The organism is Scytonema sp. UIC 10036 (assembly GCF_009725235.1).
The window spans coordinates 1-57,671 of the sequence record NZ_WJFC01000031.1 but is presented as its reverse complement, the minus strand read 5'-3'; the positions used below and the strand labels follow the sequence as shown (position 1 = coordinate 57,671).

The 57,671-nt window shown below is 43.5% G+C and carries 49 protein-coding genes and 1 pseudogene (1 of these 50 running past the window's edge); 29 read left to right on the top strand and 21 right to left on the bottom strand.

Translation table 11 applies throughout. The annotated features are described in order from the left end of the window. The 12 genes from F7734_RS63535 to F7734_RS16830 form a co-directional block, all read left to right on the top strand. A protein-coding gene (locus tag F7734_RS63535) for a putative Ig domain-containing protein (protein WP_243146923.1) crosses the window boundary here: on the top strand, positions 1-2,299 show its final stretch. The gene continues 2,609 nt to the left of window position 1, outside the view; 2,299 of the gene's 4,908 nt are visible here — the last part of the coding sequence; the start codon falls outside the window, past its left edge; its stop codon occupies positions 2,297-2,299. Between the two features lie 34 nt (positions 2,300-2,333). Continuing rightward, positions 2,334-7,541, top strand: a complete 5,208-nt coding sequence (locus F7734_RS63530; protein WP_243146922.1) for an RHS repeat-associated core domain-containing protein — start codon at positions 2,334-2,336, stop codon at positions 7,539-7,541. Positions 7,542-7,554: 13 nt separating this feature from the next. Further along, positions 7,555-7,809: an acyl carrier protein gene (locus tag F7734_RS16875; protein ID WP_155745775.1), complete on the top strand. Its 255-nt coding sequence runs from the start codon at positions 7,555-7,557 to the stop codon at positions 7,807-7,809. A 582-nt stretch (positions 7,810-8,391) separates the two neighbouring features. Then, complete coding sequence (locus F7734_RS16870; RefSeq protein WP_155745774.1) at positions 8,392-9,150, top strand: peptidylprolyl isomerase; 759 nt, start codon at positions 8,392-8,394, stop codon at positions 9,148-9,150. Then, positions 9,147-9,554, top strand: a complete 408-nt coding sequence (locus tag F7734_RS16865) for a cyclic nucleotide-binding domain-containing protein (protein ID WP_207714120.1) — start codon at positions 9,147-9,149, stop codon at positions 9,552-9,554. The genes F7734_RS16870 and F7734_RS16865 overlap by 4 nt, the downstream gene beginning before the upstream one ends. A gap of 91 nt (positions 9,555-9,645) precedes the next feature. Then, positions 9,646-9,966 carry a hypothetical protein gene (locus F7734_RS16860; protein ID WP_155745773.1) on the top strand — a complete coding sequence of 107 codons (321 nt, stop codon included), beginning with the start codon at positions 9,646-9,648 and terminating at the stop codon, positions 9,964-9,966. A gap of 273 nt (positions 9,967-10,239) precedes the next feature. Further along, a complete protein-coding gene (locus F7734_RS16855) occupies positions 10,240-10,923 on the top strand; it encodes a hypothetical protein (protein WP_155745772.1) in 684 nt (227 codons plus the stop codon). A 20-nt stretch (positions 10,924-10,943) separates the two neighbouring features. After that, positions 10,944-13,493: an RHS repeat-associated core domain-containing protein gene (locus F7734_RS16850; RefSeq protein ID WP_243146921.1), complete on the top strand. Its 2,550-nt coding sequence runs from the start codon at positions 10,944-10,946 to the stop codon at positions 13,491-13,493. A 22-nt stretch (positions 13,494-13,515) separates the two neighbouring features. After that, on the top strand, positions 13,516-13,911 hold the full coding sequence (locus tag F7734_RS16845) for a hypothetical protein (protein ID WP_017748973.1): 396 nt from the start codon (positions 13,516-13,518) through the stop codon (positions 13,909-13,911). A gap of 470 nt (positions 13,912-14,381) precedes the next feature. Beyond that, positions 14,382-14,576, top strand: a complete 195-nt coding sequence (locus tag F7734_RS62035) for a hypothetical protein (RefSeq protein ID WP_207714122.1) — start codon at positions 14,382-14,384, stop codon at positions 14,574-14,576. 29 nt (positions 14,577-14,605) lie between these two features. Further along, the gene (locus F7734_RS16835) at positions 14,606-15,265 is read left to right on the top strand and encodes a peptidylprolyl isomerase (RefSeq protein WP_347566219.1); all 660 of its coding nucleotides are present in this window, start codon (positions 14,606-14,608) and stop codon (positions 15,263-15,265) included. After that, positions 15,262-16,755, top strand: coding sequence for a cysteine peptidase family C39 domain-containing protein (locus F7734_RS16830; RefSeq protein ID WP_347566218.1), 1,494 nt, complete (start codon positions 15,262-15,264; stop codon positions 16,753-16,755). Before F7734_RS16835 ends, F7734_RS16830 begins: the two co-directional genes overlap by 4 nt. 570 nt (positions 16,756-17,325) lie before the next feature. Here F7734_RS16830 and F7734_RS16825 read toward each other — a convergent pair. Next, positions 17,326-18,069 (bottom strand): superoxide dismutase, encoded by a 744-nt coding sequence (locus F7734_RS16825; RefSeq protein ID WP_155745771.1) that lies wholly within the window; start codon positions 18,067-18,069, stop codon positions 17,326-17,328. A gap of 161 nt (positions 18,070-18,230) precedes the next feature. Then, positions 18,231-19,412: an aldo/keto reductase gene (locus F7734_RS16820; protein ID WP_155745770.1), complete on the bottom strand. Its 1,182-nt coding sequence runs from the start codon at positions 19,410-19,412 to the stop codon at positions 18,231-18,233. Positions 19,413-19,736: 324 nt separating this feature from the next. Here F7734_RS16820 and F7734_RS16815 point away from each other — a divergent pair, with 324 nt between their 5' ends. Further along, complete coding sequence (locus tag F7734_RS16815; protein WP_243146920.1) at positions 19,737-19,937, top strand: hypothetical protein; 201 nt, start codon at positions 19,737-19,739, stop codon at positions 19,935-19,937. 275 nt (positions 19,938-20,212) lie between these two features. Here F7734_RS16815 and rpiA read toward each other — a convergent pair whose 3' ends face one another. After that, complete coding sequence (gene rpiA, locus F7734_RS16810) at positions 20,213-20,923, bottom strand: ribose-5-phosphate isomerase RpiA (protein WP_155745769.1); 711 nt, start codon at positions 20,921-20,923, stop codon at positions 20,213-20,215. Between the two features lie 269 nt (positions 20,924-21,192). On the opposite strand from rpiA, the gene F7734_RS16805 reads away from it, so the two are divergent. The 6 genes from F7734_RS16805 to F7734_RS16780 all read left to right on the top strand — a co-directional run bounded on the left by F7734_RS16805 (position 21,193) and on the right by F7734_RS16780 (position 27,654). After that, the gene (locus F7734_RS16805; RefSeq protein WP_155745768.1) at positions 21,193-21,591 is read left to right on the top strand and encodes a HAMP domain-containing histidine kinase; all 399 of its coding nucleotides are present in this window, start codon (positions 21,193-21,195) and stop codon (positions 21,589-21,591) included. A 111-nt stretch (positions 21,592-21,702) separates the two neighbouring features. Next, a complete protein-coding gene (locus F7734_RS16800) occupies positions 21,703-21,993 on the top strand; it encodes an ATP-binding protein (RefSeq protein ID WP_347566217.1) in 291 nt (96 codons plus the stop codon). A 219-nt stretch (positions 21,994-22,212) separates the two neighbouring features. After that, on the top strand, positions 22,213-22,914 hold the full coding sequence (locus F7734_RS16795) for an S-layer homology domain-containing protein (RefSeq protein ID WP_155745766.1): 702 nt from the start codon (positions 22,213-22,215) through the stop codon (positions 22,912-22,914). 271 nt (positions 22,915-23,185) lie between these two features. Further along, positions 23,186-25,093 carry a 1-deoxy-D-xylulose-5-phosphate synthase gene (gene dxs / locus F7734_RS16790; protein WP_155745765.1) on the top strand — a complete coding sequence of 636 codons (1,908 nt, stop codon included), beginning with the start codon at positions 23,186-23,188 and terminating at the stop codon, positions 25,091-25,093. A gap of 406 nt (positions 25,094-25,499) precedes the next feature. Continuing rightward, positions 25,500-26,654, top strand: coding sequence for a KamA family radical SAM protein (locus tag F7734_RS16785; RefSeq protein ID WP_155745764.1), 1,155 nt, complete (start codon positions 25,500-25,502; stop codon positions 26,652-26,654). A gap of 10 nt (positions 26,655-26,664) precedes the next feature. Continuing rightward, on the top strand, positions 26,665-27,654 hold the full coding sequence (locus F7734_RS16780) for a D-alanine--D-alanine ligase (RefSeq protein WP_155745763.1): 990 nt from the start codon (positions 26,665-26,667) through the stop codon (positions 27,652-27,654). On the opposite strand, the gene F7734_RS16775 is transcribed toward F7734_RS16780, so the two are convergent. Both F7734_RS16775 and F7734_RS16770 read right to left on the bottom strand, forming a co-directional pair. Continuing rightward, on the bottom strand, positions 27,649-28,983 hold the full coding sequence (locus F7734_RS16775) for an MATE family efflux transporter (protein ID WP_243146919.1): 1,335 nt from the start codon (positions 28,981-28,983) through the stop codon (positions 27,649-27,651). The genes F7734_RS16780 and F7734_RS16775 overlap by 6 nt on opposite strands. Before the next feature lie 172 nt (positions 28,984-29,155). After that, the gene (locus F7734_RS16770; RefSeq protein ID WP_347566221.1) at positions 29,156-29,503 is read right to left on the bottom strand and encodes a metalloregulator ArsR/SmtB family transcription factor; all 348 of its coding nucleotides are present in this window, start codon (positions 29,501-29,503) and stop codon (positions 29,156-29,158) included. 509 nt (positions 29,504-30,012) lie between these two features. On the opposite strand from F7734_RS16770, the gene F7734_RS16765 reads away from it, so the two are divergent. From F7734_RS16765 to F7734_RS16755, 3 genes are all read left to right on the top strand, one after another. Then, positions 30,013-30,129, top strand: coding sequence for a photosystem II reaction center protein I (locus F7734_RS16765; RefSeq protein WP_155745761.1), 117 nt, complete (start codon positions 30,013-30,015; stop codon positions 30,127-30,129). A gap of 212 nt (positions 30,130-30,341) precedes the next feature. Further along, entirely contained in the window at positions 30,342-32,852 is a 2,511-nt protein-coding gene (locus F7734_RS16760) for a DUF3769 domain-containing protein (protein ID WP_155745760.1), read from the top strand. 214 nt (positions 32,853-33,066) lie between these two features. Further along, positions 33,067-33,282 carry a DUF924 family protein gene (locus F7734_RS16755; protein ID WP_155745795.1) on the top strand — a complete coding sequence of 72 codons (216 nt, stop codon included), beginning with the start codon at positions 33,067-33,069 and terminating at the stop codon, positions 33,280-33,282. Positions 33,283-33,618: 336 nt separating this feature from the next. Here F7734_RS16755 and F7734_RS16750 read toward each other — a convergent pair whose 3' ends face one another. Then, positions 33,619-34,032, bottom strand: a complete 414-nt coding sequence (locus F7734_RS16750; protein ID WP_155745759.1) for a type II toxin-antitoxin system VapC family toxin — start codon at positions 34,030-34,032, stop codon at positions 33,619-33,621. Continuing rightward, on the bottom strand, positions 34,032-34,337 hold the full coding sequence (locus tag F7734_RS16745; protein ID WP_155745758.1) for a type II toxin-antitoxin system HicB family antitoxin: 306 nt from the start codon (positions 34,335-34,337) through the stop codon (positions 34,032-34,034). The genes F7734_RS16750 and F7734_RS16745 overlap by 1 nt, the downstream gene beginning before the upstream one ends. Before the next feature lie 374 nt (positions 34,338-34,711). Here F7734_RS16745 and F7734_RS63525 point away from each other — a divergent pair, with 374 nt between their 5' ends. Then, positions 34,712-35,197, top strand: coding sequence for a hypothetical protein (locus F7734_RS63525; RefSeq protein ID WP_243146918.1), 486 nt, complete (start codon positions 34,712-34,714; stop codon positions 35,195-35,197). Positions 35,198-35,233: 36 nt separating this feature from the next. Here the strand turns inward: F7734_RS63525 and F7734_RS16735 are convergent, their stop codons facing one another. From F7734_RS16735 to F7734_RS16710, 6 genes are all read right to left on the bottom strand, one after another. Continuing rightward, entirely contained in the window at positions 35,234-35,386 is a 153-nt protein-coding gene (locus F7734_RS16735; RefSeq protein ID WP_155745757.1) for a hypothetical protein, read from the bottom strand. 173 nt (positions 35,387-35,559) lie between these two features. Beyond that, on the bottom strand, positions 35,560-38,037 hold the full coding sequence (locus F7734_RS16730; protein WP_155745756.1) for a response regulator: 2,478 nt from the start codon (positions 38,035-38,037) through the stop codon (positions 35,560-35,562). 122 nt (positions 38,038-38,159) lie between these two features. Continuing rightward, positions 38,160-40,169 carry an ATP-binding protein gene (locus F7734_RS16725; protein WP_155745755.1) on the bottom strand — a complete coding sequence of 670 codons (2,010 nt, stop codon included), beginning with the start codon at positions 40,167-40,169 and terminating at the stop codon, positions 38,160-38,162. 61 nt (positions 40,170-40,230) lie between these two features. Next, positions 40,231-40,680, bottom strand: coding sequence for a response regulator (locus F7734_RS16720; RefSeq protein WP_155745754.1), 450 nt, complete (start codon positions 40,678-40,680; stop codon positions 40,231-40,233). 450 nt (positions 40,681-41,130) lie between these two features. Continuing rightward, on the bottom strand, positions 41,131-41,349 hold the full coding sequence (locus tag F7734_RS16715) for a type II toxin-antitoxin system HicA family toxin (RefSeq protein ID WP_155745753.1): 219 nt from the start codon (positions 41,347-41,349) through the stop codon (positions 41,131-41,133). Continuing rightward, positions 41,349-41,597: a type II toxin-antitoxin system HicB family antitoxin gene (locus tag F7734_RS16710; RefSeq protein ID WP_155745752.1), complete on the bottom strand. Its 249-nt coding sequence runs from the start codon at positions 41,595-41,597 to the stop codon at positions 41,349-41,351. Before F7734_RS16710 ends, F7734_RS16715 begins: the two co-directional genes overlap by 1 nt. 472 nt (positions 41,598-42,069) lie before the next feature. On the opposite strand from F7734_RS16710, the gene F7734_RS16705 reads away from it, so the two are divergent. Both F7734_RS16705 and F7734_RS16700 read left to right on the top strand, forming a co-directional pair. Further along, positions 42,070-42,315, top strand: coding sequence for a hypothetical protein (locus F7734_RS16705; protein WP_207714119.1), 246 nt, complete (start codon positions 42,070-42,072; stop codon positions 42,313-42,315). After that, positions 42,308-42,496, top strand: coding sequence for a plasmid stabilization system protein (locus tag F7734_RS16700; RefSeq protein WP_207714118.1), 189 nt, complete (start codon positions 42,308-42,310; stop codon positions 42,494-42,496). The genes F7734_RS16705 and F7734_RS16700 overlap by 8 nt, the downstream gene beginning before the upstream one ends. Before the next feature lie 38 nt (positions 42,497-42,534). Here F7734_RS16700 and F7734_RS16695 read toward each other — a convergent pair whose 3' ends face one another. The 3 genes and pseudogenes from F7734_RS16695 to F7734_RS63520 form a co-directional block, all read right to left on the bottom strand. Further along, entirely contained in the window at positions 42,535-42,726 is a 192-nt protein-coding gene (locus tag F7734_RS16695) for a hypothetical protein (RefSeq protein WP_155745751.1), read from the bottom strand. A 321-nt stretch (positions 42,727-43,047) separates the two neighbouring features. After that, a complete protein-coding gene (locus tag F7734_RS16690; protein WP_347566220.1) occupies positions 43,048-43,461 on the bottom strand; it encodes a GUN4 domain-containing protein in 414 nt (137 codons plus the stop codon). A gap of 458 nt (positions 43,462-43,919) precedes the next feature. Next, positions 43,920-44,054, bottom strand: a pseudogene (locus tag F7734_RS63520) (cell division protein FtsZ); the annotation flags it as partial. A gap of 1,061 nt (positions 44,055-45,115) precedes the next feature. Here F7734_RS63520 and F7734_RS16680 point away from each other — a divergent pair. Next, a complete protein-coding gene (locus F7734_RS16680; protein ID WP_155745749.1) occupies positions 45,116-45,403 on the top strand; it encodes a DUF4351 domain-containing protein in 288 nt (95 codons plus the stop codon). A gap of 400 nt (positions 45,404-45,803) precedes the next feature. Here the strand turns inward: F7734_RS16680 and F7734_RS16675 are convergent, their stop codons facing one another. The 5 genes from F7734_RS16675 to F7734_RS16655 form a co-directional block, all read right to left on the bottom strand. Beyond that, positions 45,804-47,981 (bottom strand): hypothetical protein, encoded by a 2,178-nt coding sequence (locus F7734_RS16675; RefSeq protein ID WP_155745748.1) that lies wholly within the window; start codon positions 47,979-47,981, stop codon positions 45,804-45,806. Between the two features lie 573 nt (positions 47,982-48,554). Then, complete coding sequence (locus F7734_RS16670) at positions 48,555-50,711, bottom strand: tyrosine-protein kinase domain-containing protein (RefSeq protein WP_155745747.1); 2,157 nt, start codon at positions 50,709-50,711, stop codon at positions 48,555-48,557. 107 nt (positions 50,712-50,818) lie between these two features. Continuing rightward, on the bottom strand, positions 50,819-52,195 hold the full coding sequence (locus F7734_RS16665; RefSeq protein ID WP_155745746.1) for a polysaccharide biosynthesis/export family protein: 1,377 nt from the start codon (positions 52,193-52,195) through the stop codon (positions 50,819-50,821). A gap of 106 nt (positions 52,196-52,301) precedes the next feature. Next, entirely contained in the window at positions 52,302-53,045 is a 744-nt protein-coding gene (locus F7734_RS16660) for a cyanoexosortase B system-associated protein (protein ID WP_155745745.1), read from the bottom strand. A 29-nt stretch (positions 53,046-53,074) separates the two neighbouring features. Next, entirely contained in the window at positions 53,075-54,754 is a 1,680-nt protein-coding gene (locus F7734_RS16655; RefSeq protein WP_243146925.1) for a DEAD/DEAH box helicase, read from the bottom strand. A 292-nt stretch (positions 54,755-55,046) separates the two neighbouring features. Here F7734_RS16655 and F7734_RS16650 point away from each other — a divergent pair, with 292 nt between their 5' ends. The 3 genes from F7734_RS16650 (at position 55,047) to F7734_RS16640 (ending at position 57,550) form a co-directional block, all read left to right on the top strand. Then, positions 55,047-55,244: a hypothetical protein gene (locus F7734_RS16650; protein ID WP_155745744.1), complete on the top strand. Its 198-nt coding sequence runs from the start codon at positions 55,047-55,049 to the stop codon at positions 55,242-55,244. A gap of 513 nt (positions 55,245-55,757) precedes the next feature. Beyond that, a complete protein-coding gene (locus tag F7734_RS16645; protein WP_155745743.1) occupies positions 55,758-56,942 on the top strand; it encodes an RpoD/SigA family RNA polymerase sigma factor in 1,185 nt (394 codons plus the stop codon). Positions 56,943-57,073: 131 nt separating this feature from the next. Then, complete coding sequence (locus F7734_RS16640; RefSeq protein WP_155745792.1) at positions 57,074-57,550, top strand: GNAT family N-acetyltransferase; 477 nt, start codon at positions 57,074-57,076, stop codon at positions 57,548-57,550. Positions 57,551-57,671: the final 121 nt, after the last annotated feature.

Here is a 57,671-nt window from a genome sequence, read left to right as displayed (position 1 = left end):
CGACGTTTTGACTTACAAACTGCTGTCATCTCCTGTTGGCACCACAATTGACTCAAAAACCGGGCTGATTACCTGGAACACCCTCACTACCAACAAAGGCAACCACACGATACTGGTAGAAGCCAACGACAATCGTGGTGGAGTGACAACGCAACAGTTCGCGCTCTCGGTCATCGATGTACCACCCAACCGACCCCCTGTTTTTACGAGCGTTCCAATAGTTGATGCAGCAATTAATACAAACTACACTTATCAGGCGATCGCCAAAGACGCCGATCGCGACACATTGACCTTTTCACTGGTCAACAAGCCAGAGGGGATGACAGTCAACCCCAGTACGGGCGTGGTGAGTTGGACTCCCAATGGCAATCAATTGAACACTTATGACGTGACCTTAGCTGTAACGGATGGCAAGGGAGGAACGGCACAGCAAGTCTTTAAAGTCAAGACTCAGATGGAGCCGGGTAATAGTGCTCCAGAGATCGTTAGCGAACCCATAACCCGCTTTGGTTTAAAAGATAAACAGTATAAATATCAAGTCAAAGCCGTTGATTTTAACAATGACTCTCTTACCTATAGTCTGATAAATCCGCTTCCTGGAGCAACTATTGATGCAAAGACCGGCGAAATCCAGTGGTCTCCCCAAGTAATTGGCTCTTATAACTTTCAAGTTCAGGTGACAGATGGGCGCGGTGGATTTGACACGCAAAGCTTTGCAGTATTGGTATCCAACGCTTTGGGTAAAATTGAGGGTCTGGTATGGCACGACCTCAACCGCAATCGCATACCTGATATTAGCTTGATTCAAGGAGATACACCAGACATTCTGTTGGTTGTTGATAACTCCGGAAGTACTGGGGGGCGCTACATCGATTGGACGACTGCTAACTTAAACGAATTTGCTAATAGCACTTCTTTAAGCATTTTGGATACAGAATTAGCTGGTGTGGTCGCTTTTAACCAGCAATTAATTGACAAAGGTCGTGGCAAAACAGCTCGTGTTGGGGTGATTGTATTTAATAGCGACGCTATAGCTCTTGACATGGACCCAGTGACGAATGGAGTCCAGTTCACTACTACCCCAACCGCCGACAAAAATAACAACGGAATTTTAGACATCAGAGAAGCGCTCACCTTCTCAGCCGATGGAGGCACAAATTTCACCCCACCCTTAAATTTAGCTCAGTCCATCTTTACTGCTTTGGGCACAACTTCGGGTAAGGGCAATATCATATTCCTCTCAGATGGAGAGGGCTCATTAGATCCCACAATTGTCAGTAGTCTGAAAACCAAGGGAGTTAATCTCAAAGCCTTTGGTATAGGGAATGGATCTGATATCAATCAACTTCGCAACATTGACCCAGAAGCCCAACGATTGACCTCAGCGCAAGAAATTATCAACATTTTCAACGGAGAAGACGAAAGGTATCAATCAGAACCTGGTATAGCAGGCGTGACCGTGTACTTGGATTTAAACAACAATGGCATTCTTGACACGGCAGAGCCTAACACGGTTTCCATGTCTGACAATCCACAAACTGTCTCTGTGGAAACAGGTCAATATAGTTTCACTAATTTGCTGCCTGGTACTTACACGGTGCGGCAAGTCATGCCGAATGGTTATACGCGAACCGCTCCCACTGCTGGATATTACATTCCTACTATCACTACTAGTGGTGAATCTCACTATAGCAATTTTGGACTTGCCGAACCTACAACCACAATTCCAAATAGCAAGCCGACTTTTAAAACAAATGCACCTGTCTCTGCTAAGGTAGGCGAACTGCTCAAGTACAAAGCAAAAGCAACTGACCCTGACCCCGATTTTCTCACCTACGATCTGCCATTGAAACCAGAAGGCATGACGGTTGATGCTTCAACTGGCGTTGTCGTCTGGACACCGACTCCCGATCAAGTTGGTAAATTTGATGTCATTCTTCGGGTTGCTGACGGTAGGGGTGAGATTGACTTGCAATACTTCCAAATTCAAGTCACTTCAGCCAACACTGCCCCTGTCTTTACATTGACACCCACTCAAGAACTGACAGCAACCGTTAACACCACTTTCCAATATCAGTTCGCCGCTATCGATGCTCAAGGAGACCCAATTACTTACAGCTTGGAAAACCCTAACGACGCTACTATCGATGCAAAAACGGGAGTTTTCACCTGGAAACCATCTGCTACCGGTCCAAAGTCGTTTACTGTTGTTGCTAGCGATGGCAAAGGACGACTGCAACGCCAAATACTTTGTATGCCTACGATATCAAAGCCACGGATGCAGAGGGAGATAGCTTAAGTTATTCCCTTGACACTGCATCCCTTGACAGGGCATGAAGATTGATGCATTCGGTCGATTGCGCTGGACTCCCACACTAGGTCAAATCACCACCACCACTCCCCATAAGGTGACGGTTACCGTCAGTGACGATAATGGTGGTAGCAAACTGCACGAGTTTAACATAACTGTTGCTGCCGATACTATCAAACCTCAAGCCACTTTGATTGCCAATACAGACTCTGCTAAAGTCGGGTCAGAAGTCACATTCCTTGCTAAGGCAACAGATAATATCAAAGTTGCTTCCTTGCAACTGTTGGTGAACGGCACAGTTGTCCAACTCGATCCCAACGGCATGGCAAAGGTAAAAATGACCCAAACCGGAAATATTTCTGCCATAGCCAAAGCAACTGACACGGCATTGAATGAGGGACAATCGGCTACATGGAACGTTTTGGTTACCAATCCCAACCCCAACAATCCCCCACCCAACATTAGCCTCAACTTAAGTAACATTCCCAACGGCATCGTGACCGCACCGACTAACATCATCGGTACTGTCAGCGATGATAACCTCATCAATTACATTCTTGAGGTAGCACCACTTGCGGGGGGCGAATTTAAGACAATTGGAAGCGGCACCACGACAGTTAGCAACAACGTTTTGGGTAAATTTGACCCCTCACTGCTGCAAAACGACACTTACCGACTGCGCCTGAGTGCTTATGATGCGAATGGCAATGGCAGAGTTGTCGAAGAAACAATTGATGTTGCAGGCGAATTGAAACTCGGTAACTTCCGCTTGTCCTTCACTGACCTCACAGTTCCTGTGACTGGCATCCCTATTACCCTAACCCGTACTTACGATACCCTGACCGCCAACACCACTGACGACTTTGGCTATGGTTGGAGGATGGAGTTTAGGGATACCGACCTCCGTACCAGTGTTGCACCTCCAGATGAACTGCAAAAAGAACTGGGTGTATGGAATCCCTTCAAGGAGAATACAAGGGTATACATTACTTTGCCAGGAGGTAAGCGAGAAGGATTTACCTTTAAGCCCAAGCAAGTCCAGCAGCTCGACGATACACCATTACTCAACTTCGCCAAATATATATACACGCCGGAGTTTGTTGCCGATGCGGGTGTCACAAATAAGTTGAGTGTTGAATTTGGTGGATTCATGACTCCAGGAAAAGATACTCCAGGATACTACGGTTTTGCTGGCAATGCCTTTAACCCTGCCGACCCATACTTTGGTGGCAAGTATAAATTGACAACCAAAGAAGGAAGGGTTTATGAAATTGATGCCAACACGGGGGATTTACTGAAAGTTACGGATACAAATGGGAATACCTTGACATATACGGATGATGCGGTTACGATCTCCGACGGTCAGAAAATCACTTTTGAGCGCGATGCACAAGGTCGCATTGCCTCAGTCAAAGACCCAATGAGCTATCTCATCAAATATGACTATGATGCGAAGGGCGATTTGATTGCGGTTACGGATCGCGAGAACAATACGACAAAGATGGAGTATGGCAGTAAAAAGCTGCACTACCTCGATAAAATCATTGACCCATTGGGCAGAACTGGAGTTAAGACTGAGTACTGGGATGATGGTCGGATCAAACAAATTATCGGTGCTGATGGTAAACCCGTACAGATGGCTTACGACCCAGCCAACTCTGTGCAAACAGTTCAAGACCAACTCGGTAACCTGACAATCTACGAATACGACACTCGCGGTAACATTGTTACCGAAATCGATGCTGAAGGTAAGATCGCCAAACGCAAGTATAAGGACGACAACAATCTCTTTGAAGAAACTGTCATCTCAGACCGCTCTGACCCCAATCCAAATGATAATATCCAAATTGGCTTTACTACCCAATACAAGTACGATGCACTTGGTAACAGGCTTTCAGAAGAAGTAGGTATTGTCACTCGTTATATCACTGATGCCACAGGTAAAAAGATCGTTGAGCAGCAACCTTCAGGTTACAAAACTACCTACACCTACGGCAAGAACAGTCGTTTGCTAACTGAGACTGACCCGTTGGGGCGCACGACAATTAATACTTACGATGATAAGGGGAATTTACTCAACACGACTGATGCATCTGGAAAGACTACAAATTACGGCTATAACCTCAGAGGTCAACTCCTCAAGGTCACAGATGCACTTCAACAAACCACTCGGTTCACTTACGACAAAAGTGGAAATGTTGCTACTGTAACTGATGCACTCGATAAAGTAACTGCTTACACCTACAACAACAACGGAGACAAACTTACCGAAACCAGGACAAGGACAACACCGACTGGCGTGCAAACACTGCTAACTCAGTGGACGTATGATAAAGAGGGACACCTCAGAACAATGACCGATGCCGAAAACCGGACTACGACCTACGAGTACGACAAGCTTGGTCGGCAAACGGCAGTTATTGATGCACTCGCTCGAAGGACAGAGTATGTCTATAACGAGAAAGGTGAGCTTGTTGAGACAATTTATCCTGACAACACGAGCACTACAAAGGATGACAATCCACGCATAAAAACCAAGTACGACGCTGCGGGTCGCCAAATCGAGACCATCGACCAACTGGGGCGGGTGACGAGGTATATTTATGACAAAGTCGGCGAACTGCGTTTTACGGTTTATCCCGATAAGACACCAGATGACCAAAATCTCTCACCTCAACTGTGGGACAATCCTAAAACTGAAACCATCTACTACACTGATGGGTTGGTGAAAGCTCAAATTGATGAGCTTGGTAATCGTACTGAGTTTCGCTACGATGCAGCAGGGAGGCAAACTGAAATTATCTACGCGGATGACACCCCTGCAAACCAACTTGACAATCCCAAAACAACTTATAAGTACGACAAAGTAGGACAACGCATTTCTGAAACTGATGCTCTTAACCATACCACCACCTTTGTCTACGACGATCTCGGACGGCTCAAAGAAACTCGTTTCCACGGGCATCGTTACATAACTCAGGAATATGATGCATTAGGTCGGCGTATTGCGGCTATTGACCAAAACAGGAAGCCCACAGAGTATCGCTACGATGCGCTGGGTCAATTGACAGGTGTGAAAAATGCTTTTGGAGATTGGACTGAGTATGGTTACAACGAGGTCGGTAACTTAATCTGGATGGAGGATGCTCTCGATCGCCGCACCAACTATGAATACGATAAGCTTGGTCGGCGCACGGCAGTCATTCAGCCCATGGGTCAACGCTCTGACACGACCTACGATGCGGTAGGCAATCTCAAGACTTATACTGACTTCAATCGCCGTACCATTACCTACGATTACGACCCCCAAAATCGCATGACCTCAAAGCTGTTTGGAGATGGCTCAAAGGTCACTTACACCTACACAAACACCGGATTACAAGACGTTGTTAAGTTCATAAATGCGAGTAGCGTGACAACGGCGACCTATGACAGTGATTACGATGAGCGCGATCGCCTCATTCAGCGCACCGATAATATTGGTGGAGTAAACCGCAGTATTAGCTACACCTACGATGCTGCAAGCAATCGCACATCAGTTACTACACCGAGTGGTACGGTGAACTACACCTTTGATCGGCGCAATCGCCTTGACAAAGTGATTGAGAACAACATCGTCACAGCAGACTACGACTACGATGGAGTGAGCAATCTAGTTCTGACAAAATTTGCCAACGGGACACAGGAAATTCGCCACTACGACGATCTCAATCGCCTACAGTCTCTGGAAAACAAAAAAGCTAGTGGTGAGATAATTTCCAGCTACACCTATACCTTAGATGCGGTTGGCAATCGTACTAAAGTTGTGGAACACAATGGGCGTAGCGTTGATTATACTTATGACGACCTATATCGGTTGACCCAAGAAAAAATTACCGATACGGTCAACGGGAATCGCATCTATGACTACACCTACGATAAAGTTGGCAACCGCAAGACTAAGAAGGAAGCCGTGAATGGTGTGACAACTCTTACAGAGTATGCCTACGATAACAATGATCGCTTACAGAACGAGAAGGTTAACCAGGTAGCTATCGCCACTTATACATATGACAACAATGGCAATACCTTAACAAAGACCGAAAACGGCATGACAACTACATATACCTGGGATTACGAGAACCGTCTGGGTGCCGCAACGCTTAAGAATTCATCAGGTGTTGTGCTTCAATCAATGCAGTATCGATACAACGATAATGGTATTCGGGTTGCATCGGTGGTGAACAATCAAGAAACGCGCTATCTGATTGATACTGTTCAGCCCTACGGTCAAGTGTTAGAAGAGTATTCTCCCAATGGCGCAGTACAAGTGTCCTATACTTACGGCAATGACTTGATTTCCCAGAAACAGGGCACTAAGAGCACCTACTACCATGTTGATGGATTGGGCAGCACGCGAGCGCTAACTGATGCAAGTGGCAATGTGGTCAACACCTACAACTATGAGGCATACGGGGAACTGCTGAACTCTACTAGCAGTGTGAGTAATAAGTATATGTTTGCTGGCGAGCAGTATGACTCAGCACTAGGAGATTACTATCTCAGGCAACGCTATTACGACACTGAAACTGGGCGGTTTACTAGGAGAGATACCTATGAGGGTAAGTTACTCGAACCAATAACCCTGCATAAGTACATTTATACTAATGACAATCCGGTTAATTTTACCGATCCGACGGGATTGTTCAGTCTCACTGAAATCTCTAGCATTCAAAAAATTCAAAGTATTTTGGATGCAATAGATACTATCAGCTTTGTTACTGATTTCCTAAATGCAGGTGAAGAAATACTCAAGGATTACGTAGTATTAAATTTACCAACCGGAATAGATATTACTCAAGGTGTTCTTGACTTTTTCTCTAATTTTGGACCTCAAGATTACATACTTCGAGCTTTGGTTTATGGAGGAGGAATACCTGTTCCTAAAGCACTAGTAAGAGAAGTTCTTCAAAGGATGCCCTCTTGGTATCGAGGACCACGAAGGATTCCTATCCTTGGCGGCGGAAGCCCGTTTACAAGCCCATACAGTATCTTGTCACTCTTCTTTGAACAATCACGGTGGAATAGACTCCCACTCCCCCCTACAGTTTTAGGAATTCCCACTCGTAGAATCTTAGGAAGTGACAGATTACTTAGAATAGTAGGTAGAGTCCACCAGTTGGCTGCAATAGGACTTCTAGCTTACGATGTATATTCAATCGTTAACTACTTGAATAATTCGGAAAAATAAAAAGAGGAGATTTATGCAAGGAGACCAAACTTCAGATATCGAAGCAGCTGTTTTTAGCCTTCTTAGAGAAATTTTGGGTGATCCAGAAAGAGAGTTAAAGCTATCAGATCGTTTAATTAAGGATTTAAAAATTAATTCAGACGTGCTTACTTTTGAGTTTGCTATACCCTTAATGCAGCAACTAAGTATTGATATTCCAGATCCAGCATGGCTGAACGTTTATACTGTTGGAGATACTATCAATCTATTGAAGAAGTATCGAAAATAACCAAATCTTAGTAGTTCAGCCCTATGCCAAGTGCTGGAAAAGTATTCCCTCAATGGCGCGGGAGTAGACACAAGCGAGCGCTTGCTAATAACTTGCTACAGATATAAATTATTTTTACTTATTCTTTCTGTTGCCAGTTTTCAAGTGGGTGGAGTGGCAACACTCTCCTCGACTCTACCTTTCGGCGTCTACCCATATACTAAGAGCATTGAATGAAACTCCAAAACTGGTTACAAGAATTTTTTAGCTTAGAAAAAAGCTGATTGTTACAGTACCCTCCACATGAGTACTGTAAAGCCATTCACAAAATTATAGCAGTATTTTCACGCATTCAACTACCAACCTCACAACCAAATTAAGTAGACTCATCGTTGTGATATAAATAACCAACAAGTCATTATGCAATAGGGAGTTTGTACCAAGAACAACACTCTCTCTTGCTATTTGGTGAAAGGTGTAGGAGATGAGGAGGTAAGGAGATGGGGAGAATTCTACCACCCCACCCCCTCACGCCCTCACCACCTCATCACCTCATCACCTCATCACCTCATCCTTCCACTCTGTCATCTACCCAAACTCTCTATGGCTCAAATTCTCCAATTTGGGAATCGCACAATCACAGAAGCAGAAGTTTTTCGCCTGCTAGCTGAGTACCAAATGCTACCCCAGTTATGTCGCTCCATGATTATTGACTCTGCTATTGCTTCTGTCACACTGACTGTGGAAGAGAGAAAGAGCGCCCAAGAGCAGTTCTACCAGAAGAATCAAATTACCACACCTGACCTACTTCAAACGTGGTTGCTAACTTATGGGATGACAATTGAGCAACTCGAAGCACTAGCAACAAAAGAACTCAGGATTGAGAAATTCAAAATTGCCACTTGGGGAGCGAAGATTGAATCCATATTTCTCAATCACAAATCCCAATTAGACAAAGTTGTTTATTCCCTCATCCGCACTTCTTCCATGGAAGTTGCTCAAGAACTGTTCTTTCGCATACTAGCAGGAGAACAGACCTTGGCTGAATGTGCTAAAGAATACTCCCAAGGTGCAGAAGCACAAACAGGGGGATTGCTTGGTCCGGTTCCCCTGTCACAACCCCATCCTACCATCGCTAAAATGCTTTCCACTTCCCAAGCGGGAGAACTGCTACCACCAACCAAGTTAGGAGAATGGGTAGTCATCCTGCGATTGGAGAAATTTATCAGCGCCCAGTTAGATGATGCCATGCGTGCGTTTCTGCTCAATCAGATGTTTGAGACAATGCTTGCAGAAGCCATTCGCAATGCCCAACCAACCATTCTTAACGATACACCTACCCCAGTTCTCCTAACAAGATGACATCCAGCACGACTACCATTATTGATTTTCTCGCTCAACACCACCCCTTCAACCAGCTGGATGTCAGGAGTGTTGAACGCATCGCCTCAAAACTCCAACCACTGCGCTATCGCATGGGACAAGCCATCTTTGTGCGAGAGATGATGCCCGATAAAATTGTCATTATCTACTCAGGTGGAGCGCGTCTTATCGGTTACGCACCCGGAGCCAAAGTTCCAGAAACACTGCAATCGTTGAAAGAAGGAGCACTCTTGGGTGCTACAAGCTTGGTGAGGGGTGTTGCAAGTGAAACCGCGATCTCCTCTGGTGAAATCCTCTGTCTTACCCTAAGTGTTGCAACCTGCAATTATAAATGCCAAAACCTGCACTTCCCGACTTTTTCCAACCAGGATTATGGCTTCTAAGGGATTTAAACCGCCTTTCATCAGTGATGAATACCTGGAAGGGTTAAAGTCATTCCTTCCATCCAGAACTTTTGGTAAGGTAACTGATTTCGTGTCTGAAGGGAAAAATGGACTTATTTTTGTTGAAGCTAAAGCACAGTTAACTCCTGTACAATTAGCTAATTCAATTAATCCAGGAGGGAAAATGGTTGGTACTAGGAGCGCGCTTGAAACTGTCTACAAGCGTGGGGATCAAGTCTTTCCTGAAGTTGAAAGGCAAATAATTACAGCAACCGATTTATCCAAAATTACTACTGGCACCACTGGAAAACTTTCTAAAGTACCAACTGGGATACCTGGAGAATTTCAGGTATATCAAAATGGTGTTCCTGCAATGCCTAATGGAATTCCTGTATTTCTACAACAGCTTTGAAATACTTGTTATCTACGGCTATGTTGACTTCAGTAAATTAATACGTGTAGCAATCCTAATTGAAACGTGAGAAAATACGGAGAGCAAAAGTAGGTATTTACAAGCATTTCAGCAATTTTCTCTCTCCTGAATGATTTAGGATTGCTATATAGGTTACAATCCTGGAAGTGATATGCGTTGCAGAAACTTATTCAATTGAAAAACTTGATTAGTCATTGAAAATTTACATAGTGTTACGAAATCATAGATCTGGTTAACGAAAGTAAGGTAGAGATGAAAGAAATCTTGAAAAATTTGGAAGAATTTGGTTTTTATTCTTACGAAGATCCAACTTTAGTTCCCATAATTCAGGCGTTACAGTTGAATAATAATTCCGTTTGGTTAAGGGACGGAAGATATGCAAGCTTGAATACATTGGATATAACATCATCTTCAGAAGCAGAGGAACTGATGCATAATGCGACAGACGAGAGCGATAACTTCTTGTATTTATACAGACCTTTACCACCACATCGTTGCTTTCCTTTCGATAAAGAGGATTTGTATGAATATCCACCGATGATATTTGAAGATGATTACTTATGCAATAGTTTAAGCAGATGTGGCGTTATCATCAAGGATGTAAATGAATATGAGGATTCTGAGGGAGATTCTCATCTAATTACCAATGTAGGTGATTTCTTAATTTGTCCTTACGAATTTAAATCGGGATTCACTCAAAATTGTTTGAAATGGCGGGTTGTTACTGCAAGAATTCTGTTGATGCTTAATATTATTCTATCTCAAGCAGATAGTAATGAAAGCTTTTACGTACTGAGAGAAGAAGGTAAAGAGGGAGATACTACTGTAGTTCTGCTAAATCCATCGATGTTTAAGTTTTTTCAAGATACTAGCAAATTAGAGGAGCGCGACTTACCCAAGCCTATCGAGAAATATTTTGAGAGCATCTTGTCCTAACTCGAATTTATCCATTTTCTTTGGTAAAAGCGCAAATTGATGAGCTTGGCAATCGTACTGAGTTTCGTGACGACGCAGCTGGTCGCCAGACTGAAATCCTGAACGCTGATGAACAAGCTGCAAACCCACTTGATAATCCCAAAACAACTTATAAGTACGATTTGGCAGGACAGCTTGTTTCTCAAACTTCGGCGCTCAACTACACTACTACTTATAAATATGATGACTTGGGACGGCTCAAAGAAACCCACTTCCACGATAAGAGTTACACCACTCAGGAGTATGATGCATTAGGTCGGCTCCTCGCGGCTATTGACCAAAACAGGAAGCCCACAGAGTATCGCTACGATGCGCTGGGTCGTCTAACTGGGGTGAAAAATGCTTTTGGAGATTGGACTGAGTATGGTTACAACGAGGTCGGTAACTTAATCTGGATGGAGGATGCCAAGGATCGCCGCACCAATTACGAATACGATAAGCTTGGTCGGCGCACGGCAGTCATTCTGCCGATGGGTCAACGCTCTGACACGACCTATGATGCGGTAGGCAATCTCAGGACTTATACTGACTTCAATCGCCGTACCATTACCTACGATTACGACCCCCAAAATCGCATGACCTCAAAGCTGTTTGGAGATGGCTCAAAGGTCACATACACCTACACAAACACCGGATTACAGGACGTTGTTAAGTTCATAAATGCAAGTAACGTGACAACGGCGACCTATGACAGTGATTACGATGAGCGCGATCGCCTCATTCAGCGCACTGATACCATTAGTGGAGCCAGCCGAAGTATCAGCTACACCTACGATGCTGCAAGCAATCGCACATCAGTTACCACACCGAGTGGTACGGTGAACTACACCTTTGATAAGCGCAACCGCCTTGACAAAGTGATTGAGAACAACATTGTCACGGCAGACTACGACTACGATGGGGTGAACAATCTACTTCTGACAAAATTTGCCAACGGTACACAAGAAGTTCGCCGCTATGACGAGCTCAATCGCCTGCGGGTCTTGGAAAACAAAAAAGCAACTGGTGAAATTATCTCCAGCTACACCTACACACTCGATCTTGTGGGCAATCGACGGAAGGTGGAAGAAAATAGCGGACGTATTGTTGAGTACACTTATAACGACTTGTATCAGTTAACTCAAGAAAAAATCACCGATGCTGTCAATGGTAACCGCGTCTACGACTACACCTATGATAAAGTAGGTAACCGCAAGACCAAAAGTGAAACCGTGAATGCTGTCACAACAGATACGGTGTACACTTACGATGCCAACGATCGGCTAGAGAACGAAAAGGTCAATCAGAAAGTTATTGCTAGTTATGCCTATGACAACAATGGAAATACCTTAACAAAGACCGAAAACGGCATTACAACCACCTATACCTGGGATTACGAGAACCGTTTGAGTACCGCAACGCTTAAGAATTCGTCAGGTGTCGTGCTTCAATCAATGCAGTATCGATACAACGATGAGGGTATTCGGGTTGCATCGATAGTGAACAATCAAGAAACTCGTTATCTGATTGATACTGTTCAACCCTATGGTCAAGTGTTGGAAGAGTATTCCCCCTATGGCGCGGTGCAAGCGTCCTATACTTACGGCTCGGACTTGATTTCCCAGAAACAGGGCATCAAGAGCACCTTCTACCATGTTGATGGATTGGGCAGCACGCGAGCGCTCACTGATGCAAGTGGTAGTGTTGTAAACACCTACAACTATGAGGCATACGGGGAACTGCTGAATTCTACTGGCAGTGTAAGTAACAAGTATCTGTTTGCTGGCGAGCAGTATGACTCCAATTTAGGTGATTACTATCTACGGGCTAGGTACTACGACACTGAAACTGGGCGGTTTACTAGACGGGATACCTATGAAGGTAGGCTGGGTGAACCTTTGACGCTACATAAGTACATCTATACTCATGCTAACCCCGTTAACGGGACTGATCCAAGTGGAAAATTCACATTAACAGAGGTGTTGACTGGTAGTGCAATTATTGGTGCATTCGCTGGTGCAGCAGGAGGTGGATACTACGGCTATAGTAAATCAGGTGAAGTCTTCAGCAAAGAAACTTTGAAGTTTGCATTAGTAGGAGCAGTTGGTGGAGCTGCTGCTGGAGCTATGCTTGGTGGGGCTATCTATCTGACTCCAGCTGGGTTAGGACCAATTATTCAAACTGGCGCACGGCAATTGTTCAGGAAAGCAATAGCTACACATTCAAGAAGTCAAGCCGCATTGCTAGCAGGTTTTGGACTTGGTTTCACAGGCGGTATATTAGAACCAGATTACGAAGTTGCACTTGGCACAGCTTTTACTACAGCTTTGACAATTGGAGATGATGTGCTTGTACGTGGAGCGATATGGAGAAGAAATGCTATGACCCAAGCCTTTGGAGAACTCTACACTGCAAATAGAGCTATCTTGTTTCGATCTGTACAATCAACCACGTTTATGACACTACATTTTCTTTTCGGCTTCACTGTCGGCTACGCTTCTGGATCTTTTATCCGAAAGTCGTATGACCAATATTTCTCTACAGGTAACTAGAGAGAACTCAAGGGAGGAGTTTATGCACTTTTGGTTTAATCAATCTAAAAAGCTAGATGAGATTTTGCAGCGTTCTGGTATGAGCGATGAGGAATTTCTCCACAGGCTGCAATTGTCAGGTGAGGTGGCGAGAAAAACAGTGAAGTGTTGCCGAACAGAATTAGGCAAAGCTTATCGACTATCTCCTGAGAAGTTGTATCCAGATGATAGCTTTAGACACTTAATAAACTTGCCAACTCCTGGGTGGGATATGCTAGAGCTTGTATTATCTCTTGAAGAAACTTTAGGTGCTGGAATTGATGAAGAGCAAGTTCCTAACTGGACATCTAAAGACATGACTCTGGGGAAATGGATCGTAGATTTCCTATCCAGATATTTTGAAAAAAATCAGAACCGTAACAATATAGAGGAAAAGTAGCGAATGTAACCAGACAAGTTATCTTCCGGGTGATATTTTTTGGTACTTGTAGGTAATTGGATCCATTGGATGTAACCTTTCACACTCCCCCCTACCTCTCAACGATAAATCAGGGGTTTCGAGGATTTTGCAGGGGGGGGAGTGAATAATTACATTGGATCACCGTGCCCTGCGTGGGATTTTTGTACGCGCTTGCTCAAAACTCTCTGTGTATTTACATTTTGGGATAGACAAACCCGAAAGTTCACTCCAGATTAGTACAGTAGCCTTTCCACATCCCCATTGTCAACTCATAGAGCAGCCACTTAGTATTTTCACGCATTCAATTGCCAACTTTACAACCAAATTCCGTGTACTTATCATTGTGATATAGATAACCAACAAGCCATCATGCAATTGGGAGTTTGTACCAAAAACAACACTCCCTCTTGCTATTTGGTGAAAGGTTTAGGAGATGAGGAGATGGGGAGATGAGGAGATGGGGAGATGGGGAGATGGGGAGAATTTTACCACCCCATCACCTCACCACCTCACCACCTCACTACCTCACCCCCTCACCACCTCATCCTCCCACTCTGTCATCTACCCAAACTCTCTATGGCTCAAATTCTCCAATTTGGGAATCGCACAATTACAGAAGCAGAGGTTTTTCGCCTGCTAGCTGAGTACCAAATGCTACCCCAGTTATGGCTCCATGATAATCGACTCTGCTATTGCTCCTGTTACACTGACTGTGGAAGAGAAAAAGAGCGCCCAAGAGCAGTTCTACCAGAAGAACCAAATTACCACACCTGACCTACTTCAAACGTGGTTGCTAGCTTATGGGATGACAACCGAGCAACTAGAAGCACTAGCAACAAAAGAACTCAGGATTGAGAAATTCAAAATTGCCACATGGGGAGCGAAGATTGAATCTATATTTCTCAATAATAAATCCCAATTAGACAAAGTTGTCTATTCCCTCATCCGCACTCCTTCCATGGAAGTTGCTCAAGAACTGTTCTTTCGCATACTAGCAGGAGAACAGACCTTCGCTGAATGTGCTCTTGAATACTCGCAAGGTGCAGAAGCACAAACAGGAGGATTGCTAGGTCCGGTTCCCCTGTCACAACCCCATCCTACCATCGCCAAATTGCTTTCCACCTCCCAACCGGGAGAACTGCTACCACCAACCAAGTTAGGAGAATGGGTAGTTATCCTACGATTGGAGAAATTTATCAGCGCCCAGTTAGATGATGCCATGCGTGCGTTTCTGCTCAATCAGATGTTTGAGACAATGCTTGCAGAAGCCATTCGCAATGCCCAACCAACTATTCTTAACGATACACCTACCCCAGTTCTCCTCACAAGATGACATCCAGCACTACCACTATTATTGATTTTCTCGCTCAATACCACCCCTTCAACCAGCTGGATGTCAGGAGTGTTGAACGCATTGCCTCTAAACTCCAACCACTACGCTATCGCATGGGGCAAGCCATCTTTGTACGAGAAACCATGCCCGATAAAATTGTCATTATCTACTCAGGTGGAGCGCGTCTTATCGGTTACGCACCCGGAGCCAAAGTTCCAGAAACACTGCAATCGTTGAAATCAGGAGCACTCTTAGGCGCTGCAAGCTTAGTGAGGGGTGTTGCAAGTGAAACTGCGATCGCATCAAGTGAAACCCTCTGTCTTACCCTAAGTGCAACCGATTTTCGAGAACTTTTAGAACTCGAACCAGCGATAAGAGACGCATATAGCAATCACTGTTCCCTAATTGAAGTGTATGACCTCTTGGGTGCAGAACTAGAAAGAAGGGCTAAGGGGAATGCCAATCTTAAAGAACTGGCAATTCAGCATCACGCATCAGCTACTGTCCTCAACTTGCCCTCAGGCACAACGCCACTTCAACAACTAGACCCCAATTTCCTGTGGCTAGTGAGTGGCGGTAGTTCCAATTATGCTGTAGGCTGTAGCCTAAACTCCCATGACCCACAAGCATACATTAAAGTAGAAGCTGACAAACCAGTTCGTCTCATTGGTTTGCGGGAACTAACAATATCAGGGGACACTGTTTCCTCCTCCCTCCACTCTCCCGCCCTCTCCCCCTCTTCCTTGTGGCAAGATGCACCCTACGCTTCAGAACGTCCGGAGGAACCAGAAGAACCAAGCCCCCAATCGGTCAAATACCCTCACGTTCGTGGCAGAGGTCCGGTGGATGCGTCCGTCGCCTGCTTCCAAATGCTAGCTCAGTACTGGGGAATGCCGTTCAAGCGAGATGTCATCAAACGCGCCTTGGTTAACAACTTTCAGCGCACGGGTGGCATTTCCATTCAACTGTGCGGTGCGCTCTCCGAACTGATGGGGCTCACCTCCCAACTGGTACAAGTTCCAGCACTCAGTGTCCCTCGCCTACCAGTACCAGCACTCCTCCCCTGGCAGGACAGTTTCGCCATTCTCTACAAAGCTACTTCCAAAGAATTGGTTTTGGCAATACCAGAACAGGGCATCAGACGTTTAAACCCCACAGCATTTGCCGATATTTGGGGGGAAGAAGGTCAAGTACTACTGCTGCAACCTACAAAAGAAACGCCCAAAAGTCGCTTTGGTTTGAGTTGGTTTCTTCCTGCTATCAAAAAGCATCGTACAGTACTTATCGAAGTTTTTATTGCTTCCTTGTTTGTACAACTCTTGGGATTGGCTAACCCCCTCATTACCCAAGTCATTATTGATAAAGTTATTATCCAAAACGGTGTTAATACCCTCCATGTGTTGGGATTTCTATTGATAGCAATGGCTGTGGTGGAAGGCGTTATCACTTGGCTAAGAACCAACCGGGATGTCGGTGAGTACCAATATTAAGATTAGGGAGCGCACCGTCATGAGCATTTTTACTGATATGTTTAGCTCCAGTGTGGAGAGCCTCAAGACTGTGCGGTAGCAGTGATTGTCAACAATTGCCAATCGCCAAACGATAGAACAGTGTAGATATAGTCTAATAAAGCACAGTTGCTTACTGAGAAATAACAGTTATTTGTTAGAGATAGTGCATATTATGGAGTGGAGGAGATAGATCCTACCTTCCGTACCGCAGCTAGCCCTAAAGTGTCACACTACGAATTTGAACGTTTGAGGATTTGGGGTTAGCGTTAGCACCGCTTACCGTCTTATTGCTAATAATTGAGAATGACTTGGATGTCTCATATCCCAGTTTTCACGCTTTCTCGCCTGTTTCTATCAGAAAAATCGTATAGTTTTACTCTTCTTTTGGAGATTTCACTCAGTAATTACCGTTTGCGAGCGTTGGGGTGCGGAAGGCAGGATAGAAGGTATTCCAGAAAAAATGACTCCTAAACTACTAGGAAAAAAGTTGAAAAAGTAAGTGGGGAACTTGAGTTCCCCTTTCAGGATGAAATGAGGATCGTGAGTCCCCTACTGCCTTTTACTGGATGCAGCAAAACGCTTGTTAATCTCATCCCAGTTCAAGACGTTCCACCATGCATTTAAATAATCAGCACGACGATTTTGATACTTGAGGTAATATGCATGTTCCCATATGTCATTACCCATAATTGGGTAGTTTCCTTCAACTATGGGACTATCTTGATTGGGTGTGGTCATCACAGCAAGGTTACCATTTTTAGTACGAACTAGCCAAACCCAACCACTGCCAAAACGAGCGCCGCCAGCTTCATTAAACTGCTTTTTAAAACTTGCGAAACTGCCAAAATTTTCTGTGATAGCGGATGCGATCGCACCTGTAGGTTCTCCACCACCTTTTGGCTTCATAATTCTCCAAAACATCGCATGATTCACGTGACCGCCACCATTATTACGTACCGTTGTGCGAATATCTTCTGGTACATTGTTTAAGTTGCTCAGAAGGGCTGCAACACTTTTCCCCTTAAGTTCTGGATGTTTGCTAAATGCCGCATTCAAGTTTTTTACATAAGTCGCATGGTGTTTATCGTGATGAAACTGCATTGTTTTTGCATCGATATGAGGCTCCAACGCATTGTACGCGTAAGGTAGTGGTGGTAGTTGAATAGCACCTGGTACATTAGAACTAGGCTGGTTTCCTCTGGGAGTGTTTTGTGCAAAAGTACCAGCATCTAACGCCAAAACCCCAGCACCAGACCCTAGTAAAAACAAGAAATGACGACGATTAACACTCATAAAACTTTACTGCGACGAATGTTTTCATTGAGCAGTCCTTATTTTCCCACTGACCAGTGACCAATGACCACCTGACCACCTGACCAGTAACCAGTGACCACCTGAACACTAACAACTAACAACTAACAACTAACAACTAACAACTAACAACTAACCACTATCTAACTTTGTGACAATCGCTGTCTTGCTTCACCTGCTAACATCTGATGTGCTTCTACTAAAAAGCGAGGAATTTTCTCTGCATGAGGACTGCGACTGAGACATTCCTGCAAGTCTAATTGACGTATTTTGTCTGCTTGAGTACCAGGAAACCAATGGTCCCCATTGCCAAGCAGGTTGTAACGCATTTTGGCATAGTCCAGCATATCGTATGCCAAAGCTAAATTTCTCAACCACAAAATCACTGGAATGTTCACATAACCAGGGGTTTTCTCATAGGTTGGTAAATTAATATGCCAGGTTTTGACCCAATCTTCTCCCAAAACCGCTATTGCTTGTTCTTCCAACCTAGCCAAAATAGGTGGCAAAATTTCTGATGCGTTGTCTAGTAAATCTAATGTTTTCAAGTGTTCGTCAAAATCTTGTGGTTTAGCTGCACCCAGGCTTAATGTATGAACTTGAGAATCGCTTAAACAAAATAAATCGTTAAAAACCATTGGGCTTAAAGGCTTACAAAGTTCTACAAGTTTTTGTGGCGGTTCATATAACATCCCTCCTTTATTCGATGGGCTAATAATAAATACGCCCAGATCGAGGCGGGTTGCAGCTTCAATAGCAGCCCAGTTGGTTTGATTAATATAATACCAATGTAAGTTGACATAATCAAACTGGTTTGTATTTATTGTTTGAATAATAATGTCTGTGGCACCATGTGTAGAAAAACCAATAAATTTCACTTTTCCTTGTGCTTGAAGTTTACGCACGAACTCCAAGCAACCACCAGGACGAATGCTATCATTCAATAATTCCGCATTATTGATACCGTGTATTGCTAGTAAATCAACATAATCCAAGCGAAGATTTTTTAGCGATTTTTCAAAATCTCGTTGAAATTCTTTAACATTAGCTTTCGGGCTGACTTTGGTTTGAACAATCAACTGTTCGCGCTCAAAAGTTGGCAAGATTTTTCCCAACTGCATTTCAGAACTACCATAACCACGGGCGGTTTCAATATGATTAATTCCTAATTCTACTGCCCGTCGAATCGTCGCTTCTAGATTTTCCTGGTTATCGCGAGGGATTTGCCACTGTGGTACATCCTGCCATTTATACTGATATCTCATGCCACCGCAGGAAAAAACTGGCATTTTTAATTCTGTGCGCCCAAATCGTCTGTAAAGCATGATTAGACGTTAAATTTTAGATTTTGGATTTTGGATTTTTGGTTGTATGTTAAAACGTTAGTCCATCTCAAATATTCTGTCCGTGTAAAGAATGGATTTCATTTTTTACATACCATACTGCGACAAAAAATACAAGACTTAGCTCCATTTTAAGTATTTGTACTATCTTGACTTATCTGTATAAAAGCAGTAAGACCATGACAGCACAAAGGGAAAGAGCTTGAATTTGGCAATGTACCCGGAAATTTATCGGAGTATTGCGTAAAATGAAACGTTCTCTGTGAAGTCTCGGTTAGTCCCACTAAAAAATCTCCGGAGGTATCAATGCCACATCACATCAGCACTCAGCCAACCACAAATGTGAATACTTATTCTAAGGGTGCTGCTGATGCCTATACTCTCAATCTTATAGGCTTTTTTATTATTTCTTTACCTATAGTTCTACTATTGGGAATGACAACTTATAAAAGATATCGTACTGTTGTTCTTCGTCGGCGAAGAGTCTTCTCGAAAAAATGTGGTTAATGGATGCTAAATATAATACCTATAGACAAGATTAAATTTAACTAGGGGATAGGGGTAGGGGATAGGGGGTAGGGAAAAGCGATTTTCGTGCTTCCCTCGTTCCCATGCTCTGCATGGGAATGCATTCATTGGAGGCTCCGCCTCCTGTACTTAGCTGGAAGTGCGAGGCGGAGCCTCGTGGACGGCATTCCCAGGCGGAGCCTCGTGGACGGCATTCCCAGGCAGAGCCTGGGAACGAGATACACCCCTACTCCCTACCCCCTACCCCCTACCTATTACAATTGCCGAACTATTGGTTGACCGTCTTTTACTTCACCAATCAACACTAAATCGGCGCAATTAACAAAAATTCCATTTTCTAAGACTCCGGGAATGTTGTTAAGTGTTTTTTCCAGGTTAACGGGGTCGTCGATCGCGTCAAACTTGACATCTATCACCATATTCCCTTGGTCGGTAATGACTGGACCTGCTTTTTTTACACCCATGCGGAGTTCGGGTTTGCCGCCCAATTTCTCAATTGCACGTGTCACAGGTGCGATCGCCATTGGGATGACTTCTACTGGTACGGGAAAAACCGAACCCAATCGATCTACCAATTTACCAGCGTCCACTACGACAATGAATCGGTTTGCCAGGTAATCAACGACTTTTTCGCGAGTGTGGGCGGCACCACCACCTTTGATTAAATTCTTTTGGGGATCGACTTCATCTGCTCCATCAATGGCAATGTCGATGCGATCGATAGCGTCTAGAGTGGTTAGCGGAATACCAAACTGTTTGGATAGCACCTCTGCTTGAAATGAGGTGGGGACGCCAATTATATCTGTGATTTCTCCAGATTTCAGGCGATCGCCTAAAAACTGAATTGCGTATGCTGTTGTTGACCCTGTACCCAACCCAACAATAGAACCTGATTCTACCAAAGCGGCTGCTGCTTTGCCGACTTCTTGCTTCATCAACTTGGTGGGGTCTGTTGCTGCGGTCATTCCCAAAGCTCCTCAAATCATAAACTATTGTTTAGGGTAAGGGAAAAAGGTAAAGGTAAGCAAAACGGTTTTAAGAGAAAGGATTAGAGCTACATGGTTTTGTTATCTATTTTCCGTCTTATGTGATATAATACCCCCAACTTTTGGGAATACTATGATGTAAAGCTTATTTCCTTTTCACCGACAAATACATCCGAGAAATAGAATTTAAACTGGAAGAAATTGATTTAGATTATATCCGAACGGATTTACCTAAACTTTTAGATTCGATGCAAGTGGGTGTAGAACGTAGTAAAAATATATCAAATAGTTTGCGAACTTTTTCCCGTGCAGATACAGAAAATCAAGTTAGCTTCAACATTCATGATGGTATTGATAGCGCTCTCTTAATCCTCAAACATCGCCTGAAAGCTAACGAAACCCGCTCAGTAATTCAGGTGATAACTAATTACGGTCAATTACCAAAAGTGAAATTTTTTCCAGGACAATTAAATCAAGTTTTTATGAATATTTTGGCAAATGCAATTGATGCTCTGGATGATTCAAATATTGGTTTGAGTTATGAAAAAATTAAAGAAACTTCTAATTGTATTACTGTTAAAACTTTTATTCAGGAGGTTGAAGAAGGCAGCCTTGCTGATGGCAGATGGCAGCTATGTTCCGTTTAGAAGGGGATTCAGACCCCTCCTAAACGGTAGCCACGCTCACAGGAGTTCAATGGGGGTCTTAAACCCTTGTTCCCTTCACACGCGGGCAGCCTTGCAGGAGCCAGAATTCCCGTGACTCATAGCTGCCTCCTGCCCTCTGCCTTTCCCGATAAAAATCAAGTTTTTATTAATATTAAAAATAATGGAAGAGGGATATCAGAAGATGTGAAGCCACGGATTTTTGACTACTTATTTACGACTAAAGCTGTTGGTAAGGGAACGGGTTTGGGGCTAGCCATTGCACGGCAAATTGTTTTAGAAAAACATAGAGGAAGTCTTGAAGTTAATTCAAGATTGGAAGAAGGAGCAGAATTTGTAATCCTACTTCCAATTATGGGAGTTGAAAATAGTCATAATGGATAAGTAGGTAGGCTCCTCACTCTCGTTACCAGGCTCTGCCTGGTAACGAGAGTGAGGCTCCGCCTCGCTTTGTAGAGACACAGGAGGCGGAGCCTCCCGTAAGTCATTCCCAGCCTGAGGCTGGGAACGAGGTGACAAACTACTAGGTTGCAACATCTCATCCTGTATATTCGTCTTTAAAGAGGTTTTGAAGAGCAGTAGTTGCTTAAAGTGTATACAATTATGCGTCAGCTTCTAAGTACTCTCTCATTAGTCGCACTACTACAATCTTTTCCCGATGTGGCGATAAGCCGGGGGAGGCTTGCGCTAAGAGCGATCGCACTTGAGCAAGCCAACACCGAACAACCATCCGATCCCATAACACAAGTTGTTGCTGCCAAATTCATGTCTAACGCTCCAGATGGAAATTTTTACCCACAACGGTTTGTCAGCCGAGCAGAATTAGCTTCGATTATGGTAAAAGCATTTCGACTGGATAAACGACAGGCGGCTACCAAAGAAAATTTCAAAGTTGCTGACGTATCCCCTTCCAATCCCGCGTTTAATGATGTTCAAATAGTTTTAAAAACTGATATTATGAAGGGTTATCGGGGAAATTTATTCTTCCCGAATCAAAGAGTTACAAAAGCGGAGGCTTTAGCAATTTTTGCACAAGCTTACGGCGTTTTTCAATTCCCTGATGAAACGGTCAATGAGATTCTTGCCTCATATCCCGATGCTGCGTCTATACCAGCTTGGGCGAGGAAAGCACTCGCTACAGCAGCTAGCGAGGGATTTGTCAATACCGATAGACAAGGAAATCTCTCCCCATTGCAGCCCATGACTCGTGGGGACATGGCTTTTGTCTTAAGTCAGTATTTACAAAGACAGCAGCCGCAACCGCAAACGCCAGAGGTTCCGGATGCGAGCGAGGGAGAATCTTAGACACAGTCAAGACAAGGGAGACAAAGGGGAAATAAATATTTTCCTGTTGTTTTTTGCTGCTAGTACAGCTGGCGCGTAGATAAATAGACCATTAGTAACAGATAAAAAGCTTACAATCAAAGCTTTTGCGCCTTCTGCCCTCAAACAAGCGTACTTCTGCCTTCATGTACTAGGTTCTTTTTTGTAACTGTTTGACAATGGCTTCATAAGCTGACAACCCCACCGTGGGAAAATCAGAAATGCAAAAAGTAGAGAGGAAAACCCTATAGTTATGCACTTGAGTGAAATTACTCATCCCAACCAACTGCATGGTTTGTCGATTCGCCAGTTACAACAAATTGCCCGTCAGATTCGAGATAAACATCTTCAAACTGTAGCAGCAACTGGAGGACACCTCGGACCTGGTTTGGGAGTTGTAGAATTGACCCTAGGGCTTTACCAAACGCTGGATTTAGACCGCGATAAGGTTATCTGGGATGTAGGACACCAAGCTTATCCTCACAAACTCATTACAGGGCGCTACCCTAACTTCCACACTTTGCGGCAAAAAGACGGAATTGCCGGTTATCTCAAGCGATGTGAAAGTAAATTTGACCATTTCGGTGCGGGACACGCTTCCACCAGTATCTCTGCTGGATTGGGCATGGCTTTAGCAAGGGATCTCAAAGGAGAAAAGTTTAAAGTTGCCGCTATCATTGGTGATGGTGCGCTGACTGGTGGTATGGCATTAGAAGCTATCAACCACGCCGGACATTTGCCCAAGACTAACCTGCTGGTTGTCCTTAACGACAATGAAATGTCCATCTCTCCCAACGTTGGTGCGATTCCCCGCTACTTAAACAAAATGCGCCTGAGTCCGCCAGTACAGTTCCTTAAAGATAATTTTGAAGAACAAGTCAAGCATATTCCCTTTGTTGGAGAATCCCTTTCACCCGAACTAGAACGCATCAAAGAAGGGATGAAGCGCTTGGCTGTTCCCAAGGTTGGCGCTGTGTTTGAAGAACTGGGTTTTACTTACATCGGTCCCGTAGATGGACACAATTTAGAGGAATTAATTGCCACTTTCCAACAGGCGCATCAAATTCCAGGACCTGTTTTGGTACACGTCGCAACTGTCAAGGGTAAAGGATATGAAATTGCCGAACAAGATAAAGTTGGCTATCATGCCCAAGTTCCCTTTAACTTAACGACAGGGAAAGCAGTTCCCTCCAATAAGCCCAAGCCACCCGGTTATAATAAAGTTTTTGCCCACACTTTGGTTCAACTTGCCGAACAAAACCCCAAAATTATTGGTATTACCGCCGCAATGGCAACAGGAACGGGGTTAGATAAATTGCAAGCAAAGCTACCCAATCAATATATAGATGTAGGCATTGCCGAACAGCACGCTGTTACCTTAGCAGCCGGACTAGCATCTGAAGGTATGCGTCCGGTTGTTGCTATTTACTCTACCTTCCTACAACGTGCCTACGACCAAATTATTCACGACGTTTGCATTCAAAACCTGCCAGTATTCTTCTGTATGGATAGAGCAGGAATTGTTGGTGCTGACGGTCCTACACACCAGGGAATGTATGATATTGCCTATCTACGTTGCGTTCCCAACATGGTACTCATGGCACCTAAAGACGAGGCAGAATTGCAACGGATGGTAGTCACTGGTATCAATCACACATCCGGACCGATCGCCATGCGTTTCCCTCGTGGTAGCGGTTACGGTGTTCCTTTGATGGAGGAAGGCTGGGAGGCTTTAGAAATCGGTAAAGGGGAAATTCTCCGTACTGGCGATGATGTGTTGCTTCTTGGCTACGGCACAATGGTACAACCCGCACTGCAAACTGCCGAAATCCTTAGCGAACACGGTATTGAAGCAACTGTGGTTAATGCGCGTTTTGCCAAGCCTTTAGATACGGAATTAATCTTCCCACTTGCTCAGAAAATTGGGCGCGTTGTGACTTTGGAAGAGGGCTGTATTACAGGAGGCTTCGGATCGGCAATTGCAGAAGCGCTTTTAGACGCCGATATCGTAGTTCCTGTTAAACGCATCGGTATACCCGATTTGTTGGTAGAACATGCCGAACCCAACGAATCGAAAGCCGCATTAGGTTTAACAAGTCCCCAAATTGCTGACAGAGTTTTACAGGCTTTCTTCAAGCGGGAACTTTCTACTGTGAGTTAACACCAGTACTCCACCACATTAAAACCTCATATCACCTCGCACCTCATGCACCTCGTTCCCAGGCTCCGCCTGGGAATGCCTTACTCGAGGCTCCGCCTCCTGTTTACTTACCTAAAATAATGAACTACTCCGCAGCATAGCTTATCTAAAGTGAGCCAGATATTTGTTGGGTTTCGTTCCTCAACCCAACCTACAAAAATTCTTATCCCTTGCAGTATTATCTTTTACTATAGATTTTTGGCGATACATATCAAATACAAATATTTCTTTACTTCTATTACAGTAATTACCACATCTCACTTTGTAAAGAACTTCGATTAAAACTATATGCAGTATTGGCGCGGAACCCATCATATGTGGGTACTTTTTTACTGACTGCAAATAACTAAGGGTATATTTAAGTATAATGGTTTACACTGAAATCAATCCTATCGTCATCCATAACACCCGACGCCAGGAAATTTGTCGAATTTTTGGGGAAACTTACGATCCAGAACGGTGGAATGACTGGCGCTGGCAAATGCGGCATCGATTAACTAAACCAGAACATTTCCAGCGTTTGCTGCATCTTGTTCCCGCAGAGGAACAGGGACTTTTGAAGTCTCCTGAGAAGTTTGCCATAGCCGTGACACCGCATTTTGCAGCACTGCTTGACCCAGAAGATTCGCTTTGTCCGCTACGGTTGCAAGTCATACCACGAGAAGCAGAGCTTGTAGTTAATCCTGCGGATATGAAAGATCCATGCGGTGAAGACCACGACAGCGTGGTGCCCGGATTGGTACACCGCTATCCTGACAGAGTTTTATTTCTTGCTCTTGACTCTTGTGCTGCATATTGCCGTTATTGTACGCGTTCTCGCTTAGTTAGTCAAGGTGAAATGTACCCTCTGACTCGACGAATGGAAGCGATCGTTGCTTACCTAGAAGAGCATACTGAGGTACGTGACGTGCTGATTTCTGGTGGCGATCCCCTGCTTATGTCGGACGAACCCTTAGACAACTTGTTAAGACAATTGCGTGCTATTTCACACATTGAATTTATACGTATTGGGTCTCGCGTACCGAGTTTCTTACCACAACGGATTACTCCAGAACTTGTTGCCGTGCTTCGCAAGCATCGGGTGTGGCTGTCGTTACACTTTTGTCATGTACGGGAACTAACTCCAGAAACGGCGTATGCCTGTGATTTACTAGCTGACGGTGGTATTCCATTAGGAAGTCAAACTGTATTGCTGAAAAACGTGAATGACTCTGAGGAGTCACTCAAGCAGCTGTTTCACGGTTTGCTGAAACTGCGCGTCCGTCCTTACTATCTCTACCAATGCGATCCAGTTGTAGGTACTGCACACCTGCGGACTAGCGTACAAACAGGTTTGGATCTGATCTCTAAATTGCGCGGTCACACCACGGGCTACGCTGTCCCAACTTATGTAATTGATGCTCCTGGTGGTGGTGGCAAAGTCCCTATTCAAAAAGAAACACTGCTCGCCTATGAGAACGGTACAGCACTGGTTCGTAACTGGGAAGGTCAGACGTTTACATATACAGATCCGGAAATATAAAGCTGAGATTATGGGAATTTTTATTGGTTTGTGTTATGACCTCAAGCAAGATTATCTGAACAAAGGTTTCACCGCCGATGAAGTGATGGAATTTGACTCAGAAGAAACTTTGATTGGGTTGGAAAAGGCACTGGATAGTTTGGGTCATCAGGTTGAACGTGTTGGTAATGGTAGAGAACTTGCTTTGCGGTTGACAAAAGGCGATCGCTGGGATTTAATTTTCAACATTGCCGAGGGGGTCAAAGGTCGTTCTCGTGAGGCTCAAGTGCCTGCTGTGTGTGAATTATTTGCTCAACCTCATACTTTTGCTGACCCATTAACCTGTGCTCTTACACTTGATAAAGCTCTTGCTAAAAGTGTAGTCCGCGATCGCGGTTTACCTACAGCCCCATTTGAGGTTGTAGGGAGTATCCGAGAAGCAACAGCCGTATCGCTACCCATGCCACTCTTCCTGAAGCCAGTTGCTGAGGGAAGTTCCAAAGGAGTAACAGGGCGTTCCTTAGTGAAAGAACGCACTGAGCTAGTGACGGAATGCCAAAAAGCGATCGACAAATTCCATCAGTCTGTACTTGTAGAAACCTTTCTCCCAGGGAGAGAAGTCACAGTAGGCATTGTTGGGAATGGTAACACTGCACGAGTGGTGGGCGTGATGGAAGTCCTGTTTACAAATAAAGCAGAGACTGTCGCCTATACTGCTCTCAACAAAGATGAATATCTAGAACGGGTATCCTATCGTCTAATTGAAGATTCCGAACCGCTTTCAGCACAAGCGCAACGACTAGCATTAGATGCCTACCATATCCTTGGGTGTCGGGATGCTGCTCGTGTGGACTTGCGCTGCGATGCTAGCGGTGAGTTGAATTTTCTGGAGATCAATCCATTACCAGGTCTCAACCATGTTCTTTCTGACTTGTCTATTATGGCAGGGCTTGCAGGTTTATCCTACATCCAGTTGATTGACAAGATAGTCGAATCAGCACGGCAAAGATACTCTTTATGAATTGGGTTCAGACGTCAAATGGTAAAAACGTAAAGTTAAAAGCACTGTACTTATAAGCAATCCAAGTGCTAAACCCAACCACAAACCTGTACTGCCCCAACCCAACGTGAATGCCATGAGATAACCTCCACCCATACCCACTCCCCAGTAGGCAAACAGAGCGATCGCCATTGGCGTTTGGGTATCCTTTAATCCTATTAAAGCACCAGCAGCAATAGTCTGAATCCCATAAAATAATTGCACTATTGCTGCCACTTCCAAGAAAGAAATTGCCGTTCCTACAATCTCCATATTATCTGGATGACCGATATCCAAATACAAGCCCACAATAAAGTTGGGAAATAGCCAAAAAATGAATGCCACAATGCTTGCAACCGGAGCAATCAGGGCAATACCAACGAATCCTGCTCTGCTTGCACCCTGGAGATCGTTTTGTCCTTTTAACTGTCCTACTCTCATCATCGTGGCATAGGAAACACCTATGGACACTGTCTCAACAAAACTTTCTGTCTCAGCAGTTATTTCGTGAGCTGCTAAAGTGTCTGTCCCAAACCAACCCATGAGTAAGGCAATAGCTGTAAACACGCCAATTTCTGCTGCATACTGCAAACCCAAGAATGACCCTGTTTGAAAGATATTCACAAACATATCCTTATCAAACAGACGCCAAGTGCAATGGATTTGGTATTTCTTAAAGTAATCATCGCACCATACCCAAATGGCAGCAGCAATAAAATTCAACCAAAGCACAAGAGCGCTTGCCCAACCGATTCCCGCTAAACCAAGAGACGGTAAACCAAATTTACCGAACATGAACACGTAATTGAAAGCCACATTCAACACTAACCCAACGACTGTAATGACTGTCAGGAATTGAGGGCGATTCAGGGCAGACCCAACTTCTTTTAACACGCAAAAACCCAACGCTGCAGGAAAACCCCAAACAATAGCTTGCAAATATGTTTTAGCTAATGATACGATAGCTTCCTCTTGACCGGTAAGCAGGAGAATAGAGTCAAAATGCCAAATGACAAACATCATAGGTAAGGAAAGGGTTGCAGCTAACCAAACACCCTGACTTGCCGCATGGCTGACTCGATCTATCTTGCCGGCTCCAAAAGCGTTTGCAACAGAAGCACCTACTGCTGAAAGCGCAGAACGACAAACAGAAGCCAAGGTGGAAAAAGTGACTGCACCCAAGGCACCCGCAGCTAAAGTTTGACCGTTCAGTAAGCCCATCATCATCCCATCCAGCAAAGGAATGGATGCCTCCAATATTTGGACAATAACTAGAGGTATTGCCAATTGCAAGCTGGCTTGAACTTCCATGAGAAGCTCAGGTGTAAACTTTCTTGAAGTTGACTCCATTCAAGTAAAAAAACTTAAGTGACGTGACAAAAAATTACACGTAAGTACGTTAGGTTATTTTAATACATAAAGTAGAAATAAGGAATAATTTTTGCCAAAAAATTTGATGAGATAGGCACAAAAGAAGTTTCAATTAGCTTCGCAAAGTTTTCAGTAACTCCAACTGCTTTTCTTTTTCCTCAAGTCTGATAGACAAACTTTGATACACGAGGTCACAGAGTTGAAAAATCATGGGGTCGGCAATCTCGTAAAATACATTTGCTCCTTGTGGCGATCGCATTACAACTCCTGCACCGGAGAGTATTTTGAGGTGTTTGGAAACATTTGCTTGCCCAAGCCCAGTTAGCTCAATAATCTCAGTCACATTTTTAGAACCTGATTTGAGACAGCACAAAATCTGGAGGCGACTCACTTCGGAAAGAACTTTAAAATAATCAGCCATTTGTGCCAAGGCTGATGGAAAAGTTTCCACTACCACTATTTGTTATTCCTTATAAAACCACAATTCACTACGATATTATCATTTGATAATATAATGTTGTAGAGGAAAAACGGAATGGGGAACTCGGAGTCCCCATTCCCTGGGGATTAGGGGTATGGGGATTGGGCAATGGGGATGCGTTTGTCGTACTACCACCTACCTCTTAATCCTCAATTCCTAATTCTGGTGTCGGAAACATCCACTTTAACTAAACGTCCACTAACTAAAGACATTAACCAAGTCACAACTTAAAATTAAGGAGCATTTAAAAGTCAGACACATCTGTCACTTCCATACTGCCAGATTACAAAAAGTCGGCATACAGGCAAAACGCCAAAACCGCAGCTAAACCCAACTTGGTGAATAGGACAAGCTAGCATGGGAAAAACAATGCCCTTTTGCCCAATCCCCAATCTCCTAAAAATGAACCAGATTTGGGTAAGATAGTAGAGCTATCTTTTCTGCGTTGCAGATACTGAGAGCCACTCAAGCCCACAGGAGATATCTAAATGCTGACTTTAAAAATCGTTGTATATATAGTTGTTGCCTTCTTTGTTGGTCTCTTCGTCTTTGGCTTTTTGTCAAATGACCCTGCTCGTAACCCCGGTCGTCGGGATTTCGAGTAAAGTCACGACAAATCGTCCGCGCTCGATTGCCGGGAGGCTCATACATAATAAGCCTACGGGCGCTTGTGTCAAGTGGGGAAACCCGCCCAAAGCAGTGTCCTCCTCCGGGCGGCTTGCCTGAATTTGTGTAAAAGGCAAAAGTCGGAAGGCAAAAAGTGTATTGTCCTTCCGGCTATTTATTGGCTGTTTGTTAGCTTGTTTTTTCGATTGATATGCTTCATCCAGTTCTGCCGCCCGAACCGCTTCCCATCGTTGAACCCGTACAATCAGCTAGTCCTACCACTCCACTTGTCCGCGAGATTGGATTCAATCCAGTGTCGGAAAAGACATCGGAAAACAAGGAAAAGTCTGAAGGACGACGGGAAAAACTCGATTTCCAAACAACTGGGAACACTTCAACTGAAAACCAGTTACAAGTTGCTCAAACACTATCCACACCCAGTCAGCCAGAAACTTTTCCACCTGAATTTTCGCCTATTACCGCTTCAAAAAGTGCAGCATTTTTAGGTGAGAATCTTTCCATTGGTTATCCCCTACAGCAAGTTCAATCTTCCAGCCCCAATAACGGTAGTGGTTCCAATACGCAAGCGAAAGAACTACCAAAAGCACTGAGACTTAAGAATTTATCCCAAGAGCACACGGCATCGGTAGAAGAATCAGCCCAGGTACAAAATCAAAGCCCTACCACCACCGAACAATCTCCAAATCGTCCGCCAGTACAAATAGAATTCAAAGTGCGTGGTGAAGAAGGGACAGAACCCGATCCCAACCAAACTCAATCGGTTCCCGAAACGCAAAATAATACCACAACACCACAACAAAACCAACCATCCGGTACAACTCCAGCACCAAGCACCCCAGCACCAGGAGAAAGAATTGTTGAAGTTATTTCTGACAGACAACAGTATGACGCGCAACGACGGGTGATTACGGCTGAGGGTAACGTGGTTGTGAGATTTGATGGCGCTGTTGTGGATGCCGATCGCGTGCAAGTTAATATGGATAATTTGATTGCTGTGGGGGACGGCAATGTTGCCCTGACACGGGGAGATCAAGTTCTGCGCGGACAGAAGTTTACATATAATTTTATTCAGGACGATGGGGAATTACTCAACGGCAGTGGTGAGGTTTTTATTCCCAGTGCCGGTCAGGATTTGAGTTTTTTACCCACGGATGTGACAACAGGAGGAGTCCCAGCGCGTCCTTTGAGCGATCGCATCAGACAAAATCAACCATTACAAGCGGGTAGCCCTGGTGGGCTGAATGTCAACTTGGGCGGTGGGGGAGGAGCAAGCAACATACCCACACCACAACAAGGGGGACAAGTCAGACGCGTCCGTTTTGAAGCAGGAAGAATTGATTTTTACTCCCGAGGTTGGCAAGCGAGAAATGTCCGCCTAACCAATGACCCCTTTTCACCTCCTGAATTGGAAGTCAGGGCAGATACAGTGACCCTGACACGGGAAGCACCTTTACGCGATCGCATCAAAACGAGAAGACAGCGTTTAGTTTTTGACCGAGGATTCTCCGTACCAATTCCCAAGAACGAGGAAGTGATTGACCGTAGGGAACGTGATGTCACACCAGGATTGTTCTCAATTGGTTATGATGGCGACCAACGGGGAGGACTTTATATTGAACGGACTTTTAAACCTATAGATACAGAAGGAGTCACCTTCAGTCTTACGCCCCAGTTCTACCCTCAAAAAGCAGTACAGAGTGGAGCCGGGAATGCCGCGTCGCTGTTTGGTATAAAATCAACAGTGAGAGCCACTGTGAGTCCACGGACATCCCTAGAAGGGACCGGATTATTGACCAGTTTCGACCTGAATGATATAGAAGATAACCTCAGAGCCAGTTTGCGACTGCGCCAGTTACTTTTAGGAGAGCAAAACCCCCACACTCTCACACTGGAATACAGCTATCGCGATCGACTTTACAACGGTACCCTCGGCTTTCAAACCGTACAAAGCAGTCTTGGAGGTATTATCACCTCTCCCATTATTCCTCTAGGAAAAAGCGGTCTTAACCTCAGCTACCAAGGGGGTGCTCAATTAATCGAAGCGAATACAGATCGCCCAGACTTGCTAGAAGTTGATCGCAGAAACAATCGTGTCTCCCTGACGCGCCTGCAAGCGAGTGCAGCCCTGAACGGTGGAGTAACACTATGGCAAGGGAAACCATTACCTGCTACACCCACTCAAGGATTGCGGTATACAGCCAATCCAGTTGTACCTTACGTGCAAGCTTTCGGTGGATTAACTGGAACAACCAGTCATTACAGCAGTGGAGATAGTCAAAATACATTGTTTGCAACAGTTGGTTTACAAGGGCAATTCGGTCACTTTTCCCGACCTTTCTTTGACTATACTGGCTTTGTGATTAGCTATTCCCAAGGTCTTAACAGTGGTTTATCTCCCTTTTTGTTCGATCGTTCCGTGGATAACAAAGTGCTGAGAGCGGGCATTACTCAGCAGATTTACGGACCATTTCGTTTTGGATTTGAAACCTCAATCAACTTAGACACTGGAGAACGCGCCAGTACAGACTACGTGGTGGAATACAGCCGCCGTACCTACGGAATCACTTTGCGTTATAACCCAGTACAGCAGTTAGGTGGTATCAGCTTCCGAATCAGTGATTTCAACTGGAGTGGTGGAACCGATCCTTTCTCCGATCCCAGTGAAGTTAAGCCAGTTGTTGGTGGTGTTAGACAGCAATAGGGAGTAGGGGGACTCTCGTTCCCAGGCGGAGCCTGGGAATGCCTTAAAGTGAGGCTCCGCCTCCTGAAAGACCTCACCTCATTCAAGATATAGTTATGTAACGAAAAGTAAAATCTTTGTATTTGGCTCGTAGTAGCGCTGTCTTCGCATGTACCGCAACTACAACACAGTGATAATTTCTACGCCGCCTACTTAAGGTTAATGTAGAGAATCACTGTCAGCACTTGATTTTGCCGAGATATTCCTTACTATTGCCGCGCAAGCACGCGGATATCGGGACGTAATTGCAAGGTTTGGTCGTCATCCTCATCGCAACGCGGTTCTAGGACGCCGCTCGACCCCGTCAGAACTTGAGTACCTCGCGAACAATCATCTCGTACATAAGCGTTCGATGCCAAACGACTTGTCGCAATTTCTCTACAATACTTAAGGGAGTTGAAGAAGGTAGTCGATCGCTTCGCCGTCAAACCACTAACTTTTGTAGCACTGCATTTTTCATTTGTTGAAAAGCGATCGCTACCCAATCCCCCAGAACTAAAGTGCAATGATGCTTCTACAATGCCGATCGCTTGTGCAAAAAGATAAACATCTGGTACGGTCAGCAGTGGCAATTATGAAAAGGTCTTCCGTCATGAGGTTCGCTCATTATAATACCTCTTTCTTGACACCAAGCTCGGTTCTCTCTTGTGCGATCAATTTTATCAAGATGAACAGATTCACAGATAGTAACCCGTGTAATTTTTAATTGGCATAATAAAATTAATGGCTAACTCGACCAATCTTCTATATTTAGTCCAGGAACTTTCTCAAAATCCCGCAGATTTCTTGTTAAGAGGATTCCTTTATTCGCAATAACTATTGAAGCGATACGTAAATCTTGAGTTCCAATACGAATACGTTGTGCTCTGAAGGTTTGATAAATTGATTGAGATTTTTCGTCATACTGAAGGACATTAAATTCCGATAGCAGCATGACTGTTTCAACTAATCGCTGATAAGCATTTGATTGGACGACTCCCTCTTTTACTTCAGCAACTTGAGCCAAACGACCTCTTAATTGTTCTTCAACATTAATCGCAGTTGTTGTTAGTTGTATTTTCGCTGCTAATAGTTTTGGGATGAGGATAGGATGATTTCGTCCATAAAGACTTAAGTGGTCTGTATCTAAAATATAAATCATCACTCATCTACCATTGTATTTGATTCTTTGCGGATAGCAGCTAGTTTCTCCATAAAATCATCAAATGTTGGGTCGTTCGCAAATATTCCTGCATACTTCATCTGATTTGTTTCTTGGTGAGGTAGTTCTTTGGGATTAACTTCAATAGTCACAAACTTACCTGTTGCTAATTGCGTTTCTAACGCCGTTTTAACCTTTGAAATAGCTTCTTCTTCTGTATTCGCCTCAACCATTATATTTGGTATCCCAACTACTGATGCCACAAAGTTATCTTTTTGACTTTGAACAAAAATTTGGTACTGCATAATTTATCTTTAGGTTTAGAAATAAGAATTATCTATAAATAACATTATAATCTATAGCGATGGTTTCCAGCATGGCTGAGTTTAACGTATTTTTTTATGAAGTAGATGGGCGTGAATAAATTTTGGTGCTGTCAGAAGCGTGCAAAAATAATTGCTAGTTGAGTTGATTCTTATTTTTTCTTTACCCAAAGTCATAAAACAGGGATAACACAATTGTTGGTAATAGGGTTGCACTTTTATGCAATGAGCTTTGTCCTTTCTTGCAATTAACATCGCCTGAAAGAAAAGTATACTATTTAATCTATAGATGATTCATAAAAATGAACCGTTTACACTTATGCCATTGCAGACAATTAACTATTTAAAATACAGAAATGGTTCTTCTGAAAGAAAGCGTACTTATTATTAGCAGTGTTTTGGTTGTCTGGTGGTTGCTTGTTTCTCATCATCAGGCACAACAAGCGTTAGTTTGGTGGTACAGTAAGCAATGGATGAGAATGTGTGAGAAAGGAGAGACTATTCGGAACGGGCTGTTGCAAGAGTCATTCATTATACGTCGGCATTTGGAGTTATCTTCGGTAAATCGTTCTGAAAGCCAACAGCAAGACCAATATTATTTGCTGATGCAGGAGCATCCGACTCTTAATATTGTAGTGCAGACTGCCGAATCTCGCGCCCTAAAGCGGCTAAAACCCGCTATTAGCCTTCACGAAGGTGGATTTACAGTGGCAGATAAAAGTTTGCCAATGAATGAAATGTTAAATAAAGTTAAATGGGCACTCGACGGTGTGTTTTACACTCCCTTAGAGATGCGTTCCGGTTTGGAAGTGAAGCCGGAATGGCTAGAAGTCCTCTCCTAGGAGGAGAGGGGCTCTTCAAACTCCGATTTTAAGGAGTTAAGGACACTCGCGACTCAGAACAAGCTCTCCATTCGCTAGTCTGTAAACACCTTGCGCTTCCACAATTGGGTCTCCCACTTTCCAAGGACGGCGAGACGTAGTTGCAGTGGGCGATTTAGTTGATTCACCTTCATTTAGTACAGACCGCATACCTCCTGTGGGAAAAGAAGTACGAGGGCATTACATAGCTGCCCTCTGCCCTCGTACTTCTGTCAGGAACTTGTAACCGCTTGTAGGCAGAAATCGCCTCTTTGATTTTTCCCTGCGCTTTTAAGATGCGTCCAGTTTGCCACTCCCACAGATACAAAAAAACACCGAGGTTTTTAAACCTGTCCGTTGAGTTTAGCCAACTTCACAATGGCTGCGACTAACTCAGTAGGGTCAACTGGTTTGGAAATATGTATTTGAAACCCAGCTGCTAGTGCGCGACTGCTTTCAGATTCTCCAGCAAATGCCGTGAGAGCAGCGGCTGGAACTTGTCCATTTTGCTCTGGTGGAAGAGTTCGGATTTTTTGAATCAGCGAATAGCCGTCCTCACCGGGCATACCGATGTCACTAATCAAAACCTCAGGTTTGAATTGTAAGAAGATTGAGATCGCATCACTGGCTGATGTCGCAGTTTTGACTTGTGCCTGACACTGTTCTAAAATGAAGGTAATCAGTTCGAGAGTATCAACATTATCGTCTACAATAAGAATTCGCAAACCATTGAGAGATGGAAACTCGCTATTAGAGTTTAAGCGCATGGGAGTTTGCTGTACAATTTGTTCTTCTATAATCGGTAGTTGCACCGTGAAAGTTGCGCCCAAGCCTTCCCCATCACTGGCTGCATAAACCGTGCCATTGTGCATCTCAACTAAATGACGCACGATCGCCAGCCCTAAACCCAGTCCACCATTTGCTCTAGTTGTTGAGCCATCAGCCTGACGGAAACGTTCAAAGACATAGGGCAGAAAATCAGCGCTAATACCTGCTCCTGTATCGCTTACTGTAATTTGAGCCATTGAATTTACCTGCTCGAGCCGAATTTCAACCCGTCCTCCAGAAGGGGAGAATTTGACGGCGTTGGAAAGCAGATTCCACACAATCTGTTGCAAGCGATCTGCGTCACCTGTCACCTGACCGACATTAGGGTCAATTACTAACCCAACCTGAACTGCTTTGGCTTCAGCACTAGGACGTGTATTTTCGACCACAGCTTCAATCACAGGTTTTAGGTAAAGGGGACGTAAATTAAGGCGGATTTTGCCTTGGACAATCCGTGAAACATCAAGAATATCTTCAATAAGTTTCGTTTGAAGTTCGGCATTGCGCTCTATGGTTTCAAGAGCCTTAGTAGCAGTAGCTTGGTTTAATTTTCGCTGACGCAGCATTTTTGCCCAACCAAGTATGGAGTTCAGTGGCGTGCGGAGTTCGTGGGAAACGATCGCTAAAAACTCGTCTTTAATCCGGTTGGCTTCCCAAGCTTCCCGGTATAGCCGTGCATTGTCAATTGCAATGGCAGCCCGTTGAGCCACTTCAGTAGCCATCGCTAAGTCTGCCTTTTGATATCGACGTTCTGGCTGTGCTGACGTAAAAGCGATTGTACCGAGCTTGCGATCGCCAACAATCAGTGGCACGAGCATATAAGACTGTGCATTCAACTGGCGCAACAAGCTCAAGTGTCGGTCATCTTGTGCTATGGACAGTAAAAGTACCTCTGAAATTTCAGTAGCCATTTCCGGCTGTCCTGTTCGCAAAACCTTCGGTGCGCCAAAATCTGCATCGGCTGGGGGGGGATACCGTTGCCTGAGTTCTCGAATCAGCGCTTCCTTCTCTGGATCGGATGCAACGATTATTGGTTCATTAAAGACAGTCAAATTCTTCTCAACAATATCCACAAAACACCAGTCTGCAAGAGTTGGGACTGCTATACTTGCCACGTGACTGAGCGTAGTATGGTAGTCGAGCGAAGAAGCTAAAAGGCGGCTTGCCTCCGCTAAGAAGGTGGAACGCCTCTCTTGAGCTTCTGCTTCTGCACGGGCGGCTTGCTCGCGGGCAAGAAATTGCTCTCGTTCTAACTCGGAACGCTTGCGATCGCTGATATCATGGCTGTAAATAGTCAGTCCATCTGCCTGTGGATAAACTCTCACTTCCAACCACATATCAAGGTGGGGACAAAACGCTTCAAATTGGACAGGAAGTTTTGTTGTTGCGGCTTCATGATACTTTTGATAGCATACAGAGTCGATCGCTTCCGGATACTCTTCCCAAATGTTTTTGCCGAGAAGCTCTGCCTGCGTTTTGAGCAAAATTTGCTCTAATTTTTGATTAATGTAAGTAAATCGAAACTGTTCATCCAAAGCACAGAAGGCATCTGTAATGCTTTCAAGAATATCGGCAGAACGCTGATTCGCTTCTTGCAGGGCTTTCTCTGCTCTTTGCTGTTGTTCCAATCGTTGTAAGATTGAGCGGACTGCAACGGGCAAACGGACATAGTGCTTTGCTGATTTGATGATATAGTCATCCAGCCCCGTCTTCATTGCTTCAACTGCAATCTCCTCAGAGCCGCTATCAGTAAACATAATGACCGGACAGTTGGGATAGCGGGACTTAATATCGCGCAAAACAGTCAGCCCATCATTCCAACGCAAACGATAATCAGTGATGACTAACTCAAAATGACCTGCTTCCAATGCTTGCTGGAAGTCTTCAGCTTGTGTAACTTGTTCCACCTTAAGGTCAGGGAATTCACACCTTAATCTGTAAATAATCAAGGTACGGTCATGTTCGTTATCATCAATTAGAAGAAGGCGCAACATTTAAATTTGTTAAAACGGTCAACACTATGAGTTAATCTAGTAGTCTTTATAAGACTTTGGCGTAAGTTATACTATTGCTCGTTGGTTATAGAATAGTTTTTCACCTTCAGTAAGCAGTACTATTACTGAGGAGTGACTGGCAACTCTATCCATAACCGACTTCCCTGCCCTATTGCCGATTCAATACCAACTTGCCCTCCCATGCGTTCAACTGCTCTACGGACGATCGCTAAGCCAATGCCAGTACCAGGATACACTTCCTGCGCGTGCAAGCGTTCAAATACTCTGAAAATGCGCTGTTGGTGTCTTGGATCGACACCGATACCGTTATCTTCCACCCACAACCGCATCCACAGATCCTGCTTTTGTGTCCATACCCGCACAGAAGGTTGAACTCCAGGAGCCACAAACTTGATAGCGTTGCTCAATAAATTTGTGACCACCTGAACAAGGGCGGTATAATTCCCCATCACCGTCAGCAGTGGTTCTTCTACTGTCACAATCGCTTGCTGCTGCTGAATTTGTACTTCCAGTAAAGTCAGCACCTCCGCCATCACATTTGATAAGCTAGTAGGCTTAGCTGATAACTCCAGCCGATTCAGGCGACTGTATGCCAATAAGTCCCGCAGTAACTTTTCCATCCGCTCGGCGTTGGTAAAAATGCGCTTGATAAAGTCTTGTGCAACCGGATCTAGTTCGTCGGTGTAATCTTCCAACAAAACTCGCGCAAATCCTTGTAAGACACGCACGGGTTCCCGTAGATCGTGAGCTATCGAGTAAGTAAAGGCTTCCATATCAGCATTGGATTCCTCAAGTGCCGCCGTTCGCTCTGCTACTTGGTGTTCGAGTTCGATAGTGTAACATTGCAGTTGTTCTCGTTGTCGAGCCTGCTGAATTGCTACTGCTAGCTGGTTTGCAACCTCAGTAGCAATTTGCTGGTGTTCTGGACTAAACGCTGCCTTTTGATTGGCAAATAGACTCAGTTCACCAATCAAATTTCTTTCCACCACCAGTGGTACTGCCAAAAAACTCAGCTTGCCTTCTAAAAGTTGCCGCTCAATTAAAAGCGGGCGCTCCTCAAGAGTGGCAATATCTTCTACATAACGAATTCTCTCTGATTCCCTTGAAATAAAATTTGGTATCAACTGCTCGAGCGGTACGGTTTCCCCCCTTGACACACCATCAATTGTGCCTGCCAGTATCTGGGCATTACCTGTTTCAAAATTAAATAGTGCAACGGTGGCTTCAACGTAAGGCAGTACGTAATGCATCCGTAAAAGTGCTTCACGAGCAATTTCTTCGGTTGACTCCGCATTCAGGATAGCACGATCGAGTTGTTGCAGGGTTTCCAGGCGTTGAAGAGAGCGCGATAATGCTTCTTGAGTTTGCTTGCGTTCTGTAATGTCTCGTGCTATTCCAATTAAACCAATGATATTGCCAAGAGTATCCCGATAGGGATCTTTTGTTGAAAGATAGGTGTGGACGCTGCCATCCGAGAGCGCCTTCTCTTCCACAACTTCCCCCTCTCCCTTCATCATAATTCTTTGGTCAACCTCTCTCAAAGCCGTCGCAAAGTTAAGAGGTAAGAGTTCTGTGTCATCAAAGCCAATGATTTCTTCTTTTGCTCTGCCCAAAATCCGATCTGCGATCGCATTAATGAATTTGTAACGCCCCTGAAGGTCTTTGACAAAGACAGCATCCGTGGTTTCCTCAATGATTGTTTCAAGTAAGTTGTAACTTTCCTGCAATTCAATCTCGATTTGTTTGCGTTGGCGATTTTCTGTGGAGTGACGAGCAGTGCTGAGACTGCTGATTAGCAAACATACTCCCACAAATAAGCCCAATTCCAGAATCCCATTCTCAGTAGCAATAGCAGGAGAATAAATTGGAGCTATGAAGAAGTAAGTATAAGCTAAACTACAGAGTGTAGTAGCTAGCAAACTAGCACCAAAACTTCCATACAAGGAACCGATCGCTACAGCTGTAACAAACAAGACTAGGGAATTTTGTGCTAGGAGTGGCGATAAGACGAGCGAAATTAGCAGTGCCAGCAGGCTAACAGCAACTGCGATCGCATAACTTAGTAGCCTTGAACGTTCTTCAAGCTGAATTTTCTCCTTTAACGTTTGCATAACCACTCGATGTAGCAAACAAAACAATTTATTTCTCTCAAGTTTATCCTTTGGGGAGTGCTCACTGGTCACTGGTCACTGATTCCTGGTCACGGATATACGTCATCATCTGCTTCACAAATTCTGTCAGCGTATCCAAATTACTCGTTTTGACAAAGTATACACAGCCCCCTAAAGCAGTAACCTGGTTCATTTCCTCAGGTTCTTCAGAGCTACTCATAACTAAAACAGGCAGATGTTTATAATTTGATTGCTGCTTAACCCATGTCAATAACTCTAAACCGTTCATTCTTGGCATTTTCACGTTCGTGATTAATATGACAGGTTCGGGGTAACGTTCTCGGTCTGCATACTGACCTTCTCCTAACAAATAGCTCACGGCTTCTTCTCCGTTACTGACAACATGAAGAGAAATAGGCACACCTGCTTTACGGATAGCACGCTGCAAAAAAATTAAGTCGCCCTCATTGTCCTCCGCTAGTAAAACAGGATATGCCCCAGGATTATTCATCAGTCAAGTGGTTTTTGGTAGTTTATTTTTGACCTCAGATGTTCCACATTTAATTTGCAGAAATTGGGCGGACAGGATGACCAACCGACATAACTTTGAGCTATTTGCAAGTAGCAACTTTTATGTCCTTAAACTTAACTCTTCCACTGTGACTTGGTCAAATGATGGGTCGATAGAAAACGGTTATTTCCTTGTGTGACCAATACTTCACAGGACAACTTGCATAGTGCTTGGGGAGAAAGTTGAGGGCGATCGTTGCCTGATAAGGGGCGCAACACCAACGTCAAATGTGCCGTTCGGATGCCAGTTCTAAAGCGATTTTTTAGGGGATATGAACAAACGGTCACACATCCACAAAAAAGCTGACTCGTCTGCTTCAAACCCAGTACTCAGTCAGTTCCAGTCGCGCCCCTTTATTAACAAATCATACCTTTACATAGTCGATTTGGCTCATAGCTGCTCCCACTCCAAGCGACTGATTCCCGCTTGTTCCAGCACTGTACCCAGCAATCCTTTACTAATATCTCCTTGATGTGGGTTGGGAATACGTACCCGCAACGCTCCTTTAGACATGAACTGGTGTTTCTTGCCAGAGAACGGGCCATCAAAATCTAGTTCTCGTAAATACGCAATCAAGTCGCGGCGCTTGATGGGGCCAAACGGGGGCATTAGGCGGCCTCGTCCTTCTTGAAAGAAAGGTCAATCCCGTCTATGACTGGCAGTGGATGACCCATTTGTAACCCCAAAATTATCCATTCCTCTAGCACTTCAAGTAGTTCATCCCGACAAGCTTCTAAGGTATCGGAAGAAGCCCATACACCTTGGCACTCCGGGATTTTCCCAATATAAGTGCTATCTTCCTTAAGGATTTCGTACTTGGCTCGGTGCATGGCAGCTTTGATGTATTCGCTAAGCATTACACTGCCTCCTTTTCTTTCCCGTCACTCATAGCGCTACATCTGTAGTTTAACACTACACCTAGCTTAGTTCTTCCATGCACAAGCGTCAAGCTACATTAATAAACTTGCCAAGCCAGGGTAAGCTTCCATGCGTTGCAACAGATTGGAAGGAAAGTAAAAAGAATTTGTTCTATGGAACGCAAGGGAAGGGTGAAAACACCTCTCGGAAAGATGGGGTTTCAGGTGTTCGGTTAACACAATTGCCAATAACTGCGTATTTCAGTGTGGCATAGCTCTACCTACGCTGAATTCAATGCGTCCGACCCGTGACTAAGGCTGCCACGCTATCATTAACAACAACAGGTTTCGTGAGGAATTATTTTTCAAGCCATTTAGGTTCTAAAATAGTGGAAGCTTTAGAAGAAACCTCCACTAGCTACCTAAATACTTAAGAAATCCATTTTTGTTATCGACACAACTAATTAAGAGGATGAAGCAATTGAGTAACCTAGATAGAGTTTTAGATGCGGCAATGGAGCTTCCTTTAGAGCAGCAAGAAATGTTGGTAGAAATTCTCACTAACCGAATTATTGAAAGTCGGCGAGATGAAATTGCCTCAGACGCAGCAGCTTCTATTGCTGAATTCCGCGCAGGTAGGTTCAAAGTTCAAACAGCTGCCGAAACAATTCAAGAGTTACGAGAATATCTCAATAACCCAAACGAAACAGATGTATAGATTAGTTACTAGTAGCAAATTTAAAAGAGCTTTCCGAAAATTTGCTCGTCGTAATGGTGACTTGCAAGCCAGAATAGAAGAAACTATTGCTGCTATGGAAAATGATATATTTGCAGCTAACTTAGGCTCTCACAAGCTAGAGGGAAAGCTATCAGGGTTACTTTCATGCTCTTGTGGATAATAAAGTTTAAAAATCTTAGTCTGAAGCTTGGACGTATCCTATTTCGTCAAGTAATATGCGCCTAAGTTCGTCATTTTTTCTCCAATAACTTCATAAGCAGTTTTCACCGCTTCAGATACTTTCTGCTCGACAAGTGGCAAAGTAGAAAAGGAAATTGTACGCCATTTTTCCCGATATAAAGGAATACAAGCCTCTTGTTGTGGCGTTAGTTTATTAAGATTTAAACTCATGGCATCTTGAACAAATTTTTAATAGACGTATCCGAAAAACACTCTTATAATGAAGATGTAAATCAAGCAAAAATACCGCACTTAGAGACGGATTACCGAAAGGCATGAAACTTACTTTGTGCGGTATTTTTGCTATACAATTACTAAAATCATCTTTATTTTGAAATAAATTCAAATTTAGAGAGAATAGAGCAAACATTTTGCTCATCAAAACCTCTACATTGATTTAACGATGGAAAAACAGCAGGAAGATGACCTAATGGAGCATCTAAACTGAAGTTTAGTTTATGGTATGATATCCAGAGATAATCTTTACGTCTTTTAAAACCCCATCCCACACGAGTACCGTTTAGATTGAGTTAAGCATGGGAAAACAGCAGGAAGATGACCTTCTGGTGCATTTAAAGTAAAATTTATTTCTTCCTTTGATATCCATTGAAAGTTATCCCACTCATCATAATATCCCCATTTCAAGCAATCGCCAAATTCATGCCAATCTTCTTGCACGTTTTGCCAAATATATCTTTGAATATTAAAGCCAAAACGATCGAGGCTATAGCTACGCCAAAGTCTATCGATAGTTTCTAGGTCTTGCCTGGGAAATCGTTCAATATCTTCTTCTTGAAAAAAGCCTTCTTGACTTCGACCAGCTACCTTGAGCATAACTATCCTAGTTTCTTCGTTAGCTTCTCTCCATTTCCCATCTGCTAAAAAATTTTTGAGTTTCTTATATATTCCTAGAGCGCCGGTCGAGTAATAACGATTGACAAAAGCATAATTATGTGTGTCGAGGGAAAACCACGATTTTTGGTGAAATATTTGGGTCTGATTTTTAGCGATTCTCCTTTGGAGACGCTACGCGAACGCATAAAGACGGAATACTAAAATTCCAGATTTTAACACTCTGCATATCTTGCGTTTTATGTCAACTACTTCTACTCGACCGGCGCTCTAGCGTTTCTTCCTCTTCTTGTTCACATTTATACATGGAGCATAAAAAACTTGCCACACCCCCACCTCGACTTGCTACTTTCACTGGCAAATGTCCTAACGGTGCATTGAGAGAAAAGTTCAGGGAAGAAGATACTAAACAGCCATTGATGACACGCCACCCTACTACTTCATAAAAACGTGCGGAAATTTTCTTAGTATCAAATTCACCTAATTTACTGTACTCTTCTTGCCAAATCTGCTTTTGAGCTAGGAATAATAATTAGCGTATCCACTCGGCTTTTGAGTTGTTCTATCTGACTATCGAAAAATGAACGATTTACCACACCAATAGTCAGAACGCCCATTTCTTTGGCTACTTCTGCCTTGATTAATGACTTCTGCTTCAACTAAAAACTCTAGATTTTTCTTGTGTTCGTAAATCAGTTCATTTTCAATGACTTGTAATCTTTCTAATTCTTGCTGAGTTAAAGATTCGTAATAGGTTTTCACAGTTTGTTTATGGTTATCGAGGATTTTGAAAAACTCGTAAACCATACCCGCAGTACCAACAACAGCTAAGGCTGGTGCTGCTACAGTAAAAGCGATCGCTATTGGTGGACAAGCTGCTGCTAATGCTGTCGTGGCAAATGCTGTTGCACCACCGACTGCACCACCCATAACAGTATCTTTTAATGTTGCTGTAGTCGCTTCCTGTGCGGAAATTTCACCCCGAACAACACGCAGTGCATTCGTTAAGAGCGAAAAAGGCGCTGCTGTCACTACACCGACAGCAGCTCCCAAAGGCGCAGCCTGAAGACCTGCTTTAACAGCACCTGTTAAATTGTCAAAATGCCATTTGGCATTCAGTCTCATTTGCTCCTCCCAAGTCATAGGTTGATCGCCACGAGCGATGTTGTCTTTGGCATTTTCCCATTTGATATTGTTGGGATGATTAGAGCCACCCTTGCTATGGGCTTTGATGTGACTAGCGTGCTTATCAGATAAATAGTTTTTAGCGTTACTAGCTGTAGATTTGCTGTCTATGGCTGCACGTTGAGATGGAGGGATTTTCTCTAACATTTCTTGGGCTTGTATCTTGGTTCTTGAAGGTTCACCAGGTCGAATACCAGCTTTATGTAATCTACGCGCCGTATTTAAGGATAAATCCTGTAATTTGGCGTGTTGAATGTTGGTCATAGCAGTGGCGTTAAAAGCGGAATTACGCTCTTGAGTGTCAGACATGGGTACTTGCGGCTAGTTTATGAGTAAACCTATAGACACACAGCTCGTTAACTTGTGCATCTCATATAAGATCGTGGTCTAATTACAGTAACTATGTCTTCCGAATCAACACTGTTATCTTTAATAAGTTTTATTTAAGTTCCAGGGAACCTGTTAGAAGATTGTGCTTGCTTTCCCCTCTGAAGTTCTTAGAGTACGTTCACAACTCAAAAACTTGAAATATGTACTTTTAGCAGCTGCCATTGGTAAGCACTCGGGCGATCGCAAACAACCCGAAGTCTTCCATATTACTAGTTTTCAAGGACGTGGTATTGAAAAAGGGAATCACTTCATAGCACTTTCGTCGAGCGTACCCTTACTTAATCGTTATTTCGCTACTATTGAAGACAAGCTAGTTAAACGCCTCCGGTCTTTGTCAGTTAAGGAATTAGAAGCAGTGGGTCAGAAGTGGTTAGATTTTACTTTGGTTAGGAATTTGCTCGCTTGGTTGGCTCAACAGTAATTTTTATCTCGCTCAATAGCAATGCTTGATAAATAAGCCGCACGCCTGTAAAACCTAAACCTAGGATAGCTGGTGTATTATCCAGCCAATTACTATATATCATATACATTTTTATTATTTAATTGTGGTGCCAAGAGGTTTTCTCTCCTAATTCAAGCATTATTACTACGGAGACTGCCAGAAGGTATGATAGTGTTGTAGTAAATAGCCGTATCCGTCTAAGGATTTTCATTGAACTTAGCTTCCGTCAAGTTAGCTTAAGTTAAGTGAGAGCAAATAATCTTAATACTGCTGAAATAAATTTGCTAAAAACAGTAAAACTATATAACGAGATGTAAATTCTTGTTAATTCAGTTTGTAGTTGCGATGCATGCGAAGACAGCGCAACTACAAACCAATTTTAATTTGTGACTGGTGAGGGTTGTACGAAGTCGAGTACGTCGCGTGATGTCAAAAGCCGATCGCTTTCTTGTGGAGTTTCTTGTCGGTTTTGTTCTCTCTCTTGTTGTAAAAAGATTCTCCACTCGTTTTCTATGTTTTTCTTACGAAGGATGGTGTCAACAAACTCTTCTACAGTTGCGTAAGCTGCTTGATTTGGTTCGCTTAGCAACTGTTTCAAGGTATTTTCACACTTGCTGAGGGTTTCAGCATAAGCAATCTTGAGATTTAAGAGGACTTGTTCGGCTGAAGTGGATCTTGTGAGCTTGAGTGTTGCAGTTTCATTCGGAGTCAGCCCATCAAGGGACTGACGAAGGCGATGCTGTATGAATCCCCGGTAAGAAAGCTGATATTCAGCGAGTGTTTTGAATCCGTATTTTAGCTGGCTTGGTCTCCCTGGAATCAGTTCATCTGGTATTTGAGTCGCAAGTGCATGAATAAATTCAGTTCCTCGTTCTTGTGTCAGGCTTCCTAAATGTCCCTTCTCAATCAATACCTTTGCTACTTGTGATTTGACTTTGTTGAGCGATCGCTTTAACCCTTCATCTAATAACAAAAAATGCTGTAGTAACCGGGCGCGAATTTCATGTAAATACTTTTCATAGACCACATGGTAGCTTTTTTCCAGAGTATACTGATTTTCTATTTCTTGAACTGAAGGAATTCCTGTATCGTTTCGACACGCTTGTAAAGCAGTTTCAATTTGCTTTTTGAATTCCAAATCAACGGATTCTCGGTTTTTTCGCAGTTCTTGAAGTAGCTTCTCAAGACCATTTGTCAAATCTCGCATAACTTCCTGGAACTTTCTCTCAACTAATGCAAATTCCCGAGCGTCTTGAGTTGTTAAATCTAGAGCTTTCACCACTTTATCTAACTCAGCATTAACTTTGCTTTGCACTATAGCTAATTTTTGCTGGCTCAACAAGATGTCTTTGTAACCTAAATCAAGATTTTTTTCTTCTATATGATTTAGGGAATGTTCTAAAAGTTTGTGGCTTTCTTGCCTGTTTGCACAGTTAGCTATTATATATTCAGCTACATTTATGCTTTTATTGGTAATATCTAATACTAAATCTTGACAAATTTTTGAGTTATCTCGATAGGGTGAATGAGCTTCTGTACGATTCAGTACTAGAAAACACCATACATGAGATGGCACCTCAGCTATTGCAGTACATACTTTTTCATATAAACTAATATCTACCTCTTGCCAGGTGTCTCCCATTGACTTTGGCATTCGTACAAACAAAATGGCATCAACTTCTTGTGCTAATTTTTTAATTAGAGAATGCTCGTTGCAAATACCCGTATTGCCAAGACCGGGCATATCCACAAAGACAATTTGCCTAACATCAGTATTGGGAAATTTACAAACAATTGTTGCTTCTCTAACAGCTAAGTAGTTAAAAAAGTTGTGCTCTCCGTAAGCAGTTTCTTGTGCGATATATTCTGGAATTTCATTTTTAGAAATGCGACGGGGAGAAGGTTGTCCTATGAGATGTCGGTACTTTTCTAAATTGATATGATACCTGACCAAGCGTAAATACATGGTTTCCTGGTTTGCTTCTGAGGAAAAAACATTTGGTAACAGGGGTAGGGTTTTAGCTGCAAATTCATCTATTGTCTTGGGCTTTACCCCTAAAGATAACTTTTCATAGTAGGGATAAATGACTTCCATAAGAAACGAATGTTCGGAGTGAAAACACACTTCTGCATAAGTTTCCTCAACGGAATTATTATGGATACTACAATAAACTCCCGTACAATGCTGTCTGTGTCCATCTGGAATTTCAGCACTCGTTAATCCAGTTAAACTTTGTAATAATCGGCTTTTTCCTTGTTTTGGTCGTCCAACAACCCCTATTTTTATTGTTTCTTGACAATAATGTTCTTTAATTTTATGCAGGTTTTCTAATTCATTCCTAATACTTTGCTGTAGTTCTGCTAAGTTGATTTCTGGCCAAGTTTTAACTGTATTGGAAACATTAGGAGATGTTAACAACTGCTGGCGATTTTCTTCAAGTCTTTGTATCTCCGATTCCAACGATTTAAAATCTGTCTCTATACTTTTGATTTTTGCAGCCAGGAAACGGCGTTTCTCAAAAATATTGGTTATGCCCCCAGTCTTAATTGTGTTCATTTGTCATTTGTCATTTGTCATTTGTTAATATTTGTCGGGATTTTTGCTCAAATTTAACGTAGGTTGGGTTGAGGAACGAAACCCAACATTTATCAGCATTTGTTGGGTAACACTTATGCGTTCTACCCAACCTACAATTTCCGAGAGCCCTTGCAGTATTGCCTCGCCTACTTATATAGGTGAGTGTTTCTTTGTTAAGTAAATGCAGCCCCTAAATTTCTCTTTTAAAAAAGATTAATCTTGAATGATTTTTATCTCTTACCCACAAATTCATACTTGGGATATACTTCATCTTTTATACTTTATCCTTTATTCTTTCCACACCAACCGTATTCTTATATAACCTTTTTAACTTAAGATTTAGAGAAAAATCATTGGTCAGCAATAATTAATATTATTGTTAACTATTTTTCCTTTTTTACTGATTGATTATATCACGCAATCTACAAGATTCCGTTTCCAACCAGAGGCTGGAAATGCCTTACTGTGGGCTGTCGCTTCCTGTATTCAGCTAGCCGCATGAGGCGGAGCCTCGCACTCTGCATTCCCACCCTCAGGCTGGGAACGAGGGTATTATCTTCTGGCTCCGACTGAAAGTTCTTCTTCTGGGGGGGTGTTGGGTGGTTGTAGAGGTGGCGGTGGTAGGGTAACAACAACATCAGCACCATTGACAATTGTTCCCAACAGTGGTAGCTCTGATTCTGTTAATTGGTCAATAGCTTCAGTGAGCATATTTTCTTGGGTATAGTTGGGTCGTGCTACAAGTACTATGGCATCACTGTAAGGTTGAATTAACAGAGCATCGTTCGATAAGCTTAGAGAATGAGTATCTAATATGACAAAATCGAAGCGTTCGCGGACATCTTCCATCAGTCGTCTGAATTCACTCGATTCCAGAACAGCCGCTGATTGACGCACGGGTCCCGGACTAGGCAAAATGTATAAATTTTCTACATCAGGTACTAGGCGGATACATTCACTTAAACTAGCGTAATAGCGTAATGGATCGACAATGGCGTCGGGGTCAGGGCTGACTCTCAAGGATGACGCACGAGAGGGCGATCGCAAATCGGTTTCGATAATCAAGGTGCGTTTTCCAGCCAGGGCGGAGGCGACTCCAAGGTTATAAGCGCTCACAGTCTTACCTTCACTGCTGCTAGTGCTCGCGATTAATACGACCTTTAAGTTCCTACCACCAATCCGGCGCAGGTTGCTGCGGAACTTCTCATAAAATTCCAGGTAGGGGGACTCTGGAGATAAGATGACTGGCAATGCTCCAGGGGGTAAATCATCAACTGGCATCAAAGGCAACTCGCCCAAGAGAGGCACTTCGCGTTGTTTGAGGGTATCGCGGATATCTTCCTTGGTTTTGAATGTTCCTTCGAGTGCTCCTAACAAAAATATCACTCCACCACCAACGACCAGTCCTAGTAAACTACCTACACCTAAAGTGATGGCTGCATTCTTGGGTGGCGTCACAACAGGAAGCGCTACGGCTTGTCTGGCAACACCCAGGCTACTCACTGTTTCCGCTTCTGCTGTTTTGGCGTCGGTCAACTTCACCTGCATTTGGTCGTACACGGCTTTTTTCAGTGCGACTTCCTGTTCCAGACGCGATCGCTCTAATTGTTTGTTTGGTATCAATGCATACTCTCGCCGCAATCGGGTTTCATCCTGTCCTAAGTCTGTTAATTGCTGTCGCAGCGTTTCCTGTTGGGTTTGCAAAGCCACCATTTGATTTGCCAGGTTTTGTCTTGCGGGGTCTAAGTTGCTTCGCGAACGAATGGATACTGTTCCTTGTAAAGGTGCTGCGCCATCTGCTCCCCCTATCACCTCTCCACCACGTTGGCGTAATAGAGTCTCGTAAGCTTCTTTCTGACGCTGCAACTGAATCATTGTTGGGTGATCGGGTCGGAGATCTTTCCGGAAAACTTCTATTTGAGATTCCGTTTGATAGATTTGCGTTCGCAAGTTGGCGATAATTGGGTCTGCACTCAAAGCAGAAGAAACGTAAGCTTGGTTGACATTTAATCCTAATTTTTCTTGAATGCTCCGAATTTGAGCATCAATTCCAGAAAGGGTGAGTTGAATTTGTCTCTGTTGAATTTGACTGCTAGTAATCGCGTTAAGCAAACTCCCATTTTCTGCAGCCAATATTGCCGGTCTTTCTCTGCGATCGTAAAGTTCTAGTTTCCGCTCGGCGACTTGTAAATCTCTTTTTGCAGATGGTACACGTTCGTTGACTTTTGCAATAATTGAGTTTAATCGCCTTGTGTTGATGTCAGCGCTTAAACGGATCATTGCCTCCATCAATTCTTCTAAGGTTTCCTTTGCTCGCGTGCGATCGCTATCCCTATACCTTAGTTCAATTGTTGTTGGTTGTGGATCGGCTGCTTCCTTTACTTTTGGAGGCAGTCTAAGGCTAATGCCTGCCGCAATTTTCTTAGGGCTGATGTTTAATTTTGTTGCTACAGATTCAACGAGTTGATCTGATAGCAAAATTTCCTCACTGAGTTCTTGCCCTTGCAGGTTAATTTCAGAACCAGTTGCCGAAAAAGAAACTGGTGGGCGAGCGTAGGTTAACGCACCATTTGCTATAAAGGTAGGTGCTGGTTCTGGTTGCAAAGCTACCACCGTTGAACCCGCTACAACCAAACCAAAACTAGCAAGACCAATCCACTTATATTTATCAAAGGCGATGAGGTAGCGTTTAACAATCGGTGGAGTCATAGCAACATTTAATAAAAACAGGTCGAACTAAAAATTTCAGGTGAGAGGTTTGGTCACTGGTCACTGGTGACTGTTAGCCCCACACCTTACTATGTTATGCCAAACACTTAATCACGACCAAAGTCGTTGAAGAAGTCGAGGAAAGCATTTATACTGATGAAAGGACGAGTAATAATACTTATAGCGTTCGTGATTCTACCTATTAAGTTCCGACCTATTACGATCACGTCATTATCTTGAAGTGGAACATTTTGAGATGCATCGCCTGAAAGTGCTTTTCTGGCATTGAGGGTTTGAGCAATGGCTCTACCGCGTTCCGGATCGAAACGAAACAATTTAACCCCCCTAAGGTTAGCAGTGTCAAGATTAACCCCTGCTAAAGCGTCTAGAAAATTACTACCATTAGGGAGCGGTATGGTGACAACCCCTCCAGAGGCATAATTTAATACCCTGACTCTAATTTGCGGTACAGCTAAAGTCGAGCGAGATACCAGGTTGCGATCGTAACCATCATCTGTGGCAATTTCCCGACGGGGTATCACAATAGCATCGCCATCTTGCAAGCGTAAATTTGGTACCGAACCCCCATTTTGCAAAGGAGTGTACAGGTCAACATTTTGTGTAGCGACAGAACCATCAACCAAGCGCCTGCGTATTTGTACTTGTCGCAGGTCTGCCGTCATAGAGGAACCACCAGCTACGAGTAAAGCATCCCCAACACGGGGTAGTGCAGCAGAAATGGAATAAATTCCCGGTCGAGTCACTTCTCCACTAATTGTGATTTGAACCGGTCGTTGTGCGGCTAAGGATACTGACACAACTGGATCGACATAGATACGGCTTAAACTCAGACGAATTTTTTCTTGGGCTTCATCCAAAGTTAAACCTTGTAAAGATATTGTTCCTACTTGTGGAACGACAATGTTGCCTTCTGGGTTTATTTGAGCCGCAAAGTTTAACTCCGGACGTTGTACTGTCAGAGCTAATGTCACAATGGGATCGACAACAAAACGATTTAAACCAACACGAATTTTTTCTTGGGCTTGTTCCAAGGTCAAGCCTTTGAGCGAAACTGTTCCCAATAAAGGGACTGCAATATTTCCTTCTGGATTAATGAGAGCTTGAAAGCTCAAATCTGGAAAGCGTTGAACTGAAACAGCAATGCCATCTCCCGGTCCTAAACGGTATTTACCAGAAGGGCGCTGAACTAAAACGTTGACAGCATCCCCCGGTCCTAAGAGGTAGCGGGTAAATTGAGGTGAGATACCATCGCTAAGAGAGGGATCGACCTCAGGACTAGAGGGAGGTATAGGAGGTTCAATTTGTCTTGGTTGTTCTAAGATATTCGTTGGAGGCGTAGTAGATGATCCTGGTGGTAACTCTTGAGTTGGGACATTCTGAGCAGCAACAGGTTGAACAGTTGCTGCGATTAAATAGACGCCAACATGAAGACCTATGAAAGATAGGGCGCTAAATATACGCATAAGATAACCAGGAGCTATAAAAAATTATTGCGTTCGAGTCACGAATTTTTATTTTACTTCTATAAAAGACGAAACACCCTTTCTAAATATAAATATCGTGCAAACCTTATTTTGACTTTTGATTTTTGAGTTTTGAATCATTCAAAGGTCCTGTCATCAGAGCAATCTGGACTGATTGACCGATTGACTTAACCTCATTCCAAGTCTTTTCTACTTGTCCCAAAGGTTCCATCGGAAGGAGAACACAAACTGCTACCCACTGAGCGCGATGCTTGTACCACTGTGCTGATAAATCGGCTAAGAACCAAGTTATCTGTGATGCACTCCCACCGGTAGGCCAAGCATACCATTGCAAAACTGCAAAACTTTGTCTGTTAGCTGTTCCACGGAAAAAATTTGCTTGTACTTTAATTTCGGTATTTGAAGAAGCCGATGCTTGAGATTGTTTAACGGTAAATTCAGCAGCACGATTTTGAGCAGTTTGCCACTGCCACAGACTATCAATTTCTGACCATTCTACTTGAGGTTGATCTCTAGGTCCGTTTTGTGGTAGCAATAACACAATTGCCTTAGTCTGCTGACCTTCTTTTTGAATGAGTTGGTAAGACCACTTGTGTGCGCTAATTTCTTGCTCCCGTTGTTCTACAGTTTTCCAGCCTGGGATAGATATTCCCTTTTGGCGTATCTGTCTCAATTCTTTGAGAGTCACGATTCTTGCTGGCTCGCGCCACTCCCAGCGTCCTTTGAGATAACCTGGAATAGCTCCTAGAGCCAACAGTACTAGCAGCAGTAAGAGTACCGCTACCTGAGAAAACTGTTTTTCCTTAATAAACTTGAAAAAGGAAGTCATCGGTAAAATTCACAGCCTTTGGTAAGATTTTACTTCTTGGATTGGGCATTGGGCAAAAGGGCATTGGGCAAAAGGGCATTGAGCATAGTTATTAGTCTTTCTCCCTTGTCCCCCTTGTCCCCCTTGTCCCTAACCTCTACCCAAGTCTCCAAAGAAGGTGTAGCGGAACCAAGAATGAGGGGGCAATTTTCTAATTCTGCTCTCCACTCAGCGACGGTGCGGGCGTGGTAGGTTGGGGCGGGAGTATCCTGCTTGAAACTGCTGTCGTGTTCTTCATCTAAGATAATGATACCTAAGTTTGGCAATGGAGCGAATACAGCGCTTCTCGTACCTATGACGATTTGGGGTTCCCCTGCTAGCATCAGCCGCCAGGTGTCGAATCTTTCTCCTGGAGAAAGGGCGCTATGGTAAACCAGTACGGGTGAGGTTCCGTTGAATCCTACACTAAAACGAGCGCGAAAACGGTCTGTTAACTGCGGTGTGAGTCCGATTTCAGGGACTAGAACAAGGGCTGATTTCCCTTGCGCTAACACTGGAGCGATCGCCTGCAAGTAAATCTCTGTTTTTCCGGAACCTGTGACTCCGTGTAAGAGTACTTTAGCATATCCGTCCAAACGAGCGATCTCATCTAACGCTTTTGCCTGATCGGATGTTAATATCTTACTTTGTTCTTTTTCTAGCATCTCCCCTGGAGTAGAGGAACTTTCTGTTCGCAATACCTCCCTTTCTTGGATGACAACGTAACCTTTTTGTTCTAAATTTTTAAGAGTTGTAGAGCTTGTGTTACTAATCCGCAACAATTCATTTTTCCATAACTCGCCCCCTCGTCTTCTCAGGACTTCCAGCACTTCTCGTTGGCGAGAGGTTAGATCCCGGTCAAACACATTTCCCACTAGGGTCACTGCTTTTTCGTATTTGGGTTTAGCTAACTGTGGAGGTTCTAAATAACTTTCTACAAAACCGCGACGCAACAATTCTTGGACAGCTTTGTGGGCGCTTGGGACTTGACGCTGAAGATATACAAAGCTATAGTCTCCATCTATTTGTTCTTGAAGAAGTTGTAATATTTGATTTGCAGTTTTATTACTGATTTTACCCACTGACTGTTGAAAGATTAATAATGTCAGTAAGACCTTATTCTCAATAACATGAAGTAAATAAAAATGTATCGGGAAAGAATGAGACTTTCGTACATTGGTAAAACTCAAAATGGGAAGGGAAATATCTATCGGGGATTTCTCTAGTACAGAGTTTGTTTTGGTAGAAACCGCTGCCCCAGCTACAGTTAAGCGAATGCGCCGCTGCGATCGCCCTAACAAGCCCGGAGGTAGAGTCATGCGAATCACTTCAATCAAGCGCGTACAATAGTACGATGCAACTCTATTCACCAGTTCTGTATACGCCAATGGAAAAAAGCCCGAACTGACTACTTCTTCCACATCCCGAATTTTTTCTAGTGGTATATCTGCTGGTAGTTGTGTTAGAAAACGAATGGCAACTCCCCCTATCAATTGAGACCCGAATGGCACACTTAAAATATCCCCAGGTTTTATTGCCAATTGTTCTGGCGCTCTATAAACGTAAAGCTCGGAACCGGACGGATTATCTACCAACACCTCCATCCAGCGATTCCTATTGACTTCTGTGTTATAAGATTTGCTTGGTTCAGCAACCGTCATAGGGAGCAAACTGACACCATTCATATACATAATCGTTACCTGGGAGGAGTCTAAATAATATTCGTCCATCTGTTTGTTTATCTTAACCTTGCCAACTGAAGCTAACTGTTTGCAACCCTTTCATCAAAAATGTAATTAGCAATACTGTCCTAAGACATAATACTTGATAAGTTTCCTCTTATGTAATCCGGGAGATAAATTCATCTCAACTTTAGATAGCGGTAAATCAACGGATGCCAGTTCGGATTCAAATAGGCAATCTCCACTTTTTTCGCTTTATTTTCTCCGGATACGTAAATGGAAAAGAAGCCTTTTCCGCCCAATGATAGATATTCAAGCCTTGAAGTCTGTGAGATCCTTTATCAGAGAAGTCATTGCTAAAGTTTTTACCCATCAATTTGGTGCCACCAAGGGAAAGCTAACAGCAATGCACAGCCCCGCAGCAAGAAGCTTACATATCTTATGGTGGCTACCAAAGCAGAAAAAGTCAACTTTTTTAGAAAATCATATGAATATTTAAGGATCGCCGGGTAAAAAGATAACTTATGTAAAAATAAAAAAAAATTAATTGAGAGGGGGTTTGAAATAGCTTCTTTGTAAGAAAAAATGAGAAAGATATATGTCAGTGGTCTGACAGAATATCTGTAAAGCGCAATAGCGAAATAAGTTTAGGAAAGTATCTATTTGTAACCAAAAGATGAAGACAACTCTATGGTTTAAGTGTTAAAGATGAAGTATGAAATAAGCGTTGTCAATTAAAAAAACAGTTGTATGCTAGTGTTCCCTATATCTTCTTCATACTTCAACCTCATTCCCTACCTGTGACACCCCTGCTAGAGTTGTTAGCTGAAACACTTTAACCAAAGAGGGAAGTTTTGGTAATGACGAGTAGATCCTCAACTTTAACCAAGGATATAGATACTGTTAAGGCTTTACATTTTGCACTTAAAACATACCCCTAAGTGCGTATCTCCGTGGAAAAAGAAAACAAGCATTTCTACACATCTGTCACTATCACGTTAATTATGTACCTATGTACCAAACAGAGCAACAATCCCTAATGGAAACCATGAGTATTGCTGACTTAGGCACTATTGAATTGGAAACGACTGCTGATAATGAAGAATTAGCTTTCAATTTAGACGCAGTAGTAGACGCCGCAATAGATGCAGCAATAGAAGAATCTGGAATCGCAGACAATTTAGAAACCGAAGATCGAGACGGAGACGGCATGGCAGCAGCACGTCCTTCGGGGTATAACAAAACCGAATATGATGACGCTGTAGGGGCATTTTTTAAAGAAATGGCGCGTTACCCATTGCTTAAAGCAGATGAAGAGGTAGAATTAGCGCGTCGAGTCAGATTTTTAGAAGAATTTAGAGAATTACAAGCTTCTTTACATAACAAATTGGGGTATCAACCGGGTAAATCACTAGTGGCAGCCCAGTTAGGGATGACAGAAAAACAATTAGAAAATCGCTTATATCAGGGACGGGTCGCGAAACGCAAAATGATTCGCTCAAACCTAAGATTAGTTGTTTCCATTGCCAAACGATACTTAAATCGCGGAGTTCCTTTCCTGGATCTCATTCAAGAAGGTGCAATGGGATTAAATCGTGCGACAGAAAAATTCGATCCCGACAAGGGATATAAGTTCTCCACTTACGCCTACTGGTGGATTAGACAAGCAATTACACGAGCTATTGCCAATGATGCAAGAACAATCCGCTTACCCATTCATATTGTTGAAAAACTTAATAAACTCAAAAAAGCCCAGAGGGAACTCAAACAAAAACTTGGTCGCAATCCAACAGAGTTGGAGATGGCGGAAGCTTTAGAAATTCCTGCGCCACAACTACGCCAGCTTCAACAATTACGACGTCAAGCCCTTTCCCTCAACCACCGTGTTGGTAAAGAAGAAGACACGGAACTCATGGATTTACTGGAAGATGAAGATAACCAATCTCCAGAAGCAAAAATGAACGAAAGCATGATGCGCCAGGAGATATGGGAAGTTTTGGGCGATGTGCTAACTCCAAGAGAAAAAGACGTGATTTCTCTGCGCTATGGGTTAGTCACCAGCGAACCCTGCACTTTGGAAGAGGTAGGCAATATGTTTAACCTCTCCCGTGAAAGAGTTCGACAAATTCAAAGTAAAGCCATGCGGAAGTTGCGCCGTCCTCATATCGCTAAACGTTTGAAAGGGTGGTTGGTATGATGAGTCATTAGTCATTGGTCATTAGTCATTAGTCATTGGTCATTGGATTATCAATCTTTAAAATACAAAGGACAAATGACAAAGGACAAATGACAAATGACGAAGGACAAATCACAAAGGACAAACAACTAATGACTGTTTTACGTTTTGCTGAACCAGCGGATTGTGATGCACTGTTTGAATTAGTTAAGGCGCTAGCAGAATACGAAAAGCTATCTCATGCTGTCACAGGCAATGCTTCCTTATTAAAAGAACACCTATTTGGAACGCCAAAATACGTAGAAGCAATAGTAGCAGAATATGCAGGGCAAACTGTAGGGTTTGCCCTATTCTTTTATAATTATTCAACATTTTTAACAAAGCCAGGAATATATCTAGAAGATTTGTTTGTTCTACCAGAGTTCAGAGGACAGGGTGTTGGGAAATCTCTGCTGACAAAAGTTGCTCAAATAGCTGTAGAAAGAGGTTGTGGACGATTGGAATGGAGCGTTTTGGATTGGAATGAGCCAGCTATTGCATTCTATCGCCGTATGGGAGCAACCGTTTTGGATGATTGGCGAATTTGCCGTGTCACAGGCGAAGAATTGACTCGCTTGGGAAGAGGATAGGGGATAGGGGATAGGGATTAGAGGTTAGGGAAGAGAAATAAAGTAGGGTGGGCAATGCCCTGGTGAATGATGGGTCTGACCCCTCACCTCGTTCCCAGCCTCAGGCTGGGAACGAGAGTAC

What these genes read in the sequence shown, in the direction of transcription:
- F7734_RS63530 (WP_243146922.1), top strand. Translation starts at nt 2,334, where the DNA reads ATGAAGATTGATGCATTCGGTCGATTGCGCTGGACTCCCACACTAGGT.
- F7734_RS16875 (WP_155745775.1), top strand. Translation starts at nt 7,555, where the DNA reads ATGCAAGGAGACCAAACTTCAGATATCGAAGCAGCTGTTTTTAGCCTT.
- F7734_RS16870 (WP_155745774.1), top strand. Translation starts at nt 8,392, where the DNA reads ATGGCTCAAATTCTCCAATTTGGGAATCGCACAATCACAGAAGCAGAA.
- F7734_RS16865 (WP_207714120.1), top strand. Translation starts at nt 9,147, where the DNA reads ATGACATCCAGCACGACTACCATTATTGATTTTCTCGCTCAACACCAC.
- F7734_RS16855 (WP_155745772.1), top strand. Translation starts at nt 10,240, where the DNA reads ATGAAAGAAATCTTGAAAAATTTGGAAGAATTTGGTTTTTATTCTTAC.
- F7734_RS16845 (WP_017748973.1), top strand. Translation starts at nt 13,516, where the DNA reads ATGCACTTTTGGTTTAATCAATCTAAAAAGCTAGATGAGATTTTGCAG.
- F7734_RS62035 (WP_207714122.1), top strand. Translation starts at nt 14,382, where the DNA reads ATGAGGAGATGGGGAGATGGGGAGATGGGGAGAATTTTACCACCCCAT.
- F7734_RS16835 (WP_347566219.1), top strand. Translation starts at nt 14,606, where the DNA reads ATGATAATCGACTCTGCTATTGCTCCTGTTACACTGACTGTGGAAGAG.
- F7734_RS16830 (WP_347566218.1), top strand. Translation starts at nt 15,262, where the DNA reads ATGACATCCAGCACTACCACTATTATTGATTTTCTCGCTCAATACCAC.
- F7734_RS16825 (WP_155745771.1), bottom strand. Translation starts at nt 18,069, where the DNA reads ATGAGTGTTAATCGTCGTCATTTCTTGTTTTTACTAGGGTCTGGTGCT.
- F7734_RS16820 (WP_155745770.1), bottom strand. Translation starts at nt 19,412, where the DNA reads ATGCTTTACAGACGATTTGGGCGCACAGAATTAAAAATGCCAGTTTTT.
- F7734_RS16815 (WP_243146920.1), top strand. Translation starts at nt 19,737, where the DNA reads ATGCCACATCACATCAGCACTCAGCCAACCACAAATGTGAATACTTAT.
- rpiA (WP_155745769.1), bottom strand. Translation starts at nt 20,923, where the DNA reads ATGACCGCAGCAACAGACCCCACCAAGTTGATGAAGCAAGAAGTCGGC.
- F7734_RS16805 (WP_155745768.1), top strand. Translation starts at nt 21,193, where the DNA reads ATGCAAGTGGGTGTAGAACGTAGTAAAAATATATCAAATAGTTTGCGA.
- F7734_RS16795 (WP_155745766.1), top strand. Translation starts at nt 22,213, where the DNA reads ATGCGTCAGCTTCTAAGTACTCTCTCATTAGTCGCACTACTACAATCT.
- dxs (WP_155745765.1), top strand. Translation starts at nt 23,186, where the DNA reads ATGCACTTGAGTGAAATTACTCATCCCAACCAACTGCATGGTTTGTCG.
- F7734_RS16785 (WP_155745764.1), top strand. Translation starts at nt 25,500, where the DNA reads ATGGTTTACACTGAAATCAATCCTATCGTCATCCATAACACCCGACGC.
- F7734_RS16780 (WP_155745763.1), top strand. Translation starts at nt 26,665, where the DNA reads ATGGGAATTTTTATTGGTTTGTGTTATGACCTCAAGCAAGATTATCTG.
- F7734_RS16775 (WP_243146919.1), bottom strand. Translation starts at nt 28,983, where the DNA reads ATGGAAGTTCAAGCCAGCTTGCAATTGGCAATACCTCTAGTTATTGTC.
- F7734_RS16765 (WP_155745761.1), top strand. Translation starts at nt 30,013, where the DNA reads ATGCTGACTTTAAAAATCGTTGTATATATAGTTGTTGCCTTCTTTGTT.
- F7734_RS16760 (WP_155745760.1), top strand. Translation starts at nt 30,342, where the DNA reads ATGCTTCATCCAGTTCTGCCGCCCGAACCGCTTCCCATCGTTGAACCC.
- F7734_RS16750 (WP_155745759.1), bottom strand. Translation starts at nt 34,032, where the DNA reads ATGATTTATATTTTAGATACAGACCACTTAAGTCTTTATGGACGAAAT.
- F7734_RS16745 (WP_155745758.1), bottom strand. Translation starts at nt 34,337, where the DNA reads ATGCAGTACCAAATTTTTGTTCAAAGTCAAAAAGATAACTTTGTGGCA.
- F7734_RS63525 (WP_243146918.1), top strand. Translation starts at nt 34,712, where the DNA reads ATGGTTCTTCTGAAAGAAAGCGTACTTATTATTAGCAGTGTTTTGGTT.
- F7734_RS16735 (WP_155745757.1), bottom strand. Translation starts at nt 35,386, where the DNA reads ATGCGGTCTGTACTAAATGAAGGTGAATCAACTAAATCGCCCACTGCA.
- F7734_RS16730 (WP_155745756.1), bottom strand. Translation starts at nt 38,037, where the DNA reads ATGTTGCGCCTTCTTCTAATTGATGATAACGAACATGACCGTACCTTG.
- F7734_RS16725 (WP_155745755.1), bottom strand. Translation starts at nt 40,169, where the DNA reads ATGCAAACGTTAAAGGAGAAAATTCAGCTTGAAGAACGTTCAAGGCTA.
- F7734_RS16720 (WP_155745754.1), bottom strand. Translation starts at nt 40,680, where the DNA reads ATGAATAATCCTGGGGCATATCCTGTTTTACTAGCGGAGGACAATGAG.
- F7734_RS16715 (WP_155745753.1), bottom strand. Translation starts at nt 41,349, where the DNA reads ATGCCCCCGTTTGGCCCCATCAAGCGCCGCGACTTGATTGCGTATTTA.
- F7734_RS16710 (WP_155745752.1), bottom strand. Translation starts at nt 41,597, where the DNA reads ATGCTTAGCGAATACATCAAAGCTGCCATGCACCGAGCCAAGTACGAA.
- F7734_RS16705 (WP_207714119.1), top strand. Translation starts at nt 42,070, where the DNA reads ATGAAGCAATTGAGTAACCTAGATAGAGTTTTAGATGCGGCAATGGAG.
- F7734_RS16700 (WP_207714118.1), top strand. Translation starts at nt 42,308, where the DNA reads ATGTATAGATTAGTTACTAGTAGCAAATTTAAAAGAGCTTTCCGAAAA.
- F7734_RS16695 (WP_155745751.1), bottom strand. Translation starts at nt 42,726, where the DNA reads ATGAGTTTAAATCTTAATAAACTAACGCCACAACAAGAGGCTTGTATT.
- F7734_RS16675 (WP_155745748.1), bottom strand. Translation starts at nt 47,981, where the DNA reads ATGAACACAATTAAGACTGGGGGCATAACCAATATTTTTGAGAAACGC.
- F7734_RS16670 (WP_155745747.1), bottom strand. Translation starts at nt 50,711, where the DNA reads ATGACTCCACCGATTGTTAAACGCTACCTCATCGCCTTTGATAAATAT.
- F7734_RS16665 (WP_155745746.1), bottom strand. Translation starts at nt 52,195, where the DNA reads ATGCGTATATTTAGCGCCCTATCTTTCATAGGTCTTCATGTTGGCGTC.
- F7734_RS16660 (WP_155745745.1), bottom strand. Translation starts at nt 53,045, where the DNA reads ATGACTTCCTTTTTCAAGTTTATTAAGGAAAAACAGTTTTCTCAGGTA.
- F7734_RS16655 (WP_243146925.1), bottom strand. Translation starts at nt 54,754, where the DNA reads ATGTATATGAATGGTGTCAGTTTGCTCCCTATGACGGTTGCTGAACCA.
- F7734_RS16650 (WP_155745744.1), top strand. Translation starts at nt 55,047, where the DNA reads ATGATAGATATTCAAGCCTTGAAGTCTGTGAGATCCTTTATCAGAGAA.
- F7734_RS16645 (WP_155745743.1), top strand. Translation starts at nt 55,758, where the DNA reads ATGTACCAAACAGAGCAACAATCCCTAATGGAAACCATGAGTATTGCT.
- F7734_RS16640 (WP_155745792.1), top strand. Translation starts at nt 57,074, where the DNA reads ATGACTGTTTTACGTTTTGCTGAACCAGCGGATTGTGATGCACTGTTT.